Origin of the sequence: Sphingopyxis sp. Root154, from assembly GCF_001427105.1 — a bacterium.
Taxonomy (GTDB): Bacteria; Pseudomonadota; Alphaproteobacteria; order Sphingomonadales; family Sphingomonadaceae; genus Sphingopyxis.
The window spans coordinates 575240-629813 of the sequence record NZ_LMGI01000001.1 but is presented as its reverse complement, the minus strand read 5'-3'; the positions used below and the strand labels follow the sequence as shown (position 1 = coordinate 629813).

Genomic DNA, 54574 nt, shown 5'->3' with positions numbered 1-54574 from the left:
CATGGGACGGCCGTCCCTCGGCGGCGGCCGCGCTCCGCGCCGCGGTGCCGCTCCTCGCCTTCGCGAAGGAGGTCGAGATCTTCACCGCGCAAGGGCCCGACAATCATATCGCCCCCGAGGAAGCCGCGACCTATTTGTCGCGCCACGGCATCAAGGCGAATGTTCGCAAGACCGACATCGGCAAGTTTCACGCCGATTTCCTGATCTCGGACGAAGCCACGATGTTCCGTGCGGACTATATGGTGATGGGCGCCTACGGCCGCGGCCGGCTGCGCGAGACCTTCGGCGGCACCACGAAGAATCTGCTGACGGAGAGCAAATTTCCTCTGCTCATGAGCCATTGATCGATGGCCTTTGGCCTTGCTCTCCGGCTTCGGGCTCGCACCTCCAAAGGGGCGAGCCCGGCGATTTTACAAGAATCTGGCGGAGTATGTGGCGGTCGGCACCCGGCCGCCATGCCAAAGCTTCGATAACGGGACCATGGACATGTTGATCGCCCGATCGGGTTGGAGCGAGGCACCGCCGACCATCCTTATCGTCGAGGATGACCCGGCAGTGCGCCGCTCGCTTCTCCTGCTTTTGCAGGGGCGCGGATTTGCGGCGAAGGCCTGGTCCGCCGCCGATCCCGCGCTCGCCGAGGCGGCGCGCGCCGCGCCCGACTGCCTGATCGTCGATTACCGGCTCGAGAGCAGCGACGGGATCGCGATGCTCGGCGCGCTGCGCGCGCAGGGCTGGGATGGACCTGCCATCCTGATCTCGGCCTATCCGTCCGAGGAATTGAGCGCCCGGGCGCGCGAGGCGGGCTTTGCACTTGTTCTCGAAAAGCCGCTGCGCGAGCATATGCTCATCGACGCGGTGACCCGGCTCACGCGCAGCGGCACGCCGTCCGCGAGCCCTTGAGGCGTTGTCCGACGCGCGCCGCGGGCGCGGCTATTCGGGATATTCGCGCGGCGTGGCTTCGGGATGGCTGTCGGGAAGCACTGGCGCTTCGGGCGACGTGCGCAGCGGCTGGCGATCGGGGTTTGGCGCCGGCATCTCGGGATAGACCTTGTCGGGCTGTGCCGGCGGGTCGCAATCGGGACACTCGGGAGGGCGCGCCGCGCTGGCGGGGTCTCGCTCGAAACGATCCATGACAGTCTCTCCTGACAGGCCGGTCTGGCCTTCGCCTCTTTCGCGCCGCTGCCCGCGGCGCGCCATTAGGGATTCCCCCTAGCCGCTCCCTCGGGGACGAGGACGAGCGCGCCTTCGACCGCGCCGGCGCGCAAACGGTCGAGCGCGCGGTTCGCGTCGGCGAGCGGCAGCGCCGTGACATGTGTCCGCACGCCGCAGCGCGCAGCGGCTTCGAGGAACGCCGCGCCATCGGCACGGGTCAGATTGGCGACCGACTGGATCGATCGTTCTTCCCAGAGATCGGCGTAGGGAAAGCCGGGAATGTCGCTCATGTGGATGCCCGCGCAAATGACGCGTCCGCCCTTCCGCACCCGGCGCAGGGCTTCGGGCACCAGCGCGCCGACCGGCGCGAAGAGAATCGCGGCATTGAGCGCAGCGGGCGGGGCCTCGTTCGACGCGCCCGCCCAGATGCAGCCGAGGCGGCGCGCGAAATCCTGGCCTTCCGTGTCGCCCTCGCGCGTGAAGGCATAGACGTCGGTGCCGTCGGCGATCGCGATCTGCGCGAGAATATGCGCGGCAGCGCCGAAACCATAGAGGCCAAGCGTCTTCGCCCCGTCCGCCATGCGATAGGCACGGTAGCCGATCAGTCCGGCGCAGAGCAAAGGCGCCGCATGAACATCGTCGAAGGCGGCAGGGATTGCGAGACAGAAGCGCGCATCGGCGACGACGTGCGACGCGAAGCCGCCGTCGCGCGTGAAGCCGGTGAACTCGGGCGTGTTGCAGAGATTTTCATGGCCGGTTGCGCAATAGGGGCAGGCGCCGCAGCTCCGCCCGAGCCAGGGCACCCCGACCCGGTCGCCAAGCCCGAACCGGGTGACACCCCCGCCGAGCGCATCGACGCGGCCGACGATCTCATGGCCCGGGATGATCGGAAGCCGGCCGCTGATGTCGCCATCGGCAATATGGAGATCGGTCCGGCACACGCCGCACGCGGTGACCGCGATCCGGATCTCGCCGTCTCCCGGTGTCGGCATCGCCCGCTCGACACGGCGCAGCGGCGCCCCCGGCGTGTCGAGCTGCATGGCATGAAAGCCTTGGTCCATTGGGTGCGTCTCCAGCCGGCTGCCTGTCGGGGGGCCGACCCGGCGGCCCAGTTCAGCGAAGCTCGAGTTCGAGCAGCGCCAGCGTGGCGTCGCCATCATAGTCGCTCGCCTTAAACCCCAGCGTCCGTTCGACCTCCATCGCGCCCCGATTGGCGCGGCTCTCGATCGACCGTAGCGTCTTAAGGCCGCGGGCACGCGCGAGATCGACGGCATGGTTGAGGAGGGTCCAGCCGACGCCGCGCGTCTTATACGCGGGCGCGACCGAAATCGCGACCTCGGCGGTCACAAAAGCGTCGTCGGCGGCGATCAGCAGGCTCGCGATGAGCTCCGACGTCGCCGCATCGAACGCCAGCAGATGCTCGCGGTGCCGGTGATCGACCCCGATCATCGCTGCGAGCTGGGCGCTCGACAGGTGCGACTGGCCGCTCAGGAAGCGGAACTGCATGTCGTCAGCCGTCAGGCCGTCGAAGAAATGGTTGACGCTGTCGGCGTCACTGTCGGCGACCGGCCGGAGGCGAAGATCGACGCCGCTGCGGGTCTGCAGGCAGGTCTCGGTCGCCTCGCTCAGCGTGGTGTCGGGCGCGTTGGTGAGTGTCATCCTCTGTTTCCTTGATTTGGGCCGGACCGCCGGAGCGGCGAAGTGCGAAGGGTGAGCGTGCCCGCGATGCGACTTTGCTCGCGCCGCGGGTCCGCCGGCGCGCGATTCACGGGGGCCCGGCGCGGATGCGCGCGAAATGGGGTCAACGGACGGGGTTTCGGCATCGGCTGCTCCTTTGCGAAGACAGGCTAACGCCCCGCGCGGTCGGCGCATTTCGTAATTATACGGAGCGACCCGCTGTGCCGCCCGGCCTGAAAGCGCGGCTTTATTGATCAGGGTCAATGAAGGCGGCGCGCATAAGGGCTTCCCTCTCCATCTTGAAGGAGAGCCAGACATGCGAAATCTTTTGATTCACGCCGACGCGAGCCCGGCCATGGCCGCGCGCACCGAGACCGCGCTCGCGATCGGGCGCCGCCTCGGCGCCCATCTCAGCTTCCTGATCTGTTCGCCTTTCCAGCAATTCATCGCCTCGGACCCCTTCGGCGGCATGTATCTGGCGCGCGAACAGCTCGCCGCGGCCCAGCTTGCCGATGCCGAGCTCAAGACCCGGCTCGCGGCGCAGCTCGCGCGCGAGGATGTGCCCTGGGATATCGCAATCGCCGACGGCGATGCGCTCGCGTCGCTGTCACTCGCCGCGACGCTCGCCGATCTGGCCATCGTCTCGCTCGGCCCCCGCGACCGGCGCGGCCTCGCGCAGCCAACGCTGGCGGGCGACCTCGCGATGACCGTGCCGGCGCCCGTGCTCGCCTTGCCCGCCGAAGGCCAGCCGCTCGACCTCGACGCCCCGGTGATGATCCTGTGGAACGGCAGCCCGCAAGCCGCGCACGCCTTGCGCGCCGCGGCGCCGCTGACGGCGGGCGCGGGCAGCGTGACGATGGTGCAGGTCGGGCCGGACGAGGGCAGGGTGCCCGCCGAGGATGCGCTTTGCTATTTGTCGCGGCACGGCATCCATGGTGAGCTTCGCCGCCTCGATCGCGGGGCGCTGACTCCCGAGGAGATTCTCGAGCGAACCGCGAAGGAGCTGGCGCCGGGGCTCATCGTGATGGGCGCCTATGGGCGTCCGCGGCTGCGCGAGACCCTTTTTGGCGGGGTGACGCGCTATCTGCTCGAAGCCGCGCCGGCGGCGCTCCTGCTCGCCCATTGATCGCGATGCGTGCCTGCCGGGCGCCCGGCACATGACCGATTGCCTGTCCTGCATCGTGCGCAACCGCGCCATCTGTGCGAGCCTGCGGCCCGACGAACTCCTGTTGCTCGGCCGGATGGGCCGGCGCCAGCGCGTGAGCAGCGGTCACACGCTCCTGTGGGAGGGCGACGACGCGCCGGTCGTCGCCAATGTCCTCGAAGGGGTGCTGAAACTCGTTGCCGCGACCGCCGACGGCCGCGAGCAGATCGTCGGCATCGTCTTTCCCTCGGACTTCATCGGGCGGCCGTTCGGGAAGGAAAGCCCTTACAGCGTCAGCGCGATCAGCGAGGCCGAGCTTTGCATCTTCCATCGCGACCAGTTCGACGAATTCGCCAGCGACCATCCCCACCTGCAGCAGAAATTGCTGCGTCGCACGCTCGCCGAGCTCGATCGCGCACGCCGCTGGATGCTCCTACTCGGCCGCAAGTCGGCATCGGAAAAGGTCGCTTCCTTCCTGCTCGAAATGGCCGATCGCTTATCGCCGTCGCCTGGTGCGGCGGTGATCTCGCGTGGTTTCGAGTTGCCCTTCGGTCGCCAGCAGATCGCCGACATTTTGGGCCTCACCATCGAAACCACGAGCCGCCAGCTCACCAAAATGCGCGCCGATGGCCTGATCGACCTCCCATCCCGCCGCAAGGTCTTCATCAACGACCTTGCGGCTCTGAACGAGATGGCAGGCTGACCGTCCACCGGCGCGAGGCAAGGAGGCTAGAAGCGGAAGGCGACGCCGGCGCTGATCACCCAGGGATCGAGCTTGTGCCGCGTCTTGAGCACCTCGGTCGTCCCGGCATACCAGGTCGCGGTCGGGCGCAGGAAATAGCGCTTGGCATCGAAGGACAGCGCAAGTCCCTTGTCGTTCACCGGAATATCGACCCCGGCCTGGAGCGCGGCGCCGAGCTTGTCGCCCATCTTCTGCCGCGTCGCGCCGAGCGACCGGGTCGTTGCACCGGGCTTCTCGTCGATGAAGATGAAATAGCTCGGACCCGCGCCGACATAGGGCTGGATCCCGCCTTCCTTGCCGAAATGATATTTGAGAGAGAGCGTCGCGGGCACGATCTTCGCGTTCGACACCAAAGTCGCACCGTTCAGCGCGCCGCGGCCATTGACGTCATGCTGGGTGACCCCGGCGATCGTCTCGAGCGAGATATGGTCGGCGACATAATATTCGATCGCGACCGTCGGCGTCACATTGTCGTCGGCCTTCGTCTGCGTTCCGGCCGGCAGGCCGATCCGGTCGAGCTTGACGTCGCTGATCTTGCCGTCGGGTGCGACATAGGTCGCGAAAATCTTGAACTGGATATCGCCGGCCTTGGCCGCGGCCTGGCCGGGAATCGCGGCGGCGGCGGCCAGCGCGATCAGGGAGAGATGCTGCTTTTTCATGGTCGTTGCTCCTTGCGTTGACCTGGGCTCCCTGCACCCGGCGCGGCCGCCGGGCATTGATGCCGCGCAATCTATTCGTTGATCCTGGTCAATGTTTTTGCCCCGCCGCGCGGCCAAGAGCGGTCTTGAGCCATGCGGCAGCGAAGCCGCGCGATGACAGGGGCAAGCGTTATGGACACTCTGGTAGCAAAGGCGGGGGGCTGGCTCGGCCTGGCCCTGCTCGCGCTGGTGATGGCGGCGGTCGCGGTCGATGCGCCCTTCGCCGTCCATATGATCATCGTCGCGCTCGCCGCTTTGCTGATGCTCTGGGCAACCGTGTCGCGGGCCGATTATGAGGCGATTGCGCGCGGCTTATTGAAGATGCCGGCCGATCAGGGCGTTTATGACGACGACCCAATTCGCTGGGGCGTCATTGCCACGCTGTTCTGGGGCATTGCCGGCATGGCGGCAGGCCTCTTCATCGCGCTCCAGCTCGCCTTTCCGGCGCTCAACCTCAACTTCGAATATACGACCTTCGGGCGCATCAGGCCGCTCCACACCTCGGCGGTGATTTTCGCTTTCGGCGGCAACGCGCTGATCGCGACGAGCTATTATGTCGTCCAGCGCACCTGCCGCGCACGGCTCGCTTTCCCGACGCTCGCGCGCTTCGTCTTCTGGGGGTACCAGCTATTCATCGTTCTGGCGGCGACCGGCTACCTGATGGGGGTCACCGAGGCGAAGGAATATGCCGAGCCCGAATGGTATGTCGATCTCTGGCTGACCATCGTCTGGGTCGCCTATCTCATTGTCTTCCTCGGCACGATCGTGAAGCGCCGCGAGCCGCACATCTATGTCGCGAACTGGTTTTACCTCAGCTTCATCATCACCATCGCGATGCTCCACATCGTCAACAATCTGTCGATGCCCGCCAGCATCTTCGGCTCGAAGAGCTACGCAGCTTTCGCCGGCGTCCAGGATGCGCTGACGCAGTGGTGGTACGGGCATAATGCGGTCGGCTTCTTCCTGACCGCGGGCTTCCTTGCGATGATGTATTATTTCGTGCCGAAGCAGGCCGAGCGCCCGGTCTACAGCTATCGCCTTTCGATCATCCACTTCTGGTCGCTGATCTTCCTCTACATCTGGGCGGGGCCGCACCACCTCCATTACACCGCGCTCCCCGACTGGGCGCAGACGCTCGGCATGGTCTTCTCGATCATGCTGTGGATGCCGAGCTGGGGCGGGATGATCAACGGGTTGATGACGCTCAACGGGGCGTGGGACAAGATCCGCACCGACCCGATCATCCGCATGATGGTGATGGCGCTCGCCTTCTACGGGATGAGCACCTTCGAAGGCCCGATGATGTCGATCAAATGGGTCAACTCCATGTCGCATTATACCGACTGGACGATCGGCCATGTCCATTCGGGCGCGCTGGGCTGGAACGGCATGATCACCTTCGCGTGCGTCTATTATCTCGTGCCGCGCCTGTGGAACCGCCCGCGTCTCTACAGCCTGCGGATGGTGAACTGGCACTTCTGGCTCGCGACCGTGGGGATCGTTTTCTACGCCGCGTCGATGTGGGTCGCCGGCATCATGCAGGGGCTGATGTGGCGGGAGTACGGCGCCGACGGCTACCTCGTCTACAGTTTTGCCGAAAGCGTTGCGGCGATGCACCCGATGTACCTGATCCGCGCCGCGGGCGGGGCGATGTATCTCGCGGGCTTCCTCATCATGGTCGTCAATGTCTGGGCGACGCTCGCAGGCAAGGTCCGCGCCGAAAAGCCGATGACCGAAACTCCGCACAATGTGGCCGCGGACCGCCCGCTCGCCCTCGCGCCTGCCGAATAAGGAGCCCATCAATGGCCAAGAACAACGCCGAAAAGGGCTTCAGCCACAAGATTCTCGAGCGCAATGTCAGCCTGCTCGGTCTCTTCGCGCTCGTCGCGGTCACCATCGGCGGCATCGTCGAGATCGCGCCGCTCTTCTGGATCGACAACACGATCGAGAAAGTCGACGGCATGCGGCCCTACACGCCGCTCGAGCTCGCCGGCCGGAACATCTATATGCGCGAGGGCTGCTATACCTGCCACAGCCAGATGATCCGCCCGTTCCGCGACGAGGTCGAGCGCTATGGCCATTACAGCCTCGCGGCCGAGAGCATGTACGATCATCCCTTCCAATGGGGATCGAAGCGCACCGGACCCGACCTCGCCCGCGTCGGCGGGCGCTACTCGGACGAATGGCACCGCGCGCATCTGATCGATCCCAGGAGCGTCGTGCCCGAATCGATCATGCCGCCATACGCCTTCCTCGCCGACCGCGACCTCGAGACCGGCGATATGCGTAACGACCTCACCGCGCTCTACCGGGTCGGCGTGCCCTATTCGAAGGCCGACATCGCGAAAGCGAATGACGATATCGCGGCGCAGGCCAATCCCGAGGCGGGCGCTGGCGATCTCGCCAAGCGCTATCCCAAGGCGCAAGTCCGCGACTTCGACGGCGACCCCGATCGCATTACCGAGATGGACGCGCTCGTCGCCTATCTCCAGATGCTCGGCACCCTCGTCGATGTCGACAAGGCAGGGCCGCAGGAACGTCCGCACGAAGCCGAAACGGCTCCCGTCCAGGCGAAAGCGCCATGACCTACGACGCGCTCCGCCATTTCGCCGACAGCTGGGGGCTGCTTGCCATGGCCGTCCTCTTCCTCGGCCTCGTGGCCTGGCCGTTTCGCAAGGCTGCGCGCCCGCGCAACGATGAAGCCGCGAACATGATCTTCAAGGACGACGAGCATGGTTGAGCAGAAACGCATCGACGAAGCGACCGGCACGAGCACGGTCGGACATGAATGGGACGGCATCGAGGAGCTCAATACGCCCTTGCCGCGCTGGTGGCTGTGGACCTTCTATCTGACGATCGTCTGGGCGCTCGGCTACGTCATCCTCTACCCGGCCTGGCCGATGATCGATGACGCGACGAAAGGCGTTCTCGGCTGGTCGAGCCGCGGGCAGCTCGAGCAGGAACTCGCCGCCGACAGCAAGCGCCGCGCGCCGACCGTGAATGCGATCGCTGCGACCGATATCGCCGATCTGCCGACCAAGCATGCGCTGATGCAGGCCGCGGTGCAGGGCGGCGGCGCGGCATTCCGCGTGCATTGCATCCAGTGCCACGGCGCCGGCGGCGCAGGTCTCAAGACGCTCTATCCGAGCCTGACCGACGACGACTGGCTGTGGGGCGGCGACCTTGCTGCGATCGAATATACAGTCACGCATGGCATCCGGAATCCCGGGCATAAGGACACGCGGGCAAGCCTGATGCCGGCATTCGGGCGCGACGGGATACTCGATGCGGCGCAGATCGGCGATGTGGTCAGCTTTGTTCGCACGCTCAGCCGCCAGGAGAAGGCGAGCGCCTCTTCGGCGCGCGGCGCGGTGCTCTTCGACACCAATTGCGCGGTGTGCCATGGCGCCCGCGGCGAGGGCGGGCGGCAGGTGGGCGCGCCGAAACTCACCGATGCCATCTGGCTCTATGGCGGCGACCGCGACAGCCTCGCCGCGACGATCAACCAGCCGCGCAACGGCGTGATGCCGCGCTGGGGCGAGCGCCTCGACCCGGTCACCATCAAGATGCTCGCAACCTATGTCTATTCGCTGGGCGGCGGCGAGAAGGCACCCCCGGCGCCCGCGGCGAAAGGGCAGGGAGCCGATGGCCAGCCCTGAGGATCTCGCCGGCGCCCCGGCCTCGCTCTACGAAGCGCGCAAGGGCGTTTACCCCAAGGCGGTGAACGGTCCCTTCCGTCGCTTCAAATGGGCGATCATGGCGGTCACTCTTGCCATCTATTATGGCACGCCCTGGATTCGCTGGGACCGCGGACCCTATGCGCCCGATCAGGCGGTGCTCGTCGATCTTGCCCACCGGCGCTTCTACATGTTCCAGATCGAAATCTGGCCGCACGAATTCTACTATGTCGCGGGCCTCTTGATCATGGCGGGTATCGGCCTGTTCCTCGTTACCAGCGCGGTCGGGCGCGCCTGGTGCGGTTATGCCTGCCCGCAGACCGTCTGGACCGATCTCTTCCAGCATGTCGACCGGCTGATCGACGGCGACCGTAATGCGCAGATGCGGCTGGCGAATGGCCCCTGGACCATCGAAAAGCTGGCGAAGCGCGGCGCCAAATATGCCATCTATCTGGGCATCGCCTTCTGGACGGGCGGCGCGTGGATCATGTATTTCGCCGACGCGCCGACGCTGACTCACGACTTCTGGGCCGGGCAGGCGGCACCGGTCGCCTACGGCACCGTCGCCGTCCTCACCGCGACAACCTTCATTCTCGGTGGCTTCATGCGCGAACAGGTGTGCATCTACATGTGCCCCTGGCCGCGCATCCAGACAGCGATGATGGACGAAAAGTCGCTGCTGGTCACCTACAAGGATTGGCGCGGCGAGCCGCGCGGCAGCGTCAAAAAGGCCGCCGCGCACCCTGATGCCTTTGGCGATTGCGTCGATTGCAGCCAATGCGTCGCGGTCTGCCCGACCGGGATCGACATCCGCGAGGGGCCTCAGATCGGCTGCATCACCTGCGCGTTGTGCATCGATGCCTGCGACGGCGTGATGAAGCAAATTGGTCGCCCGCGCGGTCTGATCGATTATTGCACGCTCGACGACGCGGCGATCGAAAAGGCCGGCGGCCAGTCGCAGCCGGTGCGCAAGACGCTGATGCGTCCGCGCACTTTGATCTATCTTGGTGTGTGGAGCGCGATCGGTGCGGCGATGCTCTTCTCGCTCGGCCAGCGCACGCGGCTCGATCTCGCCGTCCAGCACGAGCGCAGCCCGCTCTATGTCCAGCTCTCGGACGGCCATATCCGCAATACTTATACGCTGAAGCTTCGCAATATGGAGACGCGGCCGCGCCGGGTCGCGGTAACCGTCAGCGGCCTCGCCGGCGCCGCTTTGTGGACCGAGGCCGGGTCGCGCAAGGCCGCGGGGCAGCGGATCGAGGTGGCGCTTGCGCCCGACAGCGTCACCCGCGTCAAACTCTTCATTGCCGCGCCTGCCGGCGGACCGGCGCGCCACGAGTTCACCATCGCGACCCGCGGGCTCGATGGCGACCCCCGAGGCGACGCCGAAACAATCCAGTTCGACCGACCGGAGACTGCCCCATGACCGACCGCCCCGCCGCCAAGGCCTTTACCGGCTGGCATATGACCGCGATCCTCGTTGCCTTCTTCGCCGTCGTGATGACCGTCAATTTCACGATGGCGCGGCTCGCTTCCTCGACCTTCGGGGGGACGGTCGTCGATAACAGCTATGTCGCGAGCCAGCACTATAACGAATGGCTGAAACGGGCCGACGTGCAGGACCGATTGGCGTGGAGCGAGACGGTCAGCCTCGATCCCGCGCGGCATGTCCTGTTGACGGTTCGGAAAAATGACACGCCGCTCGGCGACCTTGTCGTGTCGGCGACCGTCAGTCACCCAGTTGGGCGTACCGCGCCCGCCGCGCTCCAATTCGAGCCCGCGGCGGGCGGCGTGATGCGCTCGGTCGAGCCGCTGGCGTGGGGGCGCTGGCGGCTCGACCTCATCATCCGCCACGGCGCCGAAGAAGCGCGTTACCGGAAGGATGTGCAATGAGCGCCGACGCTCTGATCGAGCGCGATTTCGCCGTTCCTGATATCCGCTGCGCCGGATGCATCGCCAAGCTCGAGCAGGGGCTGGTACGCGACCGCCGCATCGCTGCCGCTCGCGTGAACTTCACCGAGAAGCGCGTCCATCTTTCGTGCCTGCCCGACGCGCAGGTCCCCGACCTCGTAGGCGCTTTCGCTACCCTCGGCTTCGACGCGCATCCGATCGGCAAGGGGCCCGAGGACGTGGACGCCGACGCCGCAAACAGCCGTGCGCTCCTTCGCGCCGTCGCGGTGTCGGGCTTTGCCATGATGAATATCATGCTGCTCTCGGTCTCCGTCTGGTCGGGCGCGACGGGGACCACCCGCGACCTGTTCCACTGGCTTTCGGCGCTGATCGCCTTGCCGACGATCGCCTATGCCGGGAGGCCCTTTTTTCGGTCGGCATGGGGCGCGCTCCGCCACCGCCAGACCAATATGGACGTCCCGATCAGCATCGGGGTTCTGCTCGTCAGCACGATCAGCCTTTACGAAACGCTGACGCACGGCGCGCACGCCTATTTCGACGGCGCGGTCATGCTTCTCTTCTTTCTCTTGTGCGGCCGGTGGCTCGACAGTGTGATGCGCGACCGCGCGCGCGGCGGGGTTTCGGCTCTTTTGCGCAACATGGGCACCGGCGCGATGGTCTTCCGCCACGAACGGTCTACGCACTGGGTCGATGCCACCGCGCTCGAGCCGGGCATGGTCATGCTCATTGCCGCCGGCGAACGGCTTGCAGCGGACGGCGTCGTCGCGGGTGGATCGAGCAGCATCGACCTTTCGCTTTTGACGGGCGAAAGCGCGCCGCAGGCGGTTCGGCTCGGCGATCCCGTTCATGCAGGGACGCTCAACATCGATGCACCCCTCAAGGTTCGCGTCACGGCAGCGGGCGCCGACACGGCGATCGCCGATATCGCCCGCCTCATGGGCGAGGCGGCACAGGGGAAGTCGCGCTATGTCCGTATTGCGGACCGTGCGGCGCGCCTCTACGCCCCTGCCGTCCACTGCCTTGCCCTGATGGCCTTTGCTGGCTGGATGATCGCGGGGGCAGGGTGGCACCATAGCCTGTTGATCGCCGCCGCGGTCCTCATCATCACCTGCCCCTGTGCGCTAGGTCTCGCGGTACCCGCGGCGCAGATCGTCGCGGCGGGCGAGCTGATGCGCCGGGGCGTGCTGATCAAGGACGGCTCCGCGCTCGAACGGCTGGCCGAGGTCGACCTCGCTCTTATCGACAAGACCGGCACGCTTACGCTGGGGCGGCCCGAGGCTATGGGGATCGAGAGGCTCGACATCGGCTTGAAGTCGCTGATCCTCGCGCTTGCCCAAGCCAGCCGGCATCCGCTGAGCGAGGCGCTGACCCGCGGCCTCAAGGACCATGATGTGCGACCGGCCGACGTCCAGTCGCTCTGCGAAACGCCGGGCTTCGGGGTCGAGGCGCGCTGGGCCGAAAGCCGAGTGACCCTGGGACGGCCGCATGACTCGATCGGCGGCGATGCGCTGGCTACCGAACTCGCTGTCGATGGCCAGTCGGCTGCGATCATCCGATTTGCCGACCGGCTGCGTCCCGATGCCCGCGAGGCGGTCGATGCGCTGCGCGCCGAAGGCATCCCCGCCATGATTCTCTCGGGCGATCGCGCCGAAGCGGTTGCGCCTGTCGCGCGTGAACTGGGATTAACCGCCCAGACCGGCATGAGTCCGCAGGACAAGCTCGCGGCCATCGCGCGCCATGCAGGAAAGGGCCGGATGGTGCTGATGATCGGCGACGGTCTCAATGATGGACCGGCGCTTGCGGCCGGGCACGCGTCGATGGCGCCAGGGTCGGCGAGCGACGTCGGAAAAAATGCCGCCGATTGCATATTCCTCGGCGACCGCCTGATGCCGGTGGTGCAGACGATCTGTATGGCACGAAGGACGCAGGCGATCGTGCGGCAAAATTTCATCCTTGCGATCTGCTATAATGCGGTCGCGGTGCCGCTTGCCTTCCTGGGACTCGTGACGCCGCTGGTTGCCGCCATTGCGATGTCGGGCTCGTCGCTGATCGTCGTCGGCAACGCGCTGCGTCTCAAAAGAGCCCTGCGGTGAACGGCGTTCTCGTCCTCATTCCGATCGCGCTCGGTCTTGGCCTACTGGGCCTTGCCGCCTTTTTCTGGTCGCTGCGGCAAGGGCAGTTCGATGATCTGGATGGCGCTGCTCTGCGCATTTTCGTCGAGGAAGAAGAAGACCGGCCGTCATGATCGCACGCCGGATCAGCACCGTCGCCGTCGTCGCCGGGCTAGCTCTAGCGCCGCTTGCGACCGACGCGCGGATAGTGCGCATTCCGGCATGCGGCGGCGGCGCGCATAATCTCGTCCTGCCCGCCGATCCTGCCGCTCCGCGAAACGATGGCAGCGCCTGCGCCAAGGCCTGTCATGCTGTCAACGACCGCCGCGAAAAATCGGCCGGCAAAAGGGGGCGATGCTGCTGAGGTCGCCGATGTTGATCCCGGTCAATGTCGTCGCTCCCGGCAGCATCTAAAGTCCCCGCATGTGGTCCTATCATCCCGATCTGCTCGCCCAGCCCGTGCCGCGATACACCAGCTATCCTACGGCAATGGAATTCGCCGACGACGTTGGCAAGGAAGCCTATAACCGGGCGCTCGACGCCGTCGGAGCTGGGACGCCTATCTCGCTTTATGTCCATATTCCCTTCTGCGAGCAGATTTGCTGGTACTGCGGTTGCAACACCGGTGCAGCGGGCCGCAAGCATCGGCTCGCCGACTATCTTGCCGCGCTCCAGTCGGAGATATCTCTCGTCGCCAAGCGGCTCGGGGGCCGCGGGCGCGTCCAGCGGATCGCATTCGGTGGCGGCAGCCCCAATGCGATCGCGCCGGTCGAGCTCGTGCGCCTGCTCGATCTTCTGCTCACTCTCTTCGACGCTCATCGTCCCGAGATATCGATCGAACTCGATCCGCGCGGCTTCTCCGCCGAATGGGCGCTCGTTCTCGCCGCCGCCCACGTCACGCGCGTCAGCCTCGGCGTCCAGACCTTCGCGCCGCACATCCAGCAGGCAATCGGCCGCATCCAGCCACTGTCGCACATCGAACGCGTCGTTGCCGGGCTGAGGCTGCGCGATATCAACGCCATCAATTTCGATCTGATGTACGGCCTGCCCGGTCAGACCCTCGCCGATCTCGACGACACGCTCGAAGAAACGATCCGTCTCGCGCCGAGCCGGATATCGCTTTTTGGCTATGCGCATCTTCCGCACATGATTCCGCGCCAGCGCCAGATCGACGCCAGCAATCTGCCCGATCACAAATTGCGCTTTGAGCAGGCTTGGCGCGGTTATGAGCGCCTGACCGAAGCGGGCTATGTTCCCGTCGGATTCGATCATTTTGCGCTGCCTTCCGATCCGCTTGCCGACGCCGCGCGCGAGGGGCGGGTGAGCCGCAATTTTCAGGGCTTTACCGAAGATGACAGCCCGGTGCTGATCGGCATCGGTGCCAGTGCGATCAGCCGGTTTCCCGATCTCATCGTGCAGAACGAAAAGCGCGCAGGCGTCTATCGCGACCTCATCGCGGCCGGCCAGCTGACGGCTGTTCGCGGCGCTGCGATCGACGCCGATGACCGCGAGCGCGGACGGATCATCAGGGAGTTGCTGTGCCAGGGGACCGCATGTCTTGAGGCGGGTTGGCTACGGTCTGCGAGGACCGCGCTCTCAGCCTTCGAGCGCCTGCATATCCTTCGCTGGGACGATGAGAGGCTCGTCGTCGAGGATGATGGTCTGCCCTACGCCCGGCTGATCGCCGCGCAATTCGACCGCCATCGCGGCGCGATCATGCGCGACGACCTCGAACCTACGGCTTCCCTCTGTGCAGGTAGCACAGCAAACGTAGGATGACACAAATCGCCCGCTAACCGGCGAAATCTCCGGCTGGCCTGTACGTGTTATTCCTAATGGGAAGCGGATGCGCCTGGCAGATAGAAGCCAGGGTATCCCGGCTATTCCGACCTTTGGGGGCATGCCTATGCGCTACGACCAGATTTTCAGCGATGCGATCTCGCGCCTGCACGACGAGGGGCGCTATCGGGTGTTCGTCGACATCCTGCGCGACCGCGGCGCCTATCCCGGCGCGCGCTGGTTCGATGCGGCCGGAGAAGCAAAGTCGATCACCGTCTGGTGCTCGAACGACTATCTCGGCATGGGGCAGCACCCGGAGGTACTCGAGGCAATGGAGGCCGCGATCGCCGACGTCGGCGCCGGCTCGGGCGGCACACGCAATATCAGCGGCAACACCCATTATCATATCGAACTCGAGCGCGAACTCGCCGATCTCCATGGCAAGGAAAGCGCGCTCCTCTTTACTTCGGGCTATGTGTCGAACGATGCCACGCTGGCAACGCTCGGCAAGCTCCTGCCCGGCTGCGTGATCTTTTCGGACGAGCTCAATCATGCCAGCATGATTGCCGGCATTCGCAACGCGGGATGCGAACGGAAGATTTTCCGCCATAATGATCTGGCGCATCTTGAGGCGCTGCTTGCCGAAACCGACCCCGCGCGGCCCAAGCTCATCGCCTTCGAGAGCGTCTATTCGATGGACGGCGATGTCGCACCGATCGCCGCGATCTGCGATCTGGCGGATCGCTATCAAGCTCTCACCTATCTCGACGAGGTCCATGCCGTTGGCATGTATGGCCCGCGCGGGGGCGGTATATCGGAGCGCGATGAAGTGGCGCACCGCGTTAGCGTGATCGAGGGCACGCTCGCCAAGGCTTTCGGCGTCATGGGCGGTTATGTCGCCGCGGACCTCGCAGTCATCGACTGCATTCGCAGCTATGCACCGGGCTTTATCTTTACGACCTCGCTGTCGCCAGTTCTCGCCGCCGGCGCGCTCGCCAGCGTGCGCCACCTGAAGGCGTCGACGTGTGAACGCGAAGGCCAGCAGGCCGCCGCTCAGCGGCTTAAGTCGCTGTTTCGGGCCGCGGGGCTGCCGGTCTTGCCGAGCGACACGCATATCGTGCCGCTCCTCGTGGGCGATCCCATCCACGCCAAGGCGCTCAGCGACCATCTACTCATCGAGCATGGCGTCTATGTTCAGCCGATCAACTATCCAACGGTGCCGCGTGGAACCGAGCGGCTTCGCTTCACGCCCGGCCCACTGCACGGCGAGAATGAAATGAAAGCGCTGACGGCGGCGCTCGCCGCTTGGTACTTTCCATATCGCATGCCGATCGCCGCTTGATGAAGCGCATTTATGCTCCGGGTAGATTAGCCATTTGCGCTGGCGTCACCACCGGCTCGTGCCGATCTTTTCGCTCCGAATAACGGTCAACCAGCTGATCGGCATGGCTGCGGGTCAGCACGGTGAACCGTACCAGTTCCTCGGCGACATCGACAATCCGGTCATAATAATTCGATGGCAGCATGCGGCCCGCTTCGTCGAACTCCTGATAGGCTTTCGCCACGCTCGACTGGTTGGGGATTGTAATCATGCGCATCCAGCGGCCAAGGATACGCAGCGTGTTCACGCTGTTGAAAGACTGCGAGCCCGCCGAGACCTGCATTACCGCGAGCGTTCGCCCCTGTGTCGGGCGGAGGCCCTTGTAGGCAAGCGGCAAATGATCGACCTGGGCCTTCATGATCCCGGTAATCTGGCCGTGACGCTCGGGGCTGCACCAGACCTGGCCTTCTGACCAGATCGAATGCTGGCGCAGCTCCTCAACCGCCGGATGATCGTCGTCAGCGACCTGGTCTGGAAGCGGAAGGTCGGACGGGTCGAAGATGCGCGTCTCGCAGCCGAAAAGCTGGAGCAGGCGCGCGGTTTCCTCGACGACGAGCCGCGAGTAGGAGCGCTCGCGAAGCGACCCGTAGAGTAGGAGGATGCGCGGCGCCGGATCGAGCGGGCCAAGGCCGAGGCCGGGCGAGGACCGGATAAATTCGGGACGCAGCGCCGGAAGATGGTCGGGATCGGCGAGCGTGCGCAGGCGGGAAAAGGCCGTGCCGGACATAATGGTCAACCTTTCGCTGGAGTGGTCGCGGGAAACCAGCGCCGTCCGAACCAGAAGGCGACGCTCACCAGCAGGATGAGTACTGGGACCTCGACAAGCGGCCCGATGACCGCGGCGAAGGCGACCGGCGAGGCAAGGCCAAAGGCTGCGATGGCGACAGCGATCGCAAGCTCGAAATTATTGCCTGCCGCGGTGAAGGCGACCGCCGTCGTGCGCGGATAATCGGCTTCGATGAGCTTGCCCATCCAGAAGCTGATGACGAACTGCACGACGAAATAGATGGTGAGCGGGATCGCGATCCGCACGACGTCGCCCGGAATGGTGACGATCTCGCCGCCTTTGAGACTGAACATGGCAACGATCGTGAAGAGCAGCGCGACGAGCGTGATCGGGGCGATCCTTGGCAGGAAGCGCGTCTCGTACCAGTCATTGCCCTTGGTGCCGGCAAGCCATCTGCGGGTTAGATATCCTGCAGCGAACGGGATACCCAAGTAGATGAGCACCGCCTCAGCAACGGTCCAGAAGCTGACGTCGATGACGATGCTTTCGAGCCCGAACAGCGGTGGCAGGATCGTGAGGAAGAACCAGGCGTAGACGCTGAAGAACAGGATCTGGAAGATCGAGTTGAAGGCGACGAGCGCGGCTACATATTGATTGTCGCCTTTCGCGAGCTGGTTCCAGACGATCACCATCGCGATGCAGCGCGCGAGGCCGATGAGGATCAGGCCGGTCATATATTCCGGCTTGTCGGACAGGAAGATGACCGCGAGCGCGAACATCAGGGCGGGGCCGATGATCCAGTTCTGGATCAGCGAGATCGCGAGGACCCGTTTGTCCTCGAACACCCGCGGCAGCTCTTCGTAGCGGACGCGCGCCAGCGGCGGATACATCATCAGAATGAGGCCCATCGCGATCGGGATATTGGTCGAGCCCCACGAGAGGCTGTCGATTGCGGCGGGAAGTCCGGCGAAGGTCGAGCCGAGCAGCACGCCCAGCGCCATCGCGAGGAAGATCCATATGGTCAGAAAGCGGTCGAGGAACGACAGGCGTTCGCGCTTCGGTTGCGTCATCGAATCTCTCCTCAGGCGCGGAGGCGGTTGCCGGCGTCGTCGACAACCTGTTCGCCGTCTTCCTTGGCAAAGGCGCCGCGCTGCTGTGCGGGGATGAGGTCGAGCACCTCTTCCGAGGGACGGCAGAGCTTCACGCCGAGCGGCGAGACGACGAGCGGGCGGTTGATCAGGATCGGATGCGCCATCATCGCCTCGATGAGCGCGTCGTCGCCGAGGCTCTCGTCGCCGAGGCCAAGCTCGGCAAAAGGCGTCCCCTTCTCGCGAAGGAGAGCGCGAGGGGCAATACCTGCGCGTTCGATCAGCTGTTCCAGCAGCGCGCGCGTGGGCGGGGTCTTCAGATACTCGACAACATGCGGCTCGATGCCGGCATTGCGGATCATCGCGAGCGTGTTGCGCGAGGTTCCGCATTCGGGGTTGTGGTAGATGATGATGTCGGTCGTCATTCGGCCGACTCCGCTTCGCTCGTCGAGCCTTCGGTGCGGCCGATTTCCTTGAGTTTCCGTTCCATTGCCATTTCGTCGATGCTGTTGTGGGGCAGCGCGAGGAAGAGCGAGATTCGGTTCGACAGATAATGGAGCGCGCGTTCGAACGCTTCCCGCTGACCCGGGCCTTCGACCGCGGCGGGGTCCTCGATCCCCCAATGTGCGCTCATCGGCCTGCCAGGCCAGATCGTGCATGTCTCGCCAGCCGCATTGTCGCAGACGGTGAAAATGAAATCGAATTCGGGCGTACCGGGAACGGAAAACTCGTCCCAGCTTTTCGAGCGCAGGCCCTGCGTCTCGAAGCCAAGCTCGTCGAGCAGGGCGAGCGCCTGCGGATGGACGTCGCCCTTGGGGAAGCTGCCCGCGCTGTAGGCGCGAAAGCGTCCCTCTCCGAGCCGGTTCAGCAGCGCCTCGGCAAGGATCGATCGCGCACTGTTACCGGTGCACAGGAACAACACATTATAGGTCTTGTCGGTCATCTCCGTCTCCTCATCGGGTTGCGGCGTGCGCGAAGAAAGGCGCACGCTGGAATTCGTTCGGGCAATCAAAGGCGTGCCGTGTCTGGAGATCGCGCGCTCAGCAGCAAGCCAGCTCGGCGAGCAGCGGCTCGCAAAGCTCGGCGCGTCCCTCGCAGCAATCCTTGGCGAGGAAGAGCATCAGGCCGCGCAGCGTATCGATCTCGGCGCGCTGGTTGATCTGACGGCCGCGCTTCTCCGATGTCACCAGGCCCGCCTTTACGAGGACCGCCAGGTGCGTTGAGAAGGTGCTTTGCGAGAGGCCCGAGGCATCGACGAGTTCACCGGTCGAAAGGCCGTCGGGCTCGTGCTGCACAAGCAGGCGGAATGCGTTGAGGCGCGTGGGATGGGCGAGCGCGGCCAAGGCCAACAGGGCTGAATCGTTGTTCATTCATCGGAATTATTCGATGCGTTTGCGTCCGTCAACACCTATCGTAAAATCCCGATGTGTTTTCGACGCTGATTATCGATTGCCGCGAAGAAGGCTCCCTCTGTCTGGCCATCGGCTCGACGAAAGCGTTTTCCATTTGGCCATTCTGGCCGAAGGAGAATAATCATGGGACGATCAGAATTTGACTGTTTGCCTCCGCGCCCGGCGTGGAACGCTGGTCGAAAGGTTGGTGCAAAGCGTCCGCTGAAACCACGCCAGATATGGGCGATTCGCTTTCATCTGGATCGGGAGCATCGGCTCCGCGATCGGGCGCTTTTTGATCTTGCGATCGATAGCAAACTCAGAGGCTGCGATCTTGTGAAGATCAAGATTGGCGACCTAGTCACCGGTACTGAGATGCGAACTCGGGCGATAGTTACTCAGCAAAAGACAGGTCGGCCGGTCCAATTTGAAATCACTTCGGACGCACGCGGAAGCCTCCTCGCTTGGCTCGAGCGGCGCGGCGGGTCGATCGAGGATTATGCTTTCCCCAGCCGCGTCGACCACTCTTCCCATATGAGCACGCGGCAATATGCGCGCCTTGTCGATGAGTGGGTAACGGCGGTTGGCCTCCGAAGCGAAGACTATGGAACACATTCGTTACGTAGAACGAAGGCATCAATTATTTACAAGGCGACCGGAAATCTCCGCGCTGTGCAAATTCTGCTTGGTCACACCAAGATTGAAAATACGGTCCGATACCTTGGCGTCGATGTTGAAGATGCGCTGACATTGGCAGAAGGGATCGAAGTCTAACTATCAAATCTTGCTATCCCTGAGAGCGAGCGCTCTGAATTGTCTTGGAACGTCCGCTCTCTTTGTTTGGCCGCCAAAAGCCGCCTGTCTCCAATCGGCCAAATTCACCAATCTAATGATCGTGCAACGGCTTGTCGGATGTTTCGGATTTCGAGGCTGGAACGACAAATGTCACCGACTTTCCGGTCAGAACTTTATGTTCTGGCGTCGCGAGTTCGATCAGGATCTTGTGCGGACCGGCGGGAAGGCCGTTGACGACGACCGCGTCATTGTCGCCGGCGTCGGCCCACCGCCACGGCAGATCATCGACGCTGACGTGGAGATGCCCGGCGCGCGGCGAAACGTCGACCGCTGTCGCGCCGAAAATCGGCAGGATGCGAAAATTCTCGGTCCGGTAGGGGATGATCGTCGCGCCCCGCGCCAGCGGACCGGCGAGCGGAGGATCGACGAACAGTTCGGCGGGCGGCTCATTTTCTACCGGCACGAATTGCGATGCTTCGCGCCCGGCTTCGATACTTTGGGCTGCCGCGGTCGCGGGCGAAGCGAAAGCAAGGGCGGCGATTAGGATTGCGCGGATCATTCGGATTTCTCCGGCCGGCTGGACACGAGCGTTGCTTCATCAACGGGGACAAGGAGCGGCTTGCCCTTCTCGACGATATAGGTTGCAAGTTCGGCGCCGTTGGCGGCGGTTCGGTTGCGCGCCATATGCGCGACGCCTGCGGGAACGAACAGAACCTCGCCCGCCTTGATTGTGACCGGCGCCTGCCCTTCGAGCTGATATTCCAGCGTGCCCTCGATCACGTAGATAACTTCCTCGCCGGGGTGACGATGCCAGGGCGCGACCGCGTCTGGAGCGACGTCGATGCGCGCCTGAATAGTCTTGCGACCGTCGATTGAAAGATCATGCCGCTGAAGGTTGCTGCGTGTGACTCCCGCCGGCGGCGTCGCCGACGGACTGGCCGGCGCGACTGCGACGAGAATTGCAAAGAGGGAGGTAAAGGTCATCATCGCTTTCCTTATTTGCTGACGGCGTCGGCAATGGCCGATCGGATTTCCGCGGCGGTCTCGCGCGGGTTCTGGAGATGCGGATAGTGGCCGATTCCAGGAAGAATGCTGATCTTCGAGTCGGCTCGTGCGGCGAATTCTACTCCCATTGCCGTGTCGATATAGATGTCGCGCGCGCCCCAGACGATTTTCACCGGCGTCTGCAGTTTTCCGAGGCTGGCCTCGAAATAATTCTGGTCGCGCGTGAAATGAGAATAATAGCGCGCGAAGGCGTCGGCGGTGGTCAGAGTGCCGTGGTTCCAGGCCGCGGTCATGTCCGCCTTGAAGATGGCGGAGATCCCAAACTGCTCTTCGGGTTTGAACCCGCGGCGCCATGCGTTTTCGATGATCTCGTCGCGCGTCGCGTTGAACTGGGCGCGGACCTGCTCGCCGGTCTCGGGGGACTTCAGCGCCTGCAACCGCTCCTGCATATAATCCGGCCGGTCAAAGGGCGCGAAGTCGCCGACGATGATTGTCCGGGCGATATCGGGCTCGTCGAGAGCGGCCAGAAGCGCCGGAAGCGCCCCTATGTCGGTCGCATAGATCATCAGCCTCGACCGGTCGATGCCGACCTTGTCGATATAATGCCGCAGAACGCGCGCGTAATCGCGCGGACTGTAGCCGAACCTCGCAGCGGAGGGACGCGACGAAAACCCAAAGCCGGGCCAATCGAAGGCGTGCACCTCGTATTCGCCGCCAAGTTCATCCGTCACGCCCTGCCACGCGTGGATCGTTTCGGGGAAGCCGTGCAGCAACAGGACGATGCCTTTTGGATAGGTGCCGCGAACGACCATGCGCCGCAGCGAGATGTCACGATCGATTTCGACATAGCCGATTTCGGTCGTGGTTTGCGCATCCGCCGGCTGAGTAGCGACGGGGACGACCGAGGCGCCAAGCGCCAGCGCGGCGGCGGCGATCGTCGGAAGAAGTTTCGACATGGATCAGATCCTTTCACTGTGGAAGCCGTCGCGTCCCGTCAGATGACGCGAGCGACGGCTCTCGGTGCTTCAGACGACGTTGATCTCGACGCCGATGTTACCGCGCGTCGCTTTCGAATAAGGGCAGATCTCATGTGCACGGGCGGTCAGCGTTTCGGCGGTTTCGTGATCAATACCGGGCAGGCTGACGTTGAGGCGCGCGATCAGAGAAAAGCCCCCATCGTCCAGCGCAAGATCGACTTCGGCGTCGATGGCGGCGTCAGCAGGCAGCCGCAATTTGTGTTCGCTGGCAGCCTTGCCAATCGCGCCGAGGAAGCAGGCCGACCAGCCGGCCGCGAACAGCTGTTCTGGGTTGGTGCCGGTGCGGCTCGATCCGGGCGGCGACAGCGCGATATCGAGTTCGCCGTCCGAGCTGCGCGACGCGCCGTCGCGGCCGCCGGTGGTGTGGGTTTTTCCGGTATATACGATATTCTGTGACATGATTTTACTCCTGCTAGGCTTCGGGGATCAAGCGGCCAGATATCGGGCCGCGGGGGTGCTGGTGGACAATTCGCCCGCCATGGCCTGCCGGGCCGCCTCGAAGGCGTCCCAGTGGGATTCGTCGTGAAGACTGGGGATGGTCGCAAATTCGCCGCGCGCGAGGCCGGTCAGCGCGGCATCGACGAGCTGGTCGGCCCGCATGACAATCTCGCCGGGAAGATGCTCGACGGGCGTGCCCGCGATGTCCCAGAAGTCGGTCGCCGTTGCGCCGGGCAGGACGACCTGTACATGGACCCCGGTGCCGTCGAGTTCGTGACGCAGGTTCTGGCTGAAGGCGAGGACGAAGGCCTTGGAGCCGCCATAAACGCCGTTCAGTACCTCGGGGGCGACCGCGACGATCGAGGCGATGTTGACGATCGTGCCGCGGCCGCGCGCAACAAAGGCAGGCACGACCGCATAGGTCAGGCGCATCAGCGCCTCGACATTGAGCGATACCATCGCGCTCATTGTATCGACGTCGGCGTCAAGGGCGCGAGCGGTCGAGCCGATCCCGGCATTGTTGACCAGCAAGGTGATGCTGCGGTCGTTCGCGAGCCGGGCTTCGACGAGCCGAAGATCGGCGGTGTTCGTCAGGTCGGCGGGCAGCGTGTCGATCTGGCGGCCGGTGGCTTCGCGGATCGCTTGTGCCACGCGCTCGAGTTTGGTGGCGTTGCGCGCGACAAGGATCAGGTCATAGCATTGGCGAGCCAGGCGATCGGCGTAAAGCGCGCCAATTCCACTCGACGCTCCGGTAATGAGGGCGGTGCCCTTTGCTTCGTTCATCGTTCTTCCTTTCCAACAAGGGATGGACGCCGACCGGCCGTGATGGACGGGGCGGACCAGAACGATTTAGTCGTGCGGGAAAATGCCGGTAGCGGGCGAAAGCGAGAGCGAGCCTCTCAATCGCGGCAAGGGTCGGGTCAGGGGCAGTCAAAACCCTTGCAGGCGGCGCGCAGCTGGGGCGTTGCCCAGTCGATAAAGGCGCGCACCTTAAGCGGCAGCAGCCCTTGGCGCGGATAGACGATATGCACCGGGCGCGGCTCGCTATCGCCGTCGGTAAGCACGTGAACGAGCGCTCCCGATTGGATCTGCCCCGATAGCTGATAATCGAAGAGACGCGCGACCCCGATGCCGCGAAGTGCCGCCGCGAGATTGCCCGCGGCGCTGTTGACGGCAATCCGCGTCCGCGGCGCGCAGATCATGTCCTCGCCGTCGATGCGATAGGTCCAGAACATCTGCTGGGTCCCGAAGAGGATGCCATCGTGCGCGGACAATTCGCGCGGATCGGTCGGTGTGCCACGCCGCTCGAGATAGTCGGGACTGGCGCATGTGATCAGGCGAAAGTCGCCTGTCTTGACCGCATAGAGAGCGCTGTCGGCCAGATGGCCTAGGCGGATTGCGACGTCGATATGTTCATCGACGATATGGGTGCGCCGGTCGGAGGCGATGAGGTTGAGGGTGACTTCGGGATATTCGGCCATGAACGACAGCGCGATCGGCATCACATGGCGTGCGCCAAATTCGACCGGCATGGTGACCGTCAGTTCGCCGCGCGGGGTGCTATATTCGCCCGATGCGCGCCGTTCGGCTTCGTCGAGGTCGGCGATGATCCGCCGCGCAGCTTCGACATAATCGCGCCCCGCATCGGTAAGTTGGATATTGCGACTGGTGCGGACGAGAAGGTTTGTGCCGAGATGGCGCTCAAGCTCTGCGACTTTGCGGCTGACGCTGGGGAGCGGCGCATTCAGCTTGCGGCTTCCCGCGGACAGACTGCCCGCGTCGACGACCGCCAGAATGACCCGCATGGCATCGAGCCGATCCATCTGTCTCCCTTTCTTGCCCGCACGCAGAATAGCGGAGTTTGTCCGGCCGTCACAGCGGCAAGCGCTTGCCGCGCGCGTCTCAACCAAACACCCGCCATCGGCGATCGATGACGGGTGTTTTCGGGGGGAGGTTGACGAAACTCAGCCGGGGGGTCCTGCAAGCTTCTTGCGATATTCGGCGACGGGCATTCCACCCCAGCCCCAGTCCTCCATCTCGACCTCCTGGAAGATGACCCAAGTCCATTCGGGGGGCTTTTTGAGCACGTCGAACAGAACCTGGCTCATTCCCTTATAGATAGCGGCTTTCTGCTCGGGGGTCACATGGTCGACACCGGCTTCGGTGCCCTCCTTGGTGACTTGTACGGTTACGATCGGCATGATCTGTCTCCTCGCTCTCGCCGGATCAGTGGCCGGCTGACTGGCCGCCATCGACATGGAGGATTTCGCCCGTCACGAAACCGGCGCTTTCAAGATACAGCACGGCCTCGACGATGTCCGTAATATCGCCCATCCGCCCGACGGGGTGCAGCGCCGACAGAAAGTCGTGGGTTTCGGGGGTGTGCATCGGCGTCTTGATCACACCCGGCGATACGGCATTCACGCGGATACCACGCGTCGCATATTCGATGGCGAGGCTTTTGCTCGCGGCGTTGATGCCACCCTTCGACAGCGAAGCGAGGACCGACGGCACCTGCGACAGCGCATGATCGACGAGGCTCGTCGTGATGCTGACGATGTGACCGCGGCCGAGCTTTTCCATCGCCGCAATCGCAGCCTGGGTGATGTAATAGAACCCGTTGATGTTGGTCGAAACGACATCGGCATATTGCTGCGCGCTGTAATCGGTGAACGGACCGGCGAGGAAGATGCCGGCGTTATTGACCAGCGTGTCGACGCGACCGAATGTTTCGATCGCTGCGGCGATCACGCGCGGCCCGGTTTCGGGATCGCCGATGTCGCCGACAATCGTCAGGACGTCGGGATTGTTCGAGGGCTGGATCGACCGCGACGTCGCGACGACGCGATAGTTGCGATCAAGATAGGCGCTGACGAGGGCCGCGCCGATCCCCTGTGATGCGCCGGTGATGACGACGACTTTCTTTCCATTGCTCATGATATTTGACCTTTCTTCGGATGAATGCGGGCCAAATTTCATTGGTCCGGCCGACGCATTCCGCGTCGACAGGGCCTATCTAGGGCAGGTCGTTTTCCGTGATAATCTAGATAGATTGACAGACATAATGCCGATTAACGGCATAATGGCCTAAAGCTTGCGAGCGTCGAGAGCCAACCGGTTGAACGCGGCACGCAGCCGCGGTGCTGCAAAATCGATGAAGGCGCGGACCTTCGGTACCGACCGGCGCCCGGCCGGAGTCAGCAGATGCGCCGGCTGGACCGGTGGTTCGGCGTCGGCAAGCACGACCTGCAGCCGCCCCGCCTTCACTTCGTGCGCGACATGATAGGAATAGACCCGCGTCAATCCGCCGCCCGCCACCGCTGACGCCACCGCTGCGCGCACGCTGTTGACGATGAGGCGGGGCGCGAAGTGAACGGTCCGCGTGGCGCCGGATTTTCCGGCGGCCGCGAAGGCCCAGGATTCCAGACCGAAATGGGTCAGCGATATGATCTGGTGCCCGACGATATCGGCGGGCGCTTTGATCGGTGGGTGCTGCGCCAGATAATGCGGCGCCGCAACGATGACCCGGCGTACCCCGTCTCCGACCCGCGTTGCGAGCAGCGACGAGTCAGGGAGCTCCGCGACCCGCAGCGCGATATCGACCCCTTCGTCGATCAGGTTGACCGACCGGTCGACCAGAAGCAGGCGCGCCGTGACCAGCGGATAGGCATCGAGGAACTCATCGAGGATGGGGCGCAATATTTCCTCACCGCTGATTGGCGGCGCGGTGAGCGTCAGCAGCCCGCGCGGTGCCGCACGCTCGCCCCCGGCGAGCAGATCCGCCTCCTCCAGCTCGGCTAGAATGCGGCGGCACGATGCCGCATAGTGCTGGCCTGTGTCGCTAAGGCGGATGCTGCGCGTCGTGCGGTGGAGCAGTTCCGCGCCGACATGCGCCTCCAGCGACGCGATCGCGCGGCTGATCGCCGTCGGCGAACGGCGAAGGCGACGCGCTGCGCCCGCGAGGCTGCCCTCGTCGACCGCCGTCACAAATATCTTCATCGCGTCGATGCGATCCATCGCCCATCCGAATGCTGGTTTAATGTGGGGATGCTACAGGCGGCGAGTGGATCGGTCGAGCGTTGACCGTCCCCCGTATAAGATCTGGCAGGCGACTGCTGTCCGACCTGTGAGTTTGAAGCGTTTCTTCCTCGGCTGTGTTGGCCGCAGGAGAACGATCATGGGAAGGTCAGAATTTGACTATTCGATACCACGTCCGGCGTGGAATGCCGGCAGGAAGGTTGGAACAAAGCGCCCACTGAAACCACGTCAGATTTGGGCCATTCGCTTTCATCTCGATCGCGAGCACCGACTTCGAGACCGGGCGCTGTTCGATCTTGCGATCGACAGCAAACTGCGGGGCTGTGATCTGGTGAAGATCAAGATCGGCGACTTGGTGACAGGTGGAGAGTTGCGAACGCGGGCAATCGTAGTTCAGCAGAAGACGGGCCGACCAGTTCAATTCGAAATAATGTCGGACGCGCGCGGAAGTCTCTTGGCATGGCTCGAGCGGCGCGGCGGAGCGATCGAGGACTATGCGTTCCCCAGCCGTATCGACCACTCTGCCCATATGAGCACGCGGCAATATGCGCGGCTTGTTGATGAGTGGGTCACCGCGGTCGGCCTACGAAGCGAAGACTATGGAACACATTCGCTCCGGAGAACGAAGGCGTCGATTATCTACAAGGCGACTGGGAATTTGCGCGCCGTACAAATTCTTCTAGGCCACACCAAAATTGAAAACACGGTGCGATACCTCGGCGTTGATGTGGAAGATGCCCTGACGTTGGCGGAAGGCATCGAAGTCTAGCGATCAGTGCTCGACATCTTAGAGAGCGAGCGCTCCGGATTGCTGCGGAACGTCCGCTCTCTTTATTTGGCCGCCAAAAGCTGTCAGTCAGCTAGCGGCCAAAAACGGCTGCATTTGGATTCTGTAGTTCCGACTTCAGCGGAGAAATTATCGGCCCAGTCACATCAAGCCGAGGAGCGGATTAGGTGATCGAACGCAGAGAGCGACGCCTTTGATCCTTCGCCCATCGCGATGACGATCTGCTTGTACGGCACGGTCGTCACGTCGCCCGCGGCAAATATACCGGGCTGGCTTGTCGCGCCGCGCGCGTCTACCTCGATCTCGCCGCGGTCGCTGAGCGCCACGGCGCTGCCCAGCCATTCCGTGTTCGGAATGAGGCCGATCTGGACGAAGATGCCTTCGAGTTCGACAAGATGTTCCTCATCCTTGTTGCGGTCGCGATAACGCAGGCCAACCACCTTCTCGCCATTGCCGAGCACCTCGGTGGTGAGCGCTGACGTAATGATCGTGACATTGGCCAGGCTGCGTAGCTTTGTCTGGAGCACCGCGTCGGCGCGAAGCTGGCTATCGAACTCGATCAGCGTCACATGCGCGGCGAGCCCGGCGAGATCGATCGCCGCCTCAACGCCCGAATTGCCGCCGCCGATCACCGCGACGCGCTTGCCCTTGAACAGCGGACCGTCGCAGTGCGGGCAATAGGCGACGCCCTTATTGCGATATTCGGCCTCACCGGGGACTCCCATCTGGCGCCAGCGCGCGCCGGTCGACAGGATCACGGTCTTGCCCTTCACGCTCGCGCCGCTCTTGAGCTTCACTTCGTGGAGGCCGTGCGCGCCGCCCGGGATGAGCTCGGCGGCTTCCTGAACATTCATGACGTCAACGTCATAATCCTTCACATGCGCTTCCAGCTGCGCGGCGAGCTTCGGGCCCTCGGTGTGCTGGACCGAAATGAAATTCTCGATCCCCAGCGTGTCGAGCACCTGACCCCCAAAGCGTTCGGCGACGATGCCGGTGCGGATGCCCTTGCGCGCAGCATAGATCGCCGCTGCGGCGCCGCCGGGGCCACCCCCGACGACGAGCACGTCGAACGGCTCCTTCGCGGCAATCTTCTCAGCCGCGCGCGCGACCGCACCGGTGTCGAGCTTGGCGACGATCTGTGCAAGGTCCATGCGGCCTTGCCCGAAGGGTTCGCCGTTCAGAAACACCGCCGGAACCGCCATGACCTTGCGGTTCTCGACCTCGTCCTGAAACAGCGCGCCGTCGATCGCGGTGTGGCGGATGTTCGGGTTCAGCGCGGCCATGATGTTGAGCGCCTGCACGACGTCGGGGCAATTCTGGCACGACAGCGAGAAGAAGGTTTCGAAGACGAAGTTGCCCTCCAGCCCACGCACCGCATCGAGCAATTCGGCCTCTTCCTTCGGCGGATGGCCGCCGACGTGGAGTAGCGCGAGGATCAGCGAGGTGAATTCATGCCCCATTGGGAGGCCCGCGAACATGGCTTCGGCGCGGCCCTCATCGGCACGGATCGCGAAGGAGGGCCTCCGCGCGTCGTCGCCATCGAAACGCGCGGTGACGAGGTCCGACTGCGCCGCGACCTCTTCGACAAGCGCGCGCATCTCTGCCGATTTGGGCGAGGCATCGAGGCTCGCGACCAACTCGATCGGACGGCGAAGGTTGCCGAGATAGGTTTTGAGCTGGGCGGTCGTGTTGGCGTCGAGCATCGGCATGGGGAGAGCCTTTCGGACAGGAGCAAGGGTTCGCCGTGGGGGCCGGCGTCAGAATCTTGTTTTTTTAGAATGCGAAGACCGGGCGAGCGCCGCCCGCCCGGTCCTACAAATCGGTCGGCTTAGATCTTGCCGACGAGTTCGATCGAGGGAGCGAGCGTTTCGGCGCCTTCTTCCCACTTCGCCGGACAAACCTGGCCGGGGTTGGCGCGGACATAGACCGCCGCCTTGATCTTGCGGACGAGTTCCTCGGCGTTGCGGCCGACGCCTTCGCTGGTGATTTCCATCACCTGGATCACGCCGTCGGGATCGACGACGAAGGTCGCGCGGTCGGCGAGGCCCGAATCTTCACGCAGCACGCCGAAATTGTTGGCGAGAACGTGGTTCTGGTCGCCCAGCATGTGATAGTTGATCTTGCCGATCGCGGGCGAGCTGTCGTGCCAAGCCTTGTGGCTGAAATGCGTGTCGGTCGACACCGAATAGACTTCGACGCCGAGGCCCTGAAGCGCCTGATACTGGTCGGCGAGGTCTTCGAGCTCGGTCGGGCAGACGAAGGTGAAGTCGGCCGGATAGAAGAAGAAAACCGCCCATTTGCCTTTGGTATCGGCGTCCGTCACGGGGACGAACTTGCCTTGGTAGTACGAAGTGGCGTTGAACGGCTTGATCGAGCTTCCGATGATACCCATGGGAGAGTGTTTCCTTTGTTTGCTGCACTGCAAAACGATTTGCAGAGGCGCATCTATGCACTCCGTCCCGGCGGCTCAATTCCAATTTTTCGGGTACAGTAATCGTCTCGGTCGATTAAAATGAGAGCTAAATTTCAACCGTTCAGCGAGAAGCTCGCCGCAAGCCGCACAGCATCTCGATCACCTCGGAGTCGAATGCGTCGGGGGCATGTGGCGCGATTTTGCGAAAGCGGCTCGCGCAATAGGCTGCGCGCGGCCCCAGTTCCGCAACATCTCTGAAGTTCAGCGCCGTCCCGGCATTCCCCCCGGCAAGGTCGGGCATGTTAGCGAGCACGGCGCGGACAGTGAAAATCGCTCCGGGACGAACCTGGGAGGGGTAGCAGTCGTGCCGGCTGACGCACAGCGCCAAGTCATCCACTCGCCAATCGTCCGTCATAATCAACCTCGTGGTTGTTACGCAGCATCTGCCAGAGGTTATCATATTTGAAGAGCAGTGACGAATCGCTTGCGCCATTGAAGGAACCCAGGGGGCGAGAGGAATGAGGACCGGTAGCAATCGGTCCAGATCAACATAGGCTTCCCGCCGCTGCGGCCGAGCGAAGGAACACTACCGTTCAAATGCCACTGATTCGGAGACTTCTAAAGGCGGATCGCACATCGCTGACAGCGCGCCAGAGCGGAATCCGGGAAGGCCCTTCAGGTGCTCGATCAGCAATTCCCATCCAACCAGCGCTTCATCGAACGTCCAGACTTTTCCGGCGACCCTGACGTCGCAACAGACCAGGTCGGTTGTGAGTTCGTCGCGCTTATAGAAGGTAACCTTCTGCACATCTGTGATGGGGAGCCGGGAAAGAAGCTCTGCGTCGATACAGGTCATGGGAACATGCCTCAAGATTCGCCCGCCGGGCTAAGTTTCGGGTTTCGAGAAACTGCGCCGCCCGATTGGGCAAGCCCGTGAGCGGCGGGTAAAATAAAACGCGTTTCCGTCGTCTCATGTTCCATTTTTTACGGCGCAAAAGAGAACAAAAGCCCAAAGGGGGAGCGGCGCGTGATGCGCCGCTCCGCGCTCCCGGTGGCTCTAGGTCGTGTATTGCGCCGGGTGTTCGATCGCGACCTCGGTCTCTTCGGCGGTCGGGTCCGACAACATGCCCCCGCAGTCGCCGGAGCTCCTCGACACGACCTTGGGCTTCTGTCCGGACCCGTGCGAAGTGACCTCGACGCTGCGGCTGCAGGTTCCCGCTCCGCTGCTGGTCGCTACGTAACGATAGCTTACGGTTCCGGCCGGCAGCGAGCCGAGGCTGGCGAGGTTGATCTCTCCGAGCGGATTCGGCTGAGATTGCAGCGCGAGCATATGCCGCATCATCATGTCGCTTTGCCGGTTCATTGCCGCCGCGATCCGGTCGAACATCGCGAAGGGGGCCGCGTCGAACGGGTCGATCCACTGGACCGGAACGAAGCGTGCCGCGGGCGCCACGACAACCTTCGGCGCGATCTCGCCTCGATATTCGATCCGCGCGATCGAGCCATCGGGCAGACCGACCTTCATCACACGGGTTTCGGCAGGTGCCGCCAACGCCGTGCCTGCGGCTGCAAGAGCCGCGACACCGGCGAAGACGGCCGTACGGATTTTACGCATCAATCGTCCTCCTCTGTTGATGATGGAAGCCAAAATCTATCCTGCGAAACTGAATGCAGAATGACTCGCCGCGTCCGGCCTAGCCCGTGTTTCGCGGTGCGCGCCGATCGGATAATCGCTGCAGCGCAAAGCGTGCGGACCAGTTGGCGAGCAACAAAGCCGGGGCGGCGCTTCGCTAGTCAAGCAGGGCATGGCTGGCCGGCGTACTTCAGACGAGCCCCGTATCTCGAACGGGATAGTCGCTCGCCGGCAGTAAAGCTCGGCCGCATCGCGGTTCGCGAAGCGAAGTTCGATCTGTCCGAGGGGATCGCCGCCGCCGGTCCATCCGGTCAGCGGATCGGCCCGTGGAACCCAGCGCGGGCCGAAGCGCAACCGCCACAGTCCGGCATGCGCGCGGCCCGACTGGTTTACACGAAGGGGCACAGGCTCGATAATCGCCCATGCATCGGGCGGCAACATGCTGGCGCGATGGCCGACCGATGCACAATTATCATTTGCCGGCGAGGGGGGCGACGCGCCCCCGTAGCCCGGCCCGGGACCGAAGTCCCGGACCTGCCCGTCACGCCGCCTGTCCATTGATCGGGATACGGCGGACATTTTCGTTCGCCGCCTCCGACTTCGGCAGGGTGACCGTGAGCACGCCATTTCTGAAGGTCGCGCTCGCCTTGTCGCGTTCGACACCGCGCGGGAGACCGATCCGCCGCTCGAAGCGGCCGTAGCTGCGTTCGCTATAGCCGCGGTCCTTGTCTTCGACTTCGGACTTCTTCTCGCCGCGAAGCGTCAGCACGCCTTCCTCGACACTGATGTCGACATCCTTCTCGTCCAGCCCGGGGAGCTCGGCGACGATGCGGACCTCCTTGTCGGTCTCGCCGAACTCGAGGTTCGGCCACGCGGGTTCGCGGCCGAGACCGCCGAACGACGACAGGCCGAAGCCGCGAAAGACATCGTCGAACAGCCGGTTGACGTCGTGGTGAAGCGAGAGGAGCGGATGATCGCCCCGCCCCTGCTCGGCGCGCACCGCGACGGGGAGCCGGTTCTCCTGCCGGCTCCAGGGAATCAGATCACGAATAGACATGATGTCATCTCCTTTCTGGCTAGAGGGTTCAGCAAGGCTCGCCGCCGTCATCGGCGGCGAGCCGGTGGCCTCGATCAGGCCGCTTCGCGGTCTTTCTCCCGCGGGGCTGCGAGGCGATCCTGGGCGGGCGAGCTGCCGCCGATCTCGATCTTGCGCGGCTTCATCGCCTCGGGGACGACGCGCTGCAGATCGATCCGCAGCAGACCATTGTCGAAACCGGCGGATTCGACTTCGACATAGTCGGCAAGCTGGAAGCGCCGTTCAAAGGGGCGAGCCGCGATCCCGCGGTGGAGATACTGCTCCTCGTCCTTCTCTTCGCCGCGCTTGCCGCTGATGGTGAGCTGGTTCTGCTGGGCGACCACCTCGATATCCTCGGGGCGGAAGCCCGCCACCGCTAGCGTGATGCGGTAGCTGTCCTCGCCCCGCCGCGAGAGGTCGAAGGGCGGATAGCCTTCGCTGCCGTCGCCGCGCTGATCGGTCTCGAGGAGATCGAACAGGCGGTCGAAACCGACCGTGGAGCGCCGGAAAGGCGCAAAATCAAAGCTGCTTCTCATTTTCCAAATCCTCCTAATTGAGCAATTTGGGCATGAGACGCGCCGGAGAGAGCCGGCGCTCTCATTTGACCCACCGGGCCCGGTTTCGGCGCCCGGCGATAAAAAGCTAGGAAGCGCCAAATCACTTTCAAGAGCTTTTTGCTTCGCCGCTGCTTCGGCCCGTCGCATCATCAGACTTTGCCCGGCACGGCGAACTCAGGACGATCAGGAAAAGACCGTCGTAAAAATATAGGCGGCCAACAGTACGAGATGCACGGCGCCCTGCAAAATCGTGGTTCGTCCGGTTCCGAAAGATAAAATCGCGACGCCAAGCGAGAGCGCCAGAAGTGTCATGCCCTTGGGGTCGAGGCCGAGGGATAGCGGCCAGCCCATGACGAGTGCCGCAATCGCTACCGTCGGGATCGTAAGGCCGATTGTCGCAAGCGCCGATCCCAGCGCAAGGTTGAGACTTGTCTGGAGGCGGTCGCGCCGCGCAGCGCGCAATGCCGCAAGACTTTCCGGAGCGAGAACGAGCGCGGCGACGGCAATGCCGACAAGCGCGCGCGGCAATGCGGCGGCAGCGATCGCTGTTTCGAACGGTTTGGAGAGGCTTTTGGCGAGGAAGACAACGCTCACCAGCGCGAGCAGAAGAAGGCCAAGCGATAGTGCCGCCGCGCGCGAGCTGGGTGGCGAAGCATGCGCATCGCCGGCCAGCGCGCCTACGCCTTCAGGCAGGAAATAGTCGCGATGGCGGATGGTCTGGACAAACACGAAGGTTGCGTAGAGCAGCGTCGACACGATCGCGGTAAATATAAGCTGCGCGGCGGAATAAGAGGGCGAGGCTGCGTTCGCGCTCACACTCGGCAGAACAAGTACCAGCGTTGCCATCGCCGCCAGCACGCAGAGCGCGGCGTTGACTCCTTCGAGCACGAAACGCTGCTCGCCGTGCCGAATGCCGCCGACCAACAGGCATCCGCCGACAACGCCGTTGAGGATAAGCATGATTGCGGCAAACACCGTATCGCGCGGCAAGGCCGGATTCGCCGACCCGCTCAGCATCATGGACAGAATCAGCGAAGCCTCGATAATGGTGACCGCGCCTGCGAGGATCAGCGTGCCGAACGGTTCTCCTACCCGGTGGGCGACGACCTCGCCATGATGGACCGTCGCGAGGATGCAGCCGACAAGGATCGCGCTTGTTCCGGCAAGAGCGATACCGTCCGTTTGTGCCGGATGCAGCAGAAGTGCTACCAGGCCTGCAACAGGCATCCACCGGGGCCAGCTCGACATCACCGCAGCCGAAAGGGACTGGATTCTCATGACGCGCCTTTCTGAAACAGGCCGGCGCGCGAAAGTCAAACGTGCAACTCCGGTTCTCCTGGACCGGCCGAGTTCGGACAGAATTAAGCCCCTCTAGGGGTGCCGATCAGAAGTCGCAGGCCGGTATCTGCTTCGCGTCGCGCTCGGCGACGAGGGTCCGCACCTCGGTTTCCAGCTCGAAGCGCGCCGATCTGAAGTCGTCGTCGTGAATCGCGCCGCGGTCGTAGTCGCGTTGCAGCCGGTCGCGATCTCTTGCCCGTTTTGCGAGTTCGCCGTCGATCCGGGATCGGCGCCGTTCGCTCTCGGCGCGCAGTTTCTCGATTTCCGGCAGGGCCTGCTTCCGCCAGGCGGGATCGGTCGCACGGGCCATCTCACCCTCAGAATCGGCGAAAATCTCGAAGCAGGCCTGGTTAGGTGTTTCGGATGCTTCGGAAACGGACGGCGCGATCAGCGCGACAGCAAGGAGAAGGGGCATGAGCGTTGGATAGCAAATGGCATTCCCGGTTTCTACCGGGGCATATGGCGCCGAGATGATTACGCCGTGCGACTTTGCTCGCACTTCACGGCGATTGGTACCCGAGATCTCAAAGCGATCATCCTGACCGTTTGGAGAGCAGGTTTCGCACCTTCGTCGGAAGGGCACTGCAATCGTTCGCTTTGCGCCGTCCGCATGCGATCCTGGCGAATGTCGGCTACCTCGGATTGGCGGCCGGAAGCTGCCGGTCAGAAATCGGCCATTCCACCCACTTCGAGGCCGAGAGCGAGCGTCAGTACTAACATTCGGGCCAGCGGACTCCACCGTCCTTCGGCCAGATCATTCCGGCCGAAGGGTTGTGGCGGGCTGACTTAAAGGCCGTGGTCAGCGCGAATGCGCGCGGCGGCCTGTTCGCCGATGATCGCGCAGGGTGCCTGCGTATTACCGGTTGTCACCCGCGGCATGATGGAGCCATCGGCGATGCGTAGTCGCTCGATTCCGTGGACGCTGAGCGAGGTATCGACAACCGACATATCGTCCTGTCCCATCTTGGCGGTGCCGCATTGGTGCCAATAGGTGACCGCGGAATCGCGAATGAACGCATCGAGTCCGGCGTCGTCGCGGTCTCTTGGCATGACCTCGCCCTTAACGAAGGGCTTGAACGCCTCGCCATTGCCAAGGTCCCGGCAGAGTTTGACGCACGCGCGCGCGGCCTCGATATCGGCGGGATCCGAAAGCATGTTTGCGTCGATCACCATTGGCTTGGCCGGGTCTGCATCGCGCAGGCGAACGCGGCCTCGGCTCTCTGGCTGCGCGAGCCCCGCGAACATCGTCCAGCCATGGTCGGGAACGCCGAGAGCCGCCGTACGCTCGCTCGGCACGGGAAACTCGACTTGGCAAAAGAGCAGGTCGGGTGCGTCAAGATCGGCACGACTTTTCCAATAGAGAGTTGCTTCGCTTCCGCTGTTTCGCGGCGCCATCGGCCTCGAAAGCTCCCACATGCAGCCGAAGGACACATGATCCTGCATGTTGCGCCCGACACCGGCCAAGTTTTGAACGACAGGAATCGAAAGCCGCTCGAGCTCGGCACGCTCGCCAATGCCCGACAACATCAGAAGCTTGGGCGTGTTGATCGCGCCGGTCGACAAGATGACCTCGCTTCTTGCACCGATTGAAAAGATGCGTCCGTCCTTCTCGATTTCGACGCCAGTCGCGCGGCGCCGATCAAAGAGGATGCGACGGACATGCGCGCCGGTCACGATCGTCAGATTGGGCCGGTCCGAAACGGGATGAACATAGGCGCGGTACAGCGACTGGCGCCGGCCGTCGCGAACGAGCATGTCGGTGATGGCGCCGCCGCCCGGCCCTTCCATCATCGCGCCGTTCGGACTCCCGAATGTCGGGATGCCTTGCTCGCGCGCAGCGTCGAGCAGAGCGTGCGCAAGCGGGTGCGGGTCGTGGGCGGGCTGCACCCAGACGGGGCCGTCGGTGCCGCGGAAACGCGCATCGGACGCACCCTGCCAGTTTTCGATGCGGCGATAGATGTCGAGCACCGATTCATACCCCCAGCCAGCGTCGCCCGCCTCGGCGGCAAAGTGATCCCAATCGCTCTTGTGACCGCGCGCCCAGACCATCACGTTGATGCTCGATCCGCCGCCGAGACCCTTGCCCATCGACATCGACAGTTCGCGGCCACCGAGATGCGGATTCGGTTCGGCCTGAAAGCCCCAGTCGCGTTCGCTCCCTAGGTTGGTTGGCCAGAGCGCTGGGTCGATGACCGATTCTGCTTCATCGCCGCCACCCGCTTCGATCAAGAGAACCTCTGCGTTACTGTTCTCGGCAAGGCGGCGGGCAACGACGGAACCCGATGAACCCGCACCGCAGACAATGAAATCATAGCTGCGCTTGAGATCGGCATTGAGCCTCGACTGGTTCTCGCGGGCGCGCCGGGCAAAATCGGAGTCCTGGCCGGGGAAAGCCTCGGTGATCATGGTGTTTTCCTTATACTTTGGGGAGGGGAGGGGACGGAACGTCCCCCGTTGTCGGCGGCGCCGAACCGGCACGACGGCGTGAAGCGGCGTCGCGGCCTAGCCCGCCGCGCCCGCTGTTGATCCGGCCGTAAAATCCGGCCGAAGACTGGCAATTATGGAAGGTAGGCGAGACCTACCGGTCCCGCCTACCGGCGCCCTGTCACCGGGGGAGAGGCAGAGCGCAAGTCCGTTATTTGGAGCTGCGCGAGGCCGCCTGCGCCGCCTGGTCGATCACGTCCGCCACCACTTTCGGCTGGGTCATGAAGACGGCATGGCTCGCCGGCACTTCGGTGACCTTCGCACCGATGCGCTTCGCCATATGCTGGAGCATGCGCTGGTCGAATGCTTTGTCGTCGGTCGCGATCACCGCCCAGCTGGGCTTGCTGCGCCATGCGGCTTGGGTCAGCTTTGTGCCGAAGGCCGACAAGTTGATGGGGACCTGCGAATCGCGCATGAACGCTGCATCGCTATCGGTCGTATCCGCCGCGAACCCAGCCTTGAACTTTGCGAGATCTATGAAGCCGAAACCGTCGCTTTGGGTGTCGAGAACGAACTCGGGCGGTGTAACGAACCCCTGATATTGCTGCGCCGTCGTCTCGCCGACATCGGGGGAGAGCGCCGACACATAGACGAGGCCCGCCACCTTCGGGTCGACCCCGGCTTCTGTGATGACGGTCCCGCCCCAGCTATGACCGACGAGGATGGCCGGGCCGTCCAGCCGGGCGATCGCGCGCTTCGTCGCCGCGGCGTCATCGGCGAGCGAGGTCAGCGGGTTCTGGACGATCGTGACGCGATAGCCGCGGCCCGTCAGCTCGTCGTATACGCCGCGCCAGCCCGACCCGTCGGCGAAGGCGCCATGAACGAGAATGACGTTGCGCACCGGCTGGGTCGCGGCGATGTGACCGGGATTATCGGTCGTCTGCGCGGACGCGGCGAGGGGGAAGGAAACGGCAACGGCGGCGGCGGCGAGGACGGTGCGGACATTGTTGAACAGGGACATGCGATCTCTCCTATATGGCGACAACAGTTATTGCGATAAGTGATTAGATAAGGCGAGTAGGGTTGCTTGTCCAGCAGAAATGTATCGCGATATTTATTTTTGCGATTCCGTCGCTATATCGGGAGCGGAATGGAGTTCATGATGACCACCGACAACCCACCTGTGCCGCTCGACGATCAGCTTTGCTATGCGATTTACTCCGCCGGAATCGCCGTTCAGCGCGCCTACAAGCCACTGCTCGACGAGCTTGGGCTGACCTATTCTCAATATCTGGTGCTCAACATATTGTGGCGCGAAGACGGGCAACCGATCGGACGCATTGCCGACCAGCTCGCCCTTGAATCGAGCACGCTGACGCCCTTGCTCAAGCGGCTCGAAGCGGCGGGCTTGGTGAGCCGAACGCGAAATCCGTCGAACGAACGCCAAGTCGTTGTTGCGCTCACGCAAACCGGGCGAGCCCTTCAGGCAAGAGCTGGCTGTCTCGGTGATGCCCTGCTGGAGGCCTCCGGCCAGTCGCCCGCGGCTCTTGCCGATCTTAACAAGGACATCAGGGCCTTGCGCGATGCCGTCTATGCCAATGTCGGCGGCTGGGACCTCACGACCCGCGAGACGACGTAATCAGTCCCTGAAAGCCATCACGAAAACGCGATACTGCCCGAGCCGCGGGCGTTCGCGGAAGCCAGCTCGCGCGCCAAAGTGAGAAAGGCCGCGAGACCGGCAGACGGATGTCTTCGTCCTGGATAGTAGAGGCAAAGGCCGGGGAAGGGGGGTGTCCAATCTTCGAGAAGGCGGACAAGGGTGCCGGCGTCGATATCGGCAATGACGTCCTGCTCGAAATAGAAGCCGATACCAAAGCCCGCCAACACGGCGGCGCGCGACAGGTTGAGTTCGTCGAACGTCATCGGGCCGCTCACCTCGATCTGCGCCGTGTCGCCGCCCTTCTCGAAATGCCAACGGTAGAGCGCGCCATCGGGTAAGCGGACGCGAATGCAGTCGTGGGAAAGAAGATCGGTCGGCACCAGCGGTCCCGACCGTGTCTTTAGATAGGCTGGCGAGGCGACCGCCGCGAAGCGCTGCGCCTCGCCGAGCGACAGGGCAATCATGTCGGTCGGCACGAGCGAGGCGACGCGAATGCCGAGATCGAAACCTTCGGCGACGATGTCGAGCAGCTGGCCCTCGGTTACGACGTCGACATGCATGTCCGGATAACGGCGGGAATACTCCAGTAGAAGATGGGTGAGAGCGGGCGAGCGTACCGCGAATGGCGGCGCATTGATCCGCAGTGTTCCCGTCGGCGTCGCACGGCGCTCGCGGACGATCTCGATGGTTTCGCGAACGTCCTGAAGCGAGGGGCCGACGCGATCGACGAAGACCCGTCCCGCGTCGGTCAATGCGACGCTCCGTGTCGTCCGGTTGAACAGGCGCACGCCAAGCTCGGCTTCGATCCGTGCGATCATATGGCTGAGCGCGGTCGTCGACATGCCGAGATCGATGGACGCCTGCCGGAAGGATCCGCGCCGCGCAATGGCCAGAACGGCGTCGAAGTCCCGAAGAGCAAGTCGCGACATTATCCCGAATCCTTCACTAGCTCATGCTAGATTGGCCTACTTATCCGGATAGTGTGCCGGTCTTACAACGGAGGCAAGTCAAACGAAGGAGACTTGTCATGCAGACCAAGAGCGAATCCGACACCAATCAGCGCGGTACCGAAGCGATTGTCGCAGCCTTGCCGAAACCCATCGCCGACTTTGTCGAGGCCAATGCGCGGCTCGATGTCGACGGCATGCTGAAGCCATTCGCCGCCGATGCTCTCATAGTGGACAACGGCCACCGTCACGCGGGCCACCCCGAAATCAGGACCCTGTTCGAAGACGAGGTGGTCGCCGTCAAGGCGATCTTCACGCCGGACAGCGTGCGCCACGAGAAGGGCAAGATCATCGTCGAAGGCCCGGCCCATGGCGACTTCAAGGGCAGTCCGATCCGTTTCACCTATGACTTCACGCTTGAGAAAGACTTGATCAAGACGTTGGAGATCACCCTATGAGCATCCAGGTTGATACGGCCGAGTTCGCAGGCAAGCGTGTCGTCGTCAGCGGCGGCACCAAGGGGTTGGGCCGTGCCACCGTCGAGCGTTTCCTTGCCGGCGGCGCCCGGGTGATGACCGCCGCCCGCGCAAACCCTGAGCCCATCGCCGGCGTCGAATTTGTCCGGGCCGATCTGACGACGGCCGCGGGCGGGGAAAGCCTGGCTGCCGCGGCTCTAGCGCAAATGGGCGGCGTCGACATCATCGCACATGTGATCGGTGGCTCCTCCTCACCGGGCGGCGGCTTCGCCGCGCTGACGGACGATCACTGGCTCGCAGAACTGAACCTGAACCTTTTGGCCACGGTTCGCCTCGATCGACTTCTGATCCCGCAGATGGTCGAGCGCGGCGCTGGCGCGGTGGTGCATGTCACCTCCATTCAGTCGGTCCTCCCTCTTCCGGAGTCGACGACAGGCTACGCCGCCGCAAAAGCCGCGCTGCGGACCTATAGCAAATCCATATCAAAGGAGCTGGGGCCGAAGGGCGTGCGGGTCAATATCGTCTCCCCTGGCTGGATCATGACCGAAGCATCCGACGGCCTGTTGAAGCGGCTGCAGGCCGCCAATGGCGGTACGATCGAGGAGGCGCGGCAATCCGTCTTGGATGGCTTGGGCGGGATCCCGATCGGTCGTCCGGCCGATCCGCATGAGGTCGCCGACCTCATCGCCTATCTGGCCTCGGATCGCGCCGCCGCCATCCATGGCGCCGAGTTTGTCATCGACGGTGGAACCGTTCCGACCATTTGAGGCTGTCGCTCCGACATTCGCACTTCGTGGCGAATGTCGGGAACGGCGCGGAAGTCGCCGGTGTCAGGCTCTACCTACGCTGAACGAGCGGAAGACGCTTAAATACCCTGAGCTTATCCGGCGCGGCGGAGAACTAATCGTCTGCTTTTTGGATTTCGGCGCCAGAAGCTGCCTGACCGCAATCGGCCAGCATTAACCGCGTCCGATTGAAATGGGATGGTTGGTGGAGATCCGTATCGCAGATATCCGCTCCGTTCGGATCAGCGCGCCGCGATGACGATGATTTCGACCTTATATTCCGGCGTCGCCAGCTTGGCCTCGCCGGTCGCACGGGCGGGGGAGTGCTTTCCGTCGACCCATTTGTCCCACACGGCGTTCATTTCAGCGAAATCGGCCATGTCCGCGAGCCAGATGGTGGCCGACAGGATTTTCGATTTTTCCGAGGCGGCTTCTGCCAGCAACGCCTCGATTTGGCCGAGGATCGTCTGCGTCTGGTTCGTCACGCTTTCGCCCGGAGCCCCGACCTGGCCTGCAAGATAGACAGTGTCGCCGTGGATGACGGCTTGGCTCATGCGTGGCCCGGCCTGAATTCGGGTGATGGTCATGGTGTTTCCTTTCATCTGGGTGGGGCGAGCGAAGTCATCATGCGTCATAGCGCGCGATCGACAGATCGGCTGCCTCGATATCAGTCGGGCGTCCGCTGACGAGATCGGCGATCAACCGGCCTGAACCGCACGCCATCGTCCAGCCGAGCGTGCCGTGGCCCGTGTTGAGAAAGAGGTTGCCGTAAGGCGTCGAACCGATGACGGGCGTGCCGTCGGGCGTCATCGGGCGCAAACCCGACCAATAGCTGGCGGCGGCGACGTCGCCCGCACCGGCGAACAGATCGGTGAGCGAGTGTACGAGCGTCGCCCGTCGCCGTTCGGGAAGGGCGTTATTATACCCCGAAATCTCGGCCATCCCGCCAACGCGAATACGGCCGCCGAGCCGCGTGATTGCGATCTTGTAGCTTTCGTCCATCAGCGTCGATTCGGGCGCGCGCGCGGAATCGACGATCGGCACGGTGATCGAATAACCCTTCACCGGATAGACAGGCAGGCCAAGGCCCAGCGGTCGCAGCACCGCCGCCGAATGGCTGCCGAGCGCCAAGACATAGCAATCTGCGGTGACCCGGCCGCGGTCGGTTTCGACCCCCGTGACGCGGCCGCCCTCGACGACCAGCGACCGGATCGTCTCGTCATAACGGAACCGGGCGCCGCGTTGGGCTGCCATGGCGGCGAGCGCGCCGGTGAATTTGAAGCAGTCGCCCGTCTCGTCGCCGGGCAGGCGAAGGCCTCCGGCAATCTTGTCGCGCGCCGCTGAGAGGCCGGGTTCTACCGCGATGCACCCCTCGCGGTCGAGCAGTTCGAAGGGGACGCCGCCGGCGCGCAGCACGGCAATGTCCTTCGCCGTGTTATCGATCTGCTTCTGCGTCCGGAACAACTGCAGCGTCCCCTGCATCCGTTCGTCATAGGAAATCCCGGTATCGGTGCGCAATGCGATCAGCCGGTCCCGGCTATATTCAGCGAGCCGGACCATCCGCGCCTTGTTGATGCCGTAGCGGGCATTCGTGCAGTTGCGCAGCATCGCGAACAGCCAGCTGAGCATCTCGCGATCAATCGCGGGCTGGAGGATCAGCGGCGCATGGCGCATCATCAGCCAGCGGATTGCCTTTTGCGGGATGCCGGGCGCGGCCCATGGTGACGCATAGCCCGGGGAGATTTCCCCGGCATTGGCAAAGCTTGTCTCAAGCGCCGGGCCGGATTGGCGGTCGATCACGACGACGTCATGTCCGGCCTCGATCAGATACCAGGCCGATGTCACGCCGATGACGCCGCTGCCGAGAACGGCGACCTTCATGCTGCTTCTCCCCGAACGCCCGTCGCCTCGTTGACGTAGCTCCGATCATATCGCGCGCCGAGGCTGGTCAGAATCTCGTAGGAGATGGTACCCGCATCGTTGGCGAGCGTGTCGAGCGATTGATGTGGGCCGATCAACTTGACCCAGTCCCCGGCCTCGATGCGGCCGTAGGGGAGGGCGGTAACGTCGATCGTGATGCTGTCCATGGACACGCGACCAACGATCGGCAACCGTTCGCCGGCGAGCCATGCGGCACCGCGGTTGCCGAGCGAACGCGGCAATCCGTCGGCATAGCCGACCCCAATCGTAGCGATGCGGCTTTCGCGCGCGCAATAATGGCTATGGCCATATCCGACTGGGCCGCCCGCCTCGATCGTCCGGATCTGGATGACGCGCGCGTCCAGCCCGACGACCGGCTGCATCGGGTTGGAGTCACTCCGGTTCGGGGCGCCGCCGTAAAGCGCGATGCCGGCCCGCACGACGTCGCCATGAAAATCTGCCGGCAGGAAGGCGCCGCCCGAATTCGCGAGGCTGCGGGGGACGCCGGAGAACATCGCAGCCGCGGCTTCGAAGCAGGCAAGCTGTGCGGCGTTGGCCGGATGTTCGGTGGTTTCGGCGCAGGCGAGATGGCTCATGACCATGACGAGATCGATCGCCGAATGGAATTGCGCGTCGGCGGCCAGCGACGCGAGATCCTCGGTCGCCAGTCCGAGGCGTCCCATGCCGCTGTCCAGTTGCAGGACTGCTGGTAGCCGTTCGCCGGCTTTTCGTGCGGCGTCCGCCCATCGATGCGCCTGCTCGGGCGAATTGAGCGCCGGGGTGACACCTCTTTGTATGCCCATACCCTCGGCGCCGGGCGGTAGGCCATTAAGCACGACCAGCCGAAAGCCGGACGGCAATTCCGAACGCAGCGCCAGCGCTTCGCCCAGATCGGCGACGAAGAAGAGACGGCACCCGGCCCTGCATAGCGCCTGCGCGACTTCGTCCGCGCCGAGACCATAAGCGTTCGCCTTGACGACGGCGCCGACCTCGGCGGGCGCGACGCGCTCGGCGACCAATTTATAATTGGCGACGACTGCGCCCAGATCGATACAGAGCCGTCCTCCGCCCATGCCCCCGATAATCATATCATAGATCTCCGTCAGCACATCTGCTTGGCGAAGTTCTAAGCGAATATCGTTCGAATGTTCGATCAAACGGCTGTTTTATTCTGCAATTTCTGGTGCTATTTGCAATGATTGACGACATAAACAGAACGATATTGCGACATGGATACAATCGACCGGAATATTGTGAGGCTCCTGCGCCTCAATGCCCGAATACCGAACAACCAATTGGCGGCGGAGGTGGGCCTGTCACCCTCGGCCTGCCTGCGCCGCGTCGGCAATCTCGAGGCCCGCGGGGTGATCCGCGGTTATACTGCGATCGTCGCGGCGCCTGAGGAGGGAGGCGTGATCGCTATCGTGCGCATCAGCCTTGAACGGCAGACCGAGGCCTATCTCAACCGGTTCGAAGAAGCGGTGCGCCAGCACCCCGAAATCGAGGAGTGTTTCCTGATGACTGGCGACGCAGACTATCTGCTCCGCGCTTCGGCAGCGAGCGCTGCCGCCTATGAAGGGATTCACAAAAATATCCTCTCGCGCTTGCCGGGTGTTGCGCGCATCCACTCCAGCCTCGCGATGCGGAGCGTGCTCAGCCACATTCCCGGACGAAACAGGCGCGGCTAGCGCCTGAGGCGCTGCCGCCCGGTCCGTTCGCCTGCAAGCCCTGACGTCACGAACGGAAAAAAATTCTCTCGACCTTGAGCAAGAGACCGAACGCCATACTTGCCAAGGTGACCGGCATCTACCCGCGCCTGAATGAAACGCGGCGCAGTGTGGAGGCGCGGTAAGGGGGCGGCACAGTGGAATGACCGCGCTTTCCTCTTCTGGGAAAGATCGGTCGCAACGACTGTTGGAGCGGGGGCGCGGGCCGCAAAACTCTCCTCGCCTTAGCTCTGGGGTGGATTCGGTGAACTTCGCCGTGCCGAGGATCATATCCCGCAAGAAGAACAGCTTCCCGAAATCGCCCTTATGGGGGACCGAGGGGTTGAAATGGCGGCTGTGGCGGGCATTTGCATTGGGGGGTGATCAATGCGTTCGGCCAGTCCCATGGCTCGCGAAGGACCTTGATGCGAATGCGCGGTTCCAACGCCAGCGCGGTGCGCGCCGATGTGGAAAGCGGCAGGTCAAATTCCAGTGGCGGACAGGGTCCGCCAAACTCGGTTAGGGTCGTCGTCAAATAGAGCGATGCCAGTCTGATTGATGATCAGCTTTTCGTCGGTGCAGCGGGCATCAAGCGTTTGAGGTCGAAAATCGGCAGCGAGGGCTGATATTTGCCTTCGAGCACGGCCACGAGATATCGGGCCGCATTGCGCACATATTCCTGTTCACTCTCGGCCGCGCGGCGAATTGAACCGAGCGCGGGAGCGGCCGCAGAACCGACGAAGCTAAGCGAATTGATTGCATGGAGTTGAACCTGCCAGCTCGGCGCCTCATCCATGAGACTGGTCAGCACATCGACCGCCTCGGCAGGGTCGCCGAGCGCCGCCAGCGTTTCCGCTGCGACGATACGGACTAGCGGCGAGGGGTCGCCGCGCATGGTGGTTTTGAGGGCATGCGAGGCAGGTTCGGCTTCGGCACCCAGGATCAGCATCCCGGTCGCGGCCCAATAGCGTAGCACCGCGTGCGGGCTGTTGAGGGCCCGACGCAGGGCCCGCAGGCCCGCGGCTTTGCCTTTGGCGGCGACCGACGCGATGGCCATGATGTCTGCGAGTGGATAGACGCCAGCGACCCGGCTTTCCATAAAGCCTTCGCCCTCCATCGTTTCGGGAAGGAAGCCATTGTCGTTGATCTTTATCATATGGGCGTCGAGCGCGCGCCGCAGTTCGAGGAGTTTGGCGTGCGCGGCGGCATCGGCTGCACGATTGTCGATCTCGTGCGGATCGGCGTCGAGGTCGTAGAGTTCCTCGAACGGCTTTTTCTCGAAGAAGCGATTCTGTACGGCGTTGAGGGTCCCGGCTCGATGCGCGGCCTCCCAGTCCTGATAGCCCTTGGCAAGCCATTGGAAGGCCTGGTGCTGACCCCACGGGCGGTGCGGCATATAGTTGCGAATATAGCGCCAGCGCCCGTCGGTCACCGTCCGCACAAAGTCGATGCGCTCGTCCATGCGGTTGCGCATGGCGAAGGCGTAACGGTGGGGCCGGGACGGACGGTTCCCGAGCAGCGCACGTCCGCGCATTTGCGGCGGTTGCGTCACACCGCCCAGCGCCAGCACGGTCGGGGCCAAATCGATGAAGGACACTGGCGTCGCGACTTCGCGTCCAGGTGCGACGGGCAGCAGGTGACGCCATTTGGGCGGCGCGTAGACGACCATTTCGCAGCGCAGCCCCTCTTCGTAGCAATAGCGCTTCGACCGGCCGAGTACCCCGCCATTGTCCGAATAGTGAAACACGATCGTGTCGTCGGCGAGCCCGTCGGCGTGGAGTTCGGCAAGCCGTTCGGCGAGTTGGCCGTCCATCCGCTCCATGAGGTTATAATAGCTGGCGAAATCCTGCCGCATGGCCGGGGTGTCAGGCAGGAAAGGCGGGAGTGTCACCATCTCCGGCGTCACGCGTCCCGGGGTCGGACGGAACAGCCGCGATTCATGCGTCGTTTCATAGTTGAAAACGGCCATGAAGGGCTGGCCGGCGGGCCGGCTGCGCCAATGGCCCCGCGCTCCCTGAATATCCCAAATCGCCTCGGGCGAGATGTCGCAATTATAGTCGGTCTTGCTGTTGTTGGTGCAGAAATAGCCCGCTTCGCGCATCAGCTCGGGATAGGTGCGGAACCCCTTGGGTAGCTTCCCCACGGCGCGCATCTGGTTGGCCGGCGCGCAGCTCTCGGGATAAAGACCGGTGAGGATAGCAAAGCGCGAGGGCGCGCATACCGGCGCGTTCGAATAGACCTTGCGGAAGAGGACGCCTTGGCGTGCAAGAGCATCGATCGTCGGCGTATGGGCGAGTTTGTCGCCATAGGCCCCGGCATAGGGATTATTGTCTTCGCTGACGAGCCAGAGGATGTTGGGGCGTTCGCGTGATGCGCCTTTCGCGGCGCCAGCGCCGGCGCCGAGCGCCGCAAGGCCCGCCATGCCGCTCACCATCGTCCGCCGCGAAATCGGGGCGCTGGCCGGCAGGTCCTTACCGCGCATCGTCATGATGATCGTCTCCCGGAAACAGGCATCAATAGACCCACTCGGTCTTTCTTCCGGCGATCGTGACCGGTCGGGTGAGGTGGAGCTTCCAGAGCGGGGCGGGCAGGCTGGCCCGCCATTTTTCGACCTCGACCTCGAGCATATGGTTTAATGACGCATTGTCGGCGGCAATGCTTTCGCGCTCCCACGGGTCTGTATCCAGATTATAGAGATGCGCTTCGTTCCAGTCATGCGACCGCCAATATTTGAATGGGCCGTATCGCGCCGCGAACACGGGCTCCTGTCCCCAAATCAGCAGGCGCGGCGTTGCGCGTGGTATCCGCGCGGCGACAACCAGGTCCTCGCCATCCAGCCCGGGAGGGAGGGCGGCGTCCGGAGCCGCCGCGCGCAGGACCGTCGGGACGATATCGACCGAAGAAACCGGAGCATCGACGATGCCTTGGGGTTTCAGCCCGGCGGGCCATGAAAGCAGGAAGGGCACGCGGATCCCGCCCTCGAGATAGGTGAATTTGCCGGCTCCCCAGGCCTGATCTTCGCTGCAGAAGCCGAACTGGACCGGGCAGCCATTGTCAGACAGAAAGATCACGATTGTATTCTCACGGCTCCCTTGCGTTTCCAGCTTGTCGAGTATCCGCCCGATACCAGCGTCCATCGCTGCGATCATCGCGACATAGGTGCGGCGGGCGGGGTCCTTGATGTGGGGAAATTTGTCGTACCAGCTTTGGGGTACCTGCAGCGGCCAGTGCGGCGCGCTATAGGCGACATAGGCAAAAAAAGGTGTGTCCGCTGCCCTGCCGATGAAGTCGACGGCACGGTCGGTGATCTCGTCGGTCAGATATTTTCCGAAATTATAGACCGGCAGGCGGTCGGAGCCTTCGATGACGACGCCATTGCCCGACCGGGTGGTGAACGGCGGCTTGTTGGCATCGGCTTTGGTGGGCGTAGTGACAATATCGGGCGTATTCGGATCGACATGAACCGTCTCGCCCGCGAGGAATCCGAAGAATTCGTCGAAACCGCGATTGGTCGGATAGAAGCGGTCTTCGGCGCCAACATGCCATTTGCCGATCGCCGCGGTGCGATAGCCGAGCGGCTTCAATCGCTCCGCGAGGGTGGGTTCGGACGGCGGCAGCCCGGCGCCCGGATCGCCCTTGTCGCTGATATTATAGGTGAAGCCGAACCGTTGCGGCATCCGGCCGGTGAGCAGGCCGGCGCGAGACACCGCGCAGACCGAGGCGGCGACATAGCCGCTCGAGAAAGCCGCGCCGGCCTTGGCTATCCGATCGATATTGGGCGTCGGCACCTCGCTGCGCCCATAAGCGGACACGTCGGGCCAGCCGAGGTCATCGGCCAGGATGACGACGACATTCGGCTTTGCCGCCACTTGGGTGGCCGGCGTTTTCGCCGGTGCGGTCGGGGAGGACGCGGCGGGCCATGCTTGCGCGGAAGTGGCCCATCCCCATGGGGCGAGGATTGCGGATCCCGCCAGGAGCGATAGAAATAATCGCGCCTTCGTCGGCTTGCGGCCTGTTCCTCGTTCGCGGTCCTCACGCGAGCAAGCGATAAAATGCCACCGCTTCGCGCTCATTTGTCGGGTTTGCCCTTGCCGCCGTCCTCACCTCGCGTGCCGCCCATGACCGGATAGGGGAGGAAGGCGCGACCTTCCCTATGCGCCTTCTCCTTCATCGGGTTGTCGGGAATAATATCGTCGAGCCGGTCGAGCCGGTTCGGCTCGACCTGCCAGGCGTCGGGGAAGGGGGCCGATCCGGTGCCGTCGCGGTTGCGGCGCACGCTACCGCGCGCATAGCGCGCGGTAAAGGGAATGGCGTGATCGCCCCCGCTATTTGCCAGGCCCTTGTACAGCGCCGCGCGCAGCGCGACCTTGCGATCGAGATAGGCCGGATCGTCGATCAGATTTTGCATTTCCTCGGGATCTTTCGAGAGATCATAGAGCTCCTCGGTATCGTAGACCCCGTAATATTGGATATATTTGACCCGGTCGCGCTCGATCGCAAAGGTGCCTGGGGTCATCGGGAACTGCCAGTCCCAATAATATTCATAGATGAAATCGGGCGGCGACCATTTCTCCGCCGTAACGCTGCCGGTCATCAGCGGGAGCGCGCTCAATCCTTCGAACTGCGGCGGGGCCGTGGCACCCGCGAGATCGAGGAAGGTCGGCGCGAAATCGAGGTTGCGGATGCGGCCGGCGTTGGTCTTCCCGGCGGGGACGAGCCCGGGCGCCCAGGCGACCATCGGGACGCGCACCGAGCCTTCATAAGCATTGCGCTTGTCGATCAGGCCATGGTCGCCGATCAGAAAGCCGTTGTCGGACGTGAATATGATCATCGTGTCCTTCTCGAGCTTGTTCGCGCGCAGATAGGCGAGGATCTCGCCCACCCCGTCGTCGACGGCGGACAGCGTCGCATAATAGCTGCGCAGATATTCCGTCATCTTCATGTCGCTGTTGTAGAAAAAATCGATGCCGTGCCATGTGTTGCGCTGGTTATACACCCACATCGGCTTGCCCTTGTAATTTTCGGGCGTGTTGGCCGCGCTCGTGGGAAGGGCGAAATTCACCGTGTCATATTGATGCGCGTAGCGCGGCGGCGGCAGCGGGTCCGAATGCACCGCCTTGTGGCTGAGATAGAGAAAGAAGGGCTTCTTCGGATCGCGCTCCTTCTTGAGCCAGTCGAGCGCGTAGCCGCCCAGTTCGTCGGTGATATAGCCCTTCTGCGTCACATGGTTGCCGTCGACATTGAGCTTGTTCACGGCGCCCGCGCGGACCGCCGCGGGTGGCAGGTCGCCCGTCGGCCAATAGCTTCCCTGTCCCTGGAAACTCACCCATTTGTCGAAGCCCGCACGCGGCGCGTCGGTGTCGTTGCCCATATGCCATTTGCCGACGAATGCGGTCTGATAGCCGGCCTGTTGCAGATAGGATGGGAAGAAGGTCAGCCCTTCTTCCGACGAATTGGTGTTGTCGACGACCTGATGGTTGCGCGCCGTCTGTCCGGTCAGGATCGTGGCGCGGCTGGGGCTGCAAAGCGACGAGGTGACGAGCGTGTTCGGGAAATAGCTGCCCTCGCGCGCGAGCCGGTCAATATTCGGTGTCCGGACCTGTGATTGGAGAAAGCCGAGGCCATCATATCGGAGGTCGTCGACGAGGATGAAGATGATGTTGCGCGGCTTTCCGGGGGCGGCGGGCGTCGCAGCCGCTGGCTTCGACGACGCGCAGGCAGGGGCCAGCACCAATGCCGCAGTCGCGGCCAATATGAATTTCCTGAAGCGCATCGGATCCTCCCATTGATTTCCAGCTCACGGCGGCCGCGGCATTTCACGCCTGTTGTTATCGCATATGACAAGCTTGTCAATTCTATTGAGGCGAGATAGGGAGGGTTTGAAAATGAAGAGATTGGCAGCGTCGCATCGCGCGGCGAGGCCAGCGATCAAAGGGAGGGACCTCATGCGAAATATCTTTAAAATGGCGCTTCTTGCCAGTGCGGCGACGATCATCGCCGTGACGCCCGCCGCCGCGCAGACCGGCGAATCGGTAACAACCGAAACGGCAACCGATGCTGTCGATGCTGGCGAAATTGTCGTGACCGCGCAGAAGCGCAGCGAACGTCTCCAGGATGTTCCGCTCGCCGTCACCGCGGTGACTGGCGAGGCACTCGCCGCGCGTCAGATCAGCGACACGAGCGGGCTCGTCCAGGCGGTTCCGTCGCTGACCTTCCAGCAGGGCGCCAATCCGGTTGCCAGCAGCTTCCGCATTCGGGGCGTCGGAACATCCTTGTTCGGGCTCGGCACCGAATCCTCGGTCGCGCTGGTTGTCGATGGCGTCGTCAGCGCGCGCCAGGCGCAGAATTTTACCGACTTTGCCGACATCGAACGCGTCGAGGTGCTGCGCGGGCCGCAGGGCACCCTGTTCGGCAAAAATGCCACCGCTGGCGTCATCAGCGTCGTCACGGCCCGCCCGTCGCGCGAGCTTGAGGGCCGCGCGAGCGTGACCGTGGCCGAGATGGACGAATATCGCGCCAGCGGTACGATATCGGGGCCGATCGGCGAAACGATCGGCGTTCGCCTGACCGGTTATTATAATGATATCGGCGGCAATATTCGCAATCTCCTGACCGGGAGGGACGCCAACCGGACGAAAAGCTGGGGTGTGCGCGGCAAGCTCGAATGGCAGCCGACCGATCGCCTGACCCTGCTCTTCGCCGGCGATTATCGCGAGAGCGATTCCGATTGCTGTCAGAGCGTGCTGGTCAAGGTTGGGAACCCGCTGCGCGCGCTTGTCTCGGGTCCGATCACCGCGCGCGCCGACAATGATGAGGTCTGGAGCAATGGCACGACCGGTGTGAAGAGCGATCAGCAGACCTATTCGCTCCAGGCCGATCTCGATCTGGGCGCAGCGACGCTGACCTCGATCACGGCATTGCAAAAATATCATCTGACCCAGAATGTCGAGGTCGATTCCTTTGGTCACGCGCGGCCGATCTATATCAGTCCCGCTTCGTCGGCCGAGTTCAACCTGAATTATGGCCTCACCGATATCAAGAATTTCACGCAGGAATTGCGCCTCGCCTCGAACGGCTCGGGACCATTCACCTATGTGATCGGCGGCTTTTATTCGAAAGTTTCGATCGACCGCTATTTCTCGCGCCGGCGCGCCCTGTGCCTGACCGGCGTCGTCGGCCAGCCCTGCGCTGCCCCCGTCTACCAGTCCCTCGCGAGCGATTCCGACCTGTCGAACGAAAGCATCGCCGGTTTTGGTCAGGCCGAGCTTAAGCTCGTCGGCGGTCTCAAGGCGATCGGCGGCCTCCGCGTCCAGCATGAGAAGATCGCCGTCGATGGCGAACGCTTTGGCGTGCTTGTGCCCGGCGATGCGCTTTATGGGGGGACGCCGAGCGTCCGCGCTGGCACGTCGGCTAGCGACACCGCCGTCACTGGCAAGGCGGGGCTGCAATATGAGTTCAGCCGCTTCGCGCAGGCCTATGGCACCTATACGCGCGGTTATAAGGGATTGGGTTTCAACACCGAGATCTCCGCTGATTTTGGCGGTCAGGCCCCGGTCCTGCCCGAGCATGTCGATGCCTATGAAATCGGCTTCAAGGGACGCACGACCGACGGCACCTTCGGGATCGCTGTCGCCGCCTTTCTCGCCGACTACACCAATCTCCAGGTTCAGGCGAACCGCTCCGACACGTTGAACGGCGTGCCCGCCTATATCCAGACCAATGCCGGCTCGTCGCGCACGAAGGGATTCGAGATCGAGGCGACCTTCCGCCCGTCGCGCGCCTTCTCGCTCACCGCAGCGGTGACCTATGCTCATAACAGCTTCGATATCGACGGGCTTAACTGCCCGCAGCAGTTCCAGCCGGGCGCGCCGGTCATCGCGATCGGCGGAACGCGTCCGGTGAACAGCTGCTATCGCTATCAGTTTCGCAACAATGCGGGAGCCTTGATGACCAGCGGGCCGGTCCAGGACGTCAAGGGCGGCAAGCTGCCCGCTTCGCCGCAATGGCGCATCAACCTGTCCCCGCGCTACGAGCAGGAGCTGTCGCCGAACCTCGCCGGTTTCGTCCAGGCCGACCTCTCCTTCCAGAGCGACCAGGGTTTCGCGCTCGAGCAGGATCCGCTGCTCCAGCAGGACGGTTTTGCCATCGTCGACCTGTCGCTCGGTGTGCGTCAACCCGAGCGCGGCTTCGGGCTGACCCTCTACGTCAAAAATCTGTTCGACCAGAATTACTACTCGGGCATGACCGCCGGCGTCCTGGTGCCTGCCAACCCCACCCTCGTCGACAGCTTTGCCAACCGGCCGCGCAACGCCGATCGCTATGTCGGCGCAACGCTCGACTACCGCTTCTGATGCGCAAAGCATGGCTCCTCGCGCTGCTGGCGCTCGGCCTCCCGGTGGCAGCGCTCTGCCAGCGCGGGGCCGCGCGGCCCGCATTGGCGACAAGCTATGCGGGCGGGGTACGCACGATCGCCGATATGCCCTACCGGACGGTCGATGGCGAAGCACTGACCCTGGACCTGTATCTTCCACCCAAAGCAGGTTGGAAGAGGCCGGCGGTCCTGTTCGTCCATGGCGGCGGCTTCATTCAGGGGCACAGCCGGATGATGGGCGCCGAGACCGATTTCCCGGCGCGTCTCGCCGCACTCGCGGAAAAGGGTTATGTCGTCGCGTCGATCGAATATCGGCTGGCACCCAAGTCGCGCTTCCCGGCGCAGGTGCGCGATGCCAAGGCCGCGGTGGCATGGCTGCGAGGGCACCGGGACGACTATGGGATCGACCCCGAGCGTATCGCGATCTGGGGCTCGTCGGCGGGCGGGATGATTGCCGCCTCGGTCGGCACCAGCTGCGGCGTTCGCGATCTCGATCCCGAGGGTGCCGATGCCGGCAGCCGCGACAATTGCGTCCAGGCCGTGGCCGACTGGTTCGGTCCAACGGCCGCCGATTCCGATCGTCTCTCGGCCATTTATCTGGGTTGTCTCGCCAGCCTCAATTGCGATGCCGACCGGATCAAGGCCGCCAGTCCGATGAGCCATATCTCGCCCGGCGATCCGCCCGTGCAGATCGTTCACGGTGACAGCGACGACCTTGTCCCGCTGGCCCAGTCGAAGGGTCTTGAAGAGGCTCTGCGCACCGCCGGCGTCGCGGTTGAGCTTCGTGTGATCGCGGGGGCCGGGCACGGCCTGCGTGCTAACGACCCGGCGCAGCAAAAGGCGATACTCGACGATGCCATGGCGTCGTTGACAGGCTTTCTGGACCGGACGATAGGTTCCTCTTCCTCACATGGGCGCGCTCCTGCGGCCGCGGCGGAAGGCAAGGCCGGAGACTAGGTTTGGGCGTCACCATTCACGATGTTGCGGCGCGCGCCGGGGTTTCGATCAAGACCGTTTCGCGCGTGATGAATGCCGAGCCCAATGTTCGCGATGCCGTGCGCGAACGGGTGCGGGCGGCGATGGCCGATCTCGATTATATTCCCAACGCCGGGGCGCGGCGTATGGCCAGCGCCCGTTCGCTGCTGATCGGCCTGTTCTTTCATCCCAGGCTGGCGAGCTATATCACGGGGATCCAGCTCGGCGCCGCGCGGCAGTGCCGCGACCGCGACTATATGCTCGCCGCCGAGCCGATTGAATGGCCGGCAGTCGATGTGGTGGCGCTGATCGAGCGGACCGTCCGTCGCGCCCATCTCGATGGCGTCATATTGGTGCCGCCGCAATCGAACGATATCGAGATTGTGGCGCTTCTCGAGCGGCTTCAGGTTCCTTTCGTGCGCGTGTCGCCCACCGCCGAACCCGACCGCGGCGCGAGCGTGTTTGTCGACGATCGCCGCGGCGCGGTCGAAGCGACGCGGCATTTGATCGCGCTGGGTCATCGCGACATCGCCTTCCTCGGTGGGCCGTTGGCGTCGAAGGGCAGTGCGCCGCGCCCGCGGCGCGACGGTTTCCTCGATGCCATGGCCGAGGCCGGGCTGCCGGTGCCCGATAACCGGGTCATCTATGGCGAGTTCACCTTTTCGTCGGGACAAAGATGCGCCGACACGCTGCTGGGCGCACGCACGCGACCGACC

General features: G+C 63.6%; 60 protein-coding genes (2 of these 60 cut by a window edge). 23 read left to right on the top strand and 37 right to left on the bottom strand.

What is annotated here, in order from left to right:
- Together ASD73_RS02785 and ASD73_RS02780 are read left to right on the top strand one after the other, a co-directional pair.
- Nucleotides 1-344 carry the 3' end of a universal stress protein gene (locus tag ASD73_RS02785; RefSeq protein WP_056369321.1) on the top strand. It extends 451 nt beyond the left edge of the window, so the window shows 344 of its 795 coding nt (coding positions 452-795); its start codon lies off the left edge, out of view; it ends in the stop codon at nt 342-344.
- A gap of 136 nt (nt 345-480) precedes the next feature.
- Nucleotides 481-900: a response regulator gene (locus tag ASD73_RS02780; protein ID WP_235534096.1), complete on the top strand. Its 420-nt coding sequence runs from the start codon at nt 481-483 to the stop codon at nt 898-900.
- Between the two features lie 30 nt (nt 901-930).
- On the opposite strand, the gene ASD73_RS02775 is transcribed toward ASD73_RS02780, so the two are convergent.
- From ASD73_RS02775 to ASD73_RS22920, 3 genes are all read right to left on the bottom strand, one after another.
- Nucleotides 931-1131, bottom strand: coding sequence for a hypothetical protein (locus tag ASD73_RS02775; RefSeq protein WP_056375926.1), 201 nt, complete (start codon nt 1129-1131; stop codon nt 931-933).
- Nucleotides 1132-1196: 65 nt separating this feature from the next.
- On the bottom strand, nt 1197-2213 hold the full coding sequence (locus tag ASD73_RS02770; protein ID WP_056369323.1) for a zinc-dependent alcohol dehydrogenase family protein: 1017 nt from the start codon (nt 2211-2213) through the stop codon (nt 1197-1199).
- 52 nt (nt 2214-2265) lie between these two features.
- A complete protein-coding gene (locus ASD73_RS22920) occupies nt 2266-2811 on the bottom strand; it encodes a GNAT family N-acetyltransferase (protein ID WP_056369325.1) in 546 nt (181 codons plus the stop codon).
- A 334-nt stretch (nt 2812-3145) separates the two neighbouring features.
- Here ASD73_RS22920 and ASD73_RS02760 point away from each other — a divergent pair, with 334 nt between their 5' ends.
- Nucleotides 3146-3955 carry a universal stress protein gene (locus tag ASD73_RS02760; protein WP_056369327.1) on the top strand — a complete coding sequence of 270 codons (810 nt, stop codon included), beginning with the start codon at nt 3146-3148 and terminating at the stop codon, nt 3953-3955.
- 31 nt (nt 3956-3986) lie between these two features.
- Nucleotides 3987-4676 carry a Crp/Fnr family transcriptional regulator gene (locus ASD73_RS02755; RefSeq protein WP_056369329.1) on the top strand — a complete coding sequence of 230 codons (690 nt, stop codon included), beginning with the start codon at nt 3987-3989 and terminating at the stop codon, nt 4674-4676.
- Nucleotides 4677-4702: 26 nt separating this feature from the next.
- Here ASD73_RS02755 and ASD73_RS02750 read toward each other — a convergent pair whose 3' ends face one another.
- On the bottom strand, nt 4703-5374 hold the full coding sequence (locus ASD73_RS02750) for an OmpW/AlkL family protein (RefSeq protein ID WP_056369331.1): 672 nt from the start codon (nt 5372-5374) through the stop codon (nt 4703-4705).
- A gap of 171 nt (nt 5375-5545) precedes the next feature.
- Between ASD73_RS02750 and ccoN the strand changes: the two genes are divergently transcribed.
- The 10 genes from ccoN to hemA all read left to right on the top strand — a co-directional run bounded on the left by ccoN (nt 5546) and on the right by hemA (nt 16233).
- Nucleotides 5546-7204, top strand: coding sequence for a cytochrome-c oxidase, cbb3-type subunit I (gene ccoN / locus ASD73_RS02745; RefSeq protein WP_056369333.1), 1659 nt, complete (start codon nt 5546-5548; stop codon nt 7202-7204).
- 11 nt (nt 7205-7215) lie between these two features.
- Nucleotides 7216-7998, top strand: a complete 783-nt coding sequence (gene ccoO, locus ASD73_RS02740) for a cytochrome-c oxidase, cbb3-type subunit II (RefSeq protein WP_056369335.1) — start codon at nt 7216-7218, stop codon at nt 7996-7998.
- Nucleotides 7995-8153, top strand: a complete 159-nt coding sequence (locus ASD73_RS02735; protein ID WP_056369338.1) for a cbb3-type cytochrome c oxidase subunit 3 — start codon at nt 7995-7997, stop codon at nt 8151-8153. The genes ccoO and ASD73_RS02735 overlap by 4 nt, the downstream gene beginning before the upstream one ends.
- Nucleotides 8146-9072, top strand: coding sequence for a cytochrome-c oxidase, cbb3-type subunit III (ccoP, locus tag ASD73_RS02730; RefSeq protein ID WP_056369340.1), 927 nt, complete (start codon nt 8146-8148; stop codon nt 9070-9072). The genes ASD73_RS02735 and ccoP overlap by 8 nt, the downstream gene beginning before the upstream one ends.
- Nucleotides 9059-10516, top strand: a complete 1458-nt coding sequence (ccoG, locus tag ASD73_RS02725; RefSeq protein WP_056369342.1) for a cytochrome c oxidase accessory protein CcoG — start codon at nt 9059-9061, stop codon at nt 10514-10516. Before ccoP ends, ccoG begins: the two co-directional genes overlap by 14 nt.
- Nucleotides 10513-10983, top strand: a complete 471-nt coding sequence (locus tag ASD73_RS02720) for a FixH family protein (protein ID WP_056369345.1) — start codon at nt 10513-10515, stop codon at nt 10981-10983. Before ccoG ends, ASD73_RS02720 begins: the two co-directional genes overlap by 4 nt.
- Nucleotides 10980-13094 carry a heavy metal translocating P-type ATPase gene (locus ASD73_RS02715; RefSeq protein WP_056369347.1) on the top strand — a complete coding sequence of 705 codons (2115 nt, stop codon included), beginning with the start codon at nt 10980-10982 and terminating at the stop codon, nt 13092-13094. Before ASD73_RS02720 ends, ASD73_RS02715 begins: the two co-directional genes overlap by 4 nt.
- On the top strand, nt 13091-13246 hold the full coding sequence (gene ccoS / locus ASD73_RS02710; RefSeq protein ID WP_056369349.1) for a cbb3-type cytochrome oxidase assembly protein CcoS: 156 nt from the start codon (nt 13091-13093) through the stop codon (nt 13244-13246). Before ASD73_RS02715 ends, ccoS begins: the two co-directional genes overlap by 4 nt.
- 289 nt (nt 13247-13535) lie before the next feature.
- Nucleotides 13536-14891, top strand: coding sequence for an oxygen-independent coproporphyrinogen III oxidase (gene hemN, locus ASD73_RS02700; protein ID WP_082521320.1), 1356 nt, complete (start codon nt 13536-13538; stop codon nt 14889-14891).
- A 127-nt stretch (nt 14892-15018) separates the two neighbouring features.
- Nucleotides 15019-16233, top strand: coding sequence for a 5-aminolevulinate synthase (hemA, locus tag ASD73_RS02695; RefSeq protein ID WP_056369353.1), 1215 nt, complete (start codon nt 15019-15021; stop codon nt 16231-16233).
- A gap of 10 nt (nt 16234-16243) precedes the next feature.
- Here the strand turns inward: hemA and arsH are convergent, their stop codons facing one another.
- The 5 genes from arsH to ASD73_RS02670 form a co-directional block, all read right to left on the bottom strand.
- A complete protein-coding gene (arsH, locus tag ASD73_RS02690) occupies nt 16244-16999 on the bottom strand; it encodes an arsenical resistance protein ArsH (RefSeq protein ID WP_056369355.1) in 756 nt (251 codons plus the stop codon).
- Between the two features lie 5 nt (nt 17000-17004).
- Nucleotides 17005-18069, bottom strand: coding sequence for an ACR3 family arsenite efflux transporter (gene arsB / locus ASD73_RS02685; RefSeq protein ID WP_056369357.1), 1065 nt, complete (start codon nt 18067-18069; stop codon nt 17005-17007).
- 11 nt (nt 18070-18080) lie between these two features.
- Complete coding sequence (arsC, locus tag ASD73_RS02680; protein WP_056369360.1) at nt 18081-18512, bottom strand: arsenate reductase (glutaredoxin); 432 nt, start codon at nt 18510-18512, stop codon at nt 18081-18083.
- Nucleotides 18509-19030 carry an arsenate reductase ArsC gene (locus tag ASD73_RS02675; protein ID WP_056370392.1) on the bottom strand — a complete coding sequence of 174 codons (522 nt, stop codon included), beginning with the start codon at nt 19028-19030 and terminating at the stop codon, nt 18509-18511. Before ASD73_RS02675 ends, arsC begins: the two co-directional genes overlap by 4 nt.
- A 97-nt stretch (nt 19031-19127) precedes the next feature.
- The gene (locus ASD73_RS02670; protein WP_056369362.1) at nt 19128-19457 is read right to left on the bottom strand and encodes an ArsR/SmtB family transcription factor; all 330 of its coding nucleotides are present in this window, start codon (nt 19455-19457) and stop codon (nt 19128-19130) included.
- A 165-nt stretch (nt 19458-19622) separates the two neighbouring features.
- Between ASD73_RS02670 and ASD73_RS02665 the strand changes: the two genes are divergently transcribed.
- Nucleotides 19623-20252, top strand: coding sequence for a tyrosine-type recombinase/integrase (locus ASD73_RS02665; RefSeq protein WP_056369364.1), 630 nt, complete (start codon nt 19623-19625; stop codon nt 20250-20252).
- A 112-nt stretch (nt 20253-20364) separates the two neighbouring features.
- Here ASD73_RS02665 and ASD73_RS02660 read toward each other — a convergent pair whose 3' ends face one another.
- The 9 genes from ASD73_RS02660 to ASD73_RS02620 form a co-directional block, all read right to left on the bottom strand.
- Nucleotides 20365-20832, bottom strand: a complete 468-nt coding sequence (locus ASD73_RS02660) for a DUF6130 family protein (protein ID WP_056369366.1) — start codon at nt 20830-20832, stop codon at nt 20365-20367.
- Complete coding sequence (locus ASD73_RS02655) at nt 20829-21257, bottom strand: cupin domain-containing protein (protein ID WP_156377307.1); 429 nt, start codon at nt 21255-21257, stop codon at nt 20829-20831. The genes ASD73_RS02660 and ASD73_RS02655 overlap by 4 nt, the downstream gene beginning before the upstream one ends.
- Before the next feature lie 11 nt (nt 21258-21268).
- Nucleotides 21269-22234, bottom strand: a complete 966-nt coding sequence (locus ASD73_RS02650) for an alpha/beta fold hydrolase (protein WP_056369371.1) — start codon at nt 22232-22234, stop codon at nt 21269-21271.
- Between the two features lie 69 nt (nt 22235-22303).
- The gene (locus ASD73_RS02645; protein ID WP_056369373.1) at nt 22304-22714 is read right to left on the bottom strand and encodes an organic hydroperoxide resistance protein; all 411 of its coding nucleotides are present in this window, start codon (nt 22712-22714) and stop codon (nt 22304-22306) included.
- Between the two features lie 27 nt (nt 22715-22741).
- Complete coding sequence (locus tag ASD73_RS02640) at nt 22742-23536, bottom strand: SDR family NAD(P)-dependent oxidoreductase (RefSeq protein WP_056369375.1); 795 nt, start codon at nt 23534-23536, stop codon at nt 22742-22744.
- A 137-nt stretch (nt 23537-23673) separates the two neighbouring features.
- Complete coding sequence (locus ASD73_RS02635; RefSeq protein ID WP_056369377.1) at nt 23674-24576, bottom strand: LysR family transcriptional regulator; 903 nt, start codon at nt 24574-24576, stop codon at nt 23674-23676.
- 141 nt (nt 24577-24717) lie between these two features.
- Nucleotides 24718-24954 (bottom strand): tautomerase family protein, encoded by a 237-nt coding sequence (locus tag ASD73_RS02630; RefSeq protein WP_056369379.1) that lies wholly within the window; start codon nt 24952-24954, stop codon nt 24718-24720.
- A gap of 25 nt (nt 24955-24979) precedes the next feature.
- Nucleotides 24980-25690 (bottom strand): SDR family NAD(P)-dependent oxidoreductase, encoded by a 711-nt coding sequence (locus ASD73_RS02625; RefSeq protein ID WP_056369381.1) that lies wholly within the window; start codon nt 25688-25690, stop codon nt 24980-24982.
- 150 nt (nt 25691-25840) lie between these two features.
- Nucleotides 25841-26770 carry a LysR family transcriptional regulator gene (locus ASD73_RS02620; RefSeq protein ID WP_056369383.1) on the bottom strand — a complete coding sequence of 310 codons (930 nt, stop codon included), beginning with the start codon at nt 26768-26770 and terminating at the stop codon, nt 25841-25843.
- A 160-nt stretch (nt 26771-26930) separates the two neighbouring features.
- Here ASD73_RS02620 and ASD73_RS02615 point away from each other — a divergent pair, with 160 nt between their 5' ends.
- On the top strand, nt 26931-27560 hold the full coding sequence (locus tag ASD73_RS02615; RefSeq protein WP_056370394.1) for a tyrosine-type recombinase/integrase: 630 nt from the start codon (nt 26931-26933) through the stop codon (nt 27558-27560).
- 164 nt (nt 27561-27724) lie between these two features.
- Here the strand turns inward: ASD73_RS02615 and ahpF are convergent, their stop codons facing one another.
- The 12 genes from ahpF to ASD73_RS02560 form a co-directional block, all read right to left on the bottom strand.
- Nucleotides 27725-29281 carry an alkyl hydroperoxide reductase subunit F gene (gene ahpF / locus ASD73_RS02610; RefSeq protein WP_056370395.1) on the bottom strand — a complete coding sequence of 519 codons (1557 nt, stop codon included), beginning with the start codon at nt 29279-29281 and terminating at the stop codon, nt 27725-27727.
- Between the two features lie 125 nt (nt 29282-29406).
- Nucleotides 29407-29970, bottom strand: coding sequence for an alkyl hydroperoxide reductase subunit C (ahpC, locus tag ASD73_RS02605; protein ID WP_056369385.1), 564 nt, complete (start codon nt 29968-29970; stop codon nt 29407-29409).
- A gap of 142 nt (nt 29971-30112) precedes the next feature.
- Nucleotides 30113-30406, bottom strand: coding sequence for a hypothetical protein (locus ASD73_RS02600; RefSeq protein ID WP_056369387.1), 294 nt, complete (start codon nt 30404-30406; stop codon nt 30113-30115).
- Between the two features lie 171 nt (nt 30407-30577).
- Nucleotides 30578-30847 (bottom strand): hypothetical protein, encoded by a 270-nt coding sequence (locus tag ASD73_RS02595; protein ID WP_056369389.1) that lies wholly within the window; start codon nt 30845-30847, stop codon nt 30578-30580.
- A gap of 201 nt (nt 30848-31048) precedes the next feature.
- Nucleotides 31049-31606 carry a hypothetical protein gene (locus ASD73_RS02590; protein WP_056369390.1) on the bottom strand — a complete coding sequence of 186 codons (558 nt, stop codon included), beginning with the start codon at nt 31604-31606 and terminating at the stop codon, nt 31049-31051.
- Between the two features lie 36 nt (nt 31607-31642).
- Nucleotides 31643-32065 carry an NADH dehydrogenase ubiquinone Fe-S protein 4 gene (locus ASD73_RS22125; RefSeq protein WP_162248128.1) on the bottom strand — a complete coding sequence of 141 codons (423 nt, stop codon included), beginning with the start codon at nt 32063-32065 and terminating at the stop codon, nt 31643-31645.
- A gap of 100 nt (nt 32066-32165) precedes the next feature.
- Nucleotides 32166-32681, bottom strand: a complete 516-nt coding sequence (locus tag ASD73_RS02585; RefSeq protein ID WP_056369392.1) for an Hsp20/alpha crystallin family protein — start codon at nt 32679-32681, stop codon at nt 32166-32168.
- A 74-nt stretch (nt 32682-32755) separates the two neighbouring features.
- On the bottom strand, nt 32756-33235 hold the full coding sequence (locus ASD73_RS02580) for an Hsp20 family protein (protein WP_056369394.1): 480 nt from the start codon (nt 33233-33235) through the stop codon (nt 32756-32758).
- Nucleotides 33236-33439: 204 nt separating this feature from the next.
- On the bottom strand, nt 33440-34573 hold the full coding sequence (locus ASD73_RS02575; RefSeq protein ID WP_235534093.1) for a calcium:proton antiporter: 1134 nt from the start codon (nt 34571-34573) through the stop codon (nt 33440-33442).
- A gap of 67 nt (nt 34574-34640) precedes the next feature.
- Nucleotides 34641-35009: a hypothetical protein gene (locus tag ASD73_RS02570; RefSeq protein WP_056369398.1), complete on the bottom strand. Its 369-nt coding sequence runs from the start codon at nt 35007-35009 to the stop codon at nt 34641-34643.
- Between the two features lie 371 nt (nt 35010-35380).
- Nucleotides 35381-37000 carry a GMC family oxidoreductase gene (locus tag ASD73_RS02565; RefSeq protein WP_156377264.1) on the bottom strand — a complete coding sequence of 540 codons (1620 nt, stop codon included), beginning with the start codon at nt 36998-37000 and terminating at the stop codon, nt 35381-35383.
- Between the two features lie 229 nt (nt 37001-37229).
- Entirely contained in the window at nt 37230-38039 is an 810-nt protein-coding gene (locus ASD73_RS02560; RefSeq protein WP_056369400.1) for an alpha/beta fold hydrolase, read from the bottom strand.
- Nucleotides 38040-38180: 141 nt separating this feature from the next.
- On the opposite strand from ASD73_RS02560, the gene ASD73_RS02555 reads away from it, so the two are divergent.
- Nucleotides 38181-38657 carry a MarR family winged helix-turn-helix transcriptional regulator gene (locus ASD73_RS02555; RefSeq protein WP_200934885.1) on the top strand — a complete coding sequence of 159 codons (477 nt, stop codon included), beginning with the start codon at nt 38181-38183 and terminating at the stop codon, nt 38655-38657.
- A 17-nt stretch (nt 38658-38674) separates the two neighbouring features.
- Here ASD73_RS02555 and ASD73_RS02550 read toward each other — a convergent pair whose 3' ends face one another.
- Nucleotides 38675-39607 (bottom strand): LysR family transcriptional regulator, encoded by a 933-nt coding sequence (locus ASD73_RS02550; protein WP_056369403.1) that lies wholly within the window; start codon nt 39605-39607, stop codon nt 38675-38677.
- Between the two features lie 98 nt (nt 39608-39705).
- Here ASD73_RS02550 and ASD73_RS02545 point away from each other — a divergent pair, with 98 nt between their 5' ends.
- Together ASD73_RS02545 and ASD73_RS02540 are read left to right on the top strand one after the other, a co-directional pair.
- Nucleotides 39706-40083 carry a nuclear transport factor 2 family protein gene (locus ASD73_RS02545; RefSeq protein ID WP_056369405.1) on the top strand — a complete coding sequence of 126 codons (378 nt, stop codon included), beginning with the start codon at nt 39706-39708 and terminating at the stop codon, nt 40081-40083.
- Entirely contained in the window at nt 40080-40868 is a 789-nt protein-coding gene (locus tag ASD73_RS02540; RefSeq protein WP_056369407.1) for an SDR family oxidoreductase, read from the top strand. The genes ASD73_RS02545 and ASD73_RS02540 overlap by 4 nt, the downstream gene beginning before the upstream one ends.
- 260 nt (nt 40869-41128) lie before the next feature.
- On the opposite strand, the gene ASD73_RS02535 is transcribed toward ASD73_RS02540, so the two are convergent.
- Genes ASD73_RS02535 through alr form a run of 3 tightly spaced genes read right to left on the bottom strand, consistent with a single transcriptional unit; the run spans nt 41129 to nt 43915 of the window.
- Nucleotides 41129-41473 carry a RidA family protein gene (locus tag ASD73_RS02535; RefSeq protein ID WP_056370401.1) on the bottom strand — a complete coding sequence of 115 codons (345 nt, stop codon included), beginning with the start codon at nt 41471-41473 and terminating at the stop codon, nt 41129-41131.
- 37 nt (nt 41474-41510) lie between these two features.
- On the bottom strand, nt 41511-42767 hold the full coding sequence (locus ASD73_RS02530) for a D-amino acid dehydrogenase (RefSeq protein WP_056369409.1): 1257 nt from the start codon (nt 42765-42767) through the stop codon (nt 41511-41513).
- Complete coding sequence (gene alr, locus ASD73_RS02525; protein WP_327196892.1) at nt 42764-43915, bottom strand: alanine racemase; 1152 nt, start codon at nt 43913-43915, stop codon at nt 42764-42766. The genes ASD73_RS02530 and alr overlap by 4 nt, the downstream gene beginning before the upstream one ends.
- Before the next feature lie 120 nt (nt 43916-44035).
- On the opposite strand from alr, the gene ASD73_RS02520 reads away from it, so the two are divergent.
- Nucleotides 44036-44494 carry an Lrp/AsnC family transcriptional regulator gene (locus ASD73_RS02520; protein ID WP_056369411.1) on the top strand — a complete coding sequence of 153 codons (459 nt, stop codon included), beginning with the start codon at nt 44036-44038 and terminating at the stop codon, nt 44492-44494.
- Nucleotides 44495-45074: 580 nt separating this feature from the next.
- Here the strand turns inward: ASD73_RS02520 and ASD73_RS02515 are convergent.
- The 3 genes from ASD73_RS02515 to ASD73_RS02505 all read right to left on the bottom strand — a co-directional run bounded on the left by ASD73_RS02515 (nt 45075) and on the right by ASD73_RS02505 (nt 50285).
- The gene (locus ASD73_RS02515) at nt 45075-47000 is read right to left on the bottom strand and encodes a sulfatase-like hydrolase/transferase (protein ID WP_235534091.1); all 1926 of its coding nucleotides are present in this window, start codon (nt 46998-47000) and stop codon (nt 45075-45077) included.
- A gap of 25 nt (nt 47001-47025) precedes the next feature.
- Nucleotides 47026-48381, bottom strand: coding sequence for a sulfatase family protein (locus ASD73_RS02510; RefSeq protein ID WP_235534089.1), 1356 nt, complete (start codon nt 48379-48381; stop codon nt 47026-47028).
- Between the two features lie 200 nt (nt 48382-48581).
- Entirely contained in the window at nt 48582-50285 is a 1704-nt protein-coding gene (locus ASD73_RS02505) for a sulfatase family protein (protein WP_056369414.1), read from the bottom strand.
- 172 nt (nt 50286-50457) lie between these two features.
- On the opposite strand from ASD73_RS02505, the gene ASD73_RS02500 reads away from it, so the two are divergent.
- The 3 genes in view from ASD73_RS02500 to ASD73_RS02490 are tightly spaced (at most 2 nt apart) and all read left to right on the top strand, a layout consistent with a single transcriptional unit that may run on beyond the window.
- Nucleotides 50458-52863 (top strand): TonB-dependent receptor, encoded by a 2406-nt coding sequence (locus ASD73_RS02500; protein WP_056369417.1) that lies wholly within the window; start codon nt 50458-50460, stop codon nt 52861-52863.
- A complete protein-coding gene (locus ASD73_RS02495; RefSeq protein WP_056369419.1) occupies nt 52863-53840 on the top strand; it encodes an alpha/beta hydrolase in 978 nt (325 codons plus the stop codon). The genes ASD73_RS02500 and ASD73_RS02495 overlap by 1 nt, the downstream gene beginning before the upstream one ends.
- A 2-nt stretch (nt 53841-53842) precedes the next feature.
- Nucleotides 53843-54574: the 5' portion of a LacI family DNA-binding transcriptional regulator gene (locus ASD73_RS02490; protein ID WP_056369422.1), read on the top strand. Its footprint extends 288 nt past the window's final position; only the first 732 of its 1020 coding nucleotides appear in the window; its start codon is at nt 53843-53845; its stop codon lies off the right edge, out of view.

Bases quoted from the DNA above. Each gene is read 5' to 3' on its own strand.
- ASD73_RS02780 (WP_235534096.1), top strand. From the start codon at position 481: ATGGACATGTTGATCGCCCGATCGGGTTGGAGCGAGGCACCGCCGACC.
- ASD73_RS02775 (WP_056375926.1), bottom strand. From the start codon at position 1,131: ATGGATCGTTTCGAGCGAGACCCCGCCAGCGCGGCGCGCCCTCCCGAG.
- ASD73_RS02770 (WP_056369323.1), bottom strand. From the start codon at position 2,213: ATGGACCAAGGCTTTCATGCCATGCAGCTCGACACGCCGGGGGCGCCG.
- ASD73_RS22920 (WP_056369325.1), bottom strand. From the start codon at position 2,811: ATGACACTCACCAACGCGCCCGACACCACGCTGAGCGAGGCGACCGAG.
- ASD73_RS02760 (WP_056369327.1), top strand. From the start codon at position 3,146: ATGCGAAATCTTTTGATTCACGCCGACGCGAGCCCGGCCATGGCCGCG.
- ASD73_RS02755 (WP_056369329.1), top strand. From the start codon at position 3,987: ATGACCGATTGCCTGTCCTGCATCGTGCGCAACCGCGCCATCTGTGCG.
- ASD73_RS02750 (WP_056369331.1), bottom strand. From the start codon at position 5,374: ATGAAAAAGCAGCATCTCTCCCTGATCGCGCTGGCCGCCGCCGCCGCG.
- ccoN (WP_056369333.1), top strand. From the start codon at position 5,546: ATGGACACTCTGGTAGCAAAGGCGGGGGGCTGGCTCGGCCTGGCCCTG.
- ccoO (WP_056369335.1), top strand. From the start codon at position 7,216: ATGGCCAAGAACAACGCCGAAAAGGGCTTCAGCCACAAGATTCTCGAG.
- ASD73_RS02735 (WP_056369338.1), top strand. From the start codon at position 7,995: ATGACCTACGACGCGCTCCGCCATTTCGCCGACAGCTGGGGGCTGCTT.
- ccoP (WP_056369340.1), top strand. From the start codon at position 8,146: ATGGTTGAGCAGAAACGCATCGACGAAGCGACCGGCACGAGCACGGTC.
- ccoG (WP_056369342.1), top strand. From the start codon at position 9,059: ATGGCCAGCCCTGAGGATCTCGCCGGCGCCCCGGCCTCGCTCTACGAA.
- ASD73_RS02720 (WP_056369345.1), top strand. From the start codon at position 10,513: ATGACCGACCGCCCCGCCGCCAAGGCCTTTACCGGCTGGCATATGACC.
- ASD73_RS02715 (WP_056369347.1), top strand. From the start codon at position 10,980: ATGAGCGCCGACGCTCTGATCGAGCGCGATTTCGCCGTTCCTGATATC.
- hemN (WP_082521320.1), top strand. From the start codon at position 13,536: ATGTGGTCCTATCATCCCGATCTGCTCGCCCAGCCCGTGCCGCGATAC.
- hemA (WP_056369353.1), top strand. From the start codon at position 15,019: ATGCGCTACGACCAGATTTTCAGCGATGCGATCTCGCGCCTGCACGAC.
- arsH (WP_056369355.1), bottom strand. From the start codon at position 16,999: ATGTCCGGCACGGCCTTTTCCCGCCTGCGCACGCTCGCCGATCCCGAC.
- arsB (WP_056369357.1), bottom strand. From the start codon at position 18,069: ATGACGCAACCGAAGCGCGAACGCCTGTCGTTCCTCGACCGCTTTCTG.
- arsC (WP_056369360.1), bottom strand. From the start codon at position 18,512: ATGACGACCGACATCATCATCTACCACAACCCCGAATGCGGAACCTCG.
- ASD73_RS02675 (WP_056370392.1), bottom strand. From the start codon at position 19,030: ATGACCGACAAGACCTATAATGTGTTGTTCCTGTGCACCGGTAACAGT.
- ASD73_RS02670 (WP_056369362.1), bottom strand. From the start codon at position 19,457: ATGAACAACGATTCAGCCCTGTTGGCCTTGGCCGCGCTCGCCCATCCC.
- ASD73_RS02665 (WP_056369364.1), top strand. From the start codon at position 19,623: ATGGGACGATCAGAATTTGACTGTTTGCCTCCGCGCCCGGCGTGGAAC.
- ASD73_RS02660 (WP_056369366.1), bottom strand. From the start codon at position 20,832: ATGATCCGCGCAATCCTAATCGCCGCCCTTGCTTTCGCTTCGCCCGCG.
- ASD73_RS02655 (WP_156377307.1), bottom strand. From the start codon at position 21,257: ATGACCTTTACCTCCCTCTTTGCAATTCTCGTCGCAGTCGCGCCGGCC.
- ASD73_RS02650 (WP_056369371.1), bottom strand. From the start codon at position 22,234: ATGTCGAAACTTCTTCCGACGATCGCCGCCGCCGCGCTGGCGCTTGGC.
- ASD73_RS02645 (WP_056369373.1), bottom strand. From the start codon at position 22,714: ATGTCACAGAATATCGTATATACCGGAAAAACCCACACCACCGGCGGC.
- ASD73_RS02640 (WP_056369375.1), bottom strand. From the start codon at position 23,536: ATGAACGAAGCAAAGGGCACCGCCCTCATTACCGGAGCGTCGAGTGGA.
- ASD73_RS02635 (WP_056369377.1), bottom strand. From the start codon at position 24,576: ATGGATCGGCTCGATGCCATGCGGGTCATTCTGGCGGTCGTCGACGCG.
- ASD73_RS02630 (WP_056369379.1), bottom strand. From the start codon at position 24,954: ATGCCGATCGTAACCGTACAAGTCACCAAGGAGGGCACCGAAGCCGGT.
- ASD73_RS02625 (WP_056369381.1), bottom strand. From the start codon at position 25,690: ATGAGCAATGGAAAGAAAGTCGTCGTCATCACCGGCGCATCACAGGGG.
- ASD73_RS02620 (WP_056369383.1), bottom strand. From the start codon at position 26,770: ATGGATCGCATCGACGCGATGAAGATATTTGTGACGGCGGTCGACGAG.
- ASD73_RS02615 (WP_056370394.1), top strand. From the start codon at position 26,931: ATGGGAAGGTCAGAATTTGACTATTCGATACCACGTCCGGCGTGGAAT.
- ahpF (WP_056370395.1), bottom strand. From the start codon at position 29,281: ATGCTCGACGCCAACACGACCGCCCAGCTCAAAACCTATCTCGGCAAC.
- ahpC (WP_056369385.1), bottom strand. From the start codon at position 29,970: ATGGGTATCATCGGAAGCTCGATCAAGCCGTTCAACGCCACTTCGTAC.
- ASD73_RS02600 (WP_056369387.1), bottom strand. From the start codon at position 30,406: ATGACGGACGATTGGCGAGTGGATGACTTGGCGCTGTGCGTCAGCCGG.
- ASD73_RS02595 (WP_056369389.1), bottom strand. From the start codon at position 30,847: ATGACCTGTATCGACGCAGAGCTTCTTTCCCGGCTCCCCATCACAGAT.
- ASD73_RS02590 (WP_056369390.1), bottom strand. From the start codon at position 31,606: ATGCGTAAAATCCGTACGGCCGTCTTCGCCGGTGTCGCGGCTCTTGCA.
- ASD73_RS22125 (WP_162248128.1), bottom strand. From the start codon at position 32,065: ATGTTGCCGCCCGATGCATGGGCGATTATCGAGCCTGTGCCCCTTCGT.
- ASD73_RS02585 (WP_056369392.1), bottom strand. From the start codon at position 32,681: ATGTCTATTCGTGATCTGATTCCCTGGAGCCGGCAGGAGAACCGGCTC.
- ASD73_RS02580 (WP_056369394.1), bottom strand. From the start codon at position 33,235: ATGAGAAGCAGCTTTGATTTTGCGCCTTTCCGGCGCTCCACGGTCGGT.
- ASD73_RS02570 (WP_056369398.1), bottom strand. From the start codon at position 35,009: ATGCCCCTTCTCCTTGCTGTCGCGCTGATCGCGCCGTCCGTTTCCGAA.
- ASD73_RS02565 (WP_156377264.1), bottom strand. From the start codon at position 37,000: ATGATCACCGAGGCTTTCCCCGGCCAGGACTCCGATTTTGCCCGGCGC.
- ASD73_RS02560 (WP_056369400.1), bottom strand. From the start codon at position 38,039: ATGTCCCTGTTCAACAATGTCCGCACCGTCCTCGCCGCCGCCGCCGTT.
- ASD73_RS02555 (WP_200934885.1), top strand. From the start codon at position 38,181: ATGACCACCGACAACCCACCTGTGCCGCTCGACGATCAGCTTTGCTAT.
- ASD73_RS02550 (WP_056369403.1), bottom strand. From the start codon at position 39,607: ATGTCGCGACTTGCTCTTCGGGACTTCGACGCCGTTCTGGCCATTGCG.
- ASD73_RS02545 (WP_056369405.1), top strand. From the start codon at position 39,706: ATGCAGACCAAGAGCGAATCCGACACCAATCAGCGCGGTACCGAAGCG.
- ASD73_RS02540 (WP_056369407.1), top strand. From the start codon at position 40,080: ATGAGCATCCAGGTTGATACGGCCGAGTTCGCAGGCAAGCGTGTCGTC.
- ASD73_RS02535 (WP_056370401.1), bottom strand. From the start codon at position 41,473: ATGACCATCACCCGAATTCAGGCCGGGCCACGCATGAGCCAAGCCGTC.
- ASD73_RS02530 (WP_056369409.1), bottom strand. From the start codon at position 42,767: ATGAAGGTCGCCGTTCTCGGCAGCGGCGTCATCGGCGTGACATCGGCC.
- ASD73_RS02520 (WP_056369411.1), top strand. From the start codon at position 44,036: ATGGATACAATCGACCGGAATATTGTGAGGCTCCTGCGCCTCAATGCC.
- ASD73_RS02515 (WP_235534091.1), bottom strand. From the start codon at position 47,000: ATGACGATGCGCGGTAAGGACCTGCCGGCCAGCGCCCCGATTTCGCGG.
- ASD73_RS02505 (WP_056369414.1), bottom strand. From the start codon at position 50,285: ATGCGCTTCAGGAAATTCATATTGGCCGCGACTGCGGCATTGGTGCTG.
- ASD73_RS02500 (WP_056369417.1), top strand. From the start codon at position 50,458: ATGCGAAATATCTTTAAAATGGCGCTTCTTGCCAGTGCGGCGACGATC.
- ASD73_RS02495 (WP_056369419.1), top strand. From the start codon at position 52,863: ATGCGCAAAGCATGGCTCCTCGCGCTGCTGGCGCTCGGCCTCCCGGTG.